The sequence below is a fragment of the Streptomyces mesophilus genome (genome assembly GCF_011044995.1).
Taxonomy (GTDB): domain Bacteria; phylum Actinomycetota; class Actinomycetes; order Streptomycetales; family Streptomycetaceae; genus Streptomyces; species Streptomyces mesophilus.
The window spans coordinates 1-51255 of sequence record NZ_JAAKZW010000025.1 but is presented as its reverse complement, the minus strand read 5'-3'; the positions used below and the strand labels follow the sequence as shown (position 1 = coordinate 51255).

42 protein-coding genes, 2 tRNA genes and 1 pseudogene are annotated in these 51255 nt (G+C 70.1%); 37 read left to right on the top strand and 8 right to left on the bottom strand.

The features are described from left to right. Positions 1-5 precede the first annotated feature (5 nt). The 8 genes from G6045_RS10125 (at position 6) to G6045_RS10090 (ending at position 13202) form a co-directional block, all read left to right on the top strand. Positions 6-1229: a hypothetical protein gene (locus G6045_RS10125; protein ID WP_165331531.1), complete on the top strand. Its 1224-nt coding sequence runs from the start codon at positions 6-8 to the stop codon at positions 1227-1229. A gap of 48 nt (positions 1230-1277) precedes the next feature. After that, positions 1278-2045 (top strand): TIGR03936 family radical SAM-associated protein, encoded by a 768-nt coding sequence (locus G6045_RS10120; RefSeq protein WP_165331523.1) that lies wholly within the window; start codon positions 1278-1280, stop codon positions 2043-2045. Positions 2046-2297: 252 nt separating this feature from the next. After that, positions 2298-6290 (top strand): ribonuclease E/G, encoded by a 3993-nt coding sequence (locus tag G6045_RS10115; RefSeq protein WP_165331522.1) that lies wholly within the window; start codon positions 2298-2300, stop codon positions 6288-6290. Between the two features lie 341 nt (positions 6291-6631). Beyond that, positions 6632-7738, top strand: coding sequence for a DegT/DnrJ/EryC1/StrS family aminotransferase (locus tag G6045_RS10110; RefSeq protein ID WP_165331521.1), 1107 nt, complete (start codon positions 6632-6634; stop codon positions 7736-7738). A 1-nt stretch (position 7739) separates the two neighbouring features. Further along, positions 7740-8765: a Gfo/Idh/MocA family protein gene (locus G6045_RS10105; RefSeq protein ID WP_328707721.1), complete on the top strand. Its 1026-nt coding sequence runs from the start codon at positions 7740-7742 to the stop codon at positions 8763-8765. Beyond that, on the top strand, positions 8755-10296 hold the full coding sequence (locus tag G6045_RS10100) for a glycosyltransferase family 4 protein (RefSeq protein WP_235967757.1): 1542 nt from the start codon (positions 8755-8757) through the stop codon (positions 10294-10296). Before G6045_RS10105 ends, G6045_RS10100 begins: the two co-directional genes overlap by 11 nt. Then, positions 10293-11909, top strand: a complete 1617-nt coding sequence (locus G6045_RS10095) for a glycosyltransferase family 2 protein (RefSeq protein WP_165331520.1) — start codon at positions 10293-10295, stop codon at positions 11907-11909. The genes G6045_RS10100 and G6045_RS10095 overlap by 4 nt, the downstream gene beginning before the upstream one ends. A 9-nt stretch (positions 11910-11918) precedes the next feature. Then, positions 11919-13202 (top strand): nucleotide sugar dehydrogenase, encoded by a 1284-nt coding sequence (locus tag G6045_RS10090; RefSeq protein WP_165331519.1) that lies wholly within the window; start codon positions 11919-11921, stop codon positions 13200-13202. A 98-nt stretch (positions 13203-13300) separates the two neighbouring features. Here G6045_RS10090 and G6045_RS10085 read toward each other — a convergent pair whose 3' ends face one another. Both G6045_RS10085 and G6045_RS10080 read right to left on the bottom strand, forming a co-directional pair. Further along, entirely contained in the window at positions 13301-14860 is a 1560-nt protein-coding gene (locus G6045_RS10085) for a glycosyltransferase family 4 protein (RefSeq protein WP_165331518.1), read from the bottom strand. A gap of 154 nt (positions 14861-15014) precedes the next feature. Next, the gene (locus G6045_RS10080; RefSeq protein ID WP_165331517.1) at positions 15015-15611 is read right to left on the bottom strand and encodes an acyltransferase; all 597 of its coding nucleotides are present in this window, start codon (positions 15609-15611) and stop codon (positions 15015-15017) included. A gap of 207 nt (positions 15612-15818) precedes the next feature. On the opposite strand from G6045_RS10080, the gene G6045_RS10075 reads away from it, so the two are divergent. The 13 genes from G6045_RS10075 to G6045_RS10015 all read left to right on the top strand — a co-directional run bounded on the left by G6045_RS10075 (position 15819) and on the right by G6045_RS10015 (position 31307). Further along, a complete protein-coding gene (locus G6045_RS10075) occupies positions 15819-16886 on the top strand; it encodes a glucose-1-phosphate thymidylyltransferase (RefSeq protein WP_165331516.1) in 1068 nt (355 codons plus the stop codon). Then, on the top strand, positions 16883-17884 hold the full coding sequence (rfbB, locus tag G6045_RS10070) for a dTDP-glucose 4,6-dehydratase (RefSeq protein ID WP_165331515.1): 1002 nt from the start codon (positions 16883-16885) through the stop codon (positions 17882-17884). The genes G6045_RS10075 and rfbB overlap by 4 nt, the downstream gene beginning before the upstream one ends. Then, a complete protein-coding gene (gene rfbD, locus G6045_RS10065; RefSeq protein WP_328707720.1) occupies positions 17881-18780 on the top strand; it encodes a dTDP-4-dehydrorhamnose reductase in 900 nt (299 codons plus the stop codon). Before rfbB ends, rfbD begins: the two co-directional genes overlap by 4 nt. After that, the gene (locus tag G6045_RS10060; protein WP_165331514.1) at positions 18777-20369 is read left to right on the top strand and encodes a glycosyltransferase family 2 protein; all 1593 of its coding nucleotides are present in this window, start codon (positions 18777-18779) and stop codon (positions 20367-20369) included. Before rfbD ends, G6045_RS10060 begins: the two co-directional genes overlap by 4 nt. A gap of 19 nt (positions 20370-20388) precedes the next feature. Further along, positions 20389-20985: a dTDP-4-dehydrorhamnose 3,5-epimerase gene (gene rfbC / locus G6045_RS10055; protein WP_165331513.1), complete on the top strand. Its 597-nt coding sequence runs from the start codon at positions 20389-20391 to the stop codon at positions 20983-20985. Positions 20986-21080: 95 nt separating this feature from the next. Then, positions 21081-21875, top strand: coding sequence for a class I SAM-dependent methyltransferase (locus G6045_RS10050; RefSeq protein ID WP_165331527.1), 795 nt, complete (start codon positions 21081-21083; stop codon positions 21873-21875). Between the two features lie 246 nt (positions 21876-22121). After that, positions 22122-23453 (top strand): hypothetical protein, encoded by a 1332-nt coding sequence (locus G6045_RS10045; RefSeq protein WP_165331512.1) that lies wholly within the window; start codon positions 22122-22124, stop codon positions 23451-23453. Positions 23454-23660: 207 nt separating this feature from the next. Continuing rightward, positions 23661-23981 carry a 50S ribosomal protein L21 gene (gene rplU / locus G6045_RS10040; protein ID WP_165331511.1) on the top strand — a complete coding sequence of 107 codons (321 nt, stop codon included), beginning with the start codon at positions 23661-23663 and terminating at the stop codon, positions 23979-23981. Positions 23982-23995: 14 nt separating this feature from the next. Further along, positions 23996-24250 carry a 50S ribosomal protein L27 gene (gene rpmA / locus G6045_RS10035; RefSeq protein ID WP_165331510.1) on the top strand — a complete coding sequence of 85 codons (255 nt, stop codon included), beginning with the start codon at positions 23996-23998 and terminating at the stop codon, positions 24248-24250. 136 nt (positions 24251-24386) lie between these two features. Then, entirely contained in the window at positions 24387-25832 is a 1446-nt protein-coding gene (gene obgE, locus G6045_RS10030; RefSeq protein ID WP_165331509.1) for a GTPase ObgE, read from the top strand. Between the two features lie 287 nt (positions 25833-26119). Continuing rightward, a complete protein-coding gene (locus G6045_RS10025) occupies positions 26120-27616 on the top strand; it encodes an SDR family NAD(P)-dependent oxidoreductase (RefSeq protein ID WP_165331508.1) in 1497 nt (498 codons plus the stop codon). 134 nt (positions 27617-27750) lie between these two features. Continuing rightward, positions 27751-29841 carry a hypothetical protein gene (locus tag G6045_RS10020; protein WP_328707719.1) on the top strand — a complete coding sequence of 697 codons (2091 nt, stop codon included), beginning with the start codon at positions 27751-27753 and terminating at the stop codon, positions 29839-29841. A gap of 191 nt (positions 29842-30032) precedes the next feature. Then, positions 30033-31307, top strand: a complete 1275-nt coding sequence (locus G6045_RS10015) for a glycosyltransferase family 2 protein (protein ID WP_328707718.1) — start codon at positions 30033-30035, stop codon at positions 31305-31307. 81 nt (positions 31308-31388) lie between these two features. On the opposite strand, the gene G6045_RS10010 is transcribed toward G6045_RS10015, so the two are convergent. Beyond that, complete coding sequence (locus G6045_RS10010; protein WP_408056323.1) at positions 31389-33596, bottom strand: hypothetical protein; 2208 nt, start codon at positions 33594-33596, stop codon at positions 31389-31391. Positions 33597-33916: 320 nt separating this feature from the next. On the opposite strand from G6045_RS10010, the gene proB reads away from it, so the two are divergent. From proB to G6045_RS09985, 5 genes are all read left to right on the top strand, one after another. Next, positions 33917-35023, top strand: coding sequence for a glutamate 5-kinase (gene proB / locus G6045_RS10005; RefSeq protein WP_165331507.1), 1107 nt, complete (start codon positions 33917-33919; stop codon positions 35021-35023). Positions 35024-35219: 196 nt separating this feature from the next. Further along, positions 35220-35633, top strand: a complete 414-nt coding sequence (locus G6045_RS10000; RefSeq protein ID WP_307814003.1) for a hypothetical protein — start codon at positions 35220-35222, stop codon at positions 35631-35633. A 61-nt stretch (positions 35634-35694) separates the two neighbouring features. Beyond that, the gene (locus tag G6045_RS09995) at positions 35695-36987 is read left to right on the top strand and encodes a glutamate-5-semialdehyde dehydrogenase (RefSeq protein WP_165331505.1); all 1293 of its coding nucleotides are present in this window, start codon (positions 35695-35697) and stop codon (positions 36985-36987) included. A 76-nt stretch (positions 36988-37063) separates the two neighbouring features. Next, a complete protein-coding gene (locus G6045_RS09990) occupies positions 37064-37645 on the top strand; it encodes an SCO2584 family spore wall biosynthesis protein (protein ID WP_456243470.1) in 582 nt (193 codons plus the stop codon). Positions 37646-37737: 92 nt separating this feature from the next. Next, positions 37738-38823, top strand: a complete 1086-nt coding sequence (locus G6045_RS09985) for an SCO2583 family membrane protein (RefSeq protein WP_165331503.1) — start codon at positions 37738-37740, stop codon at positions 38821-38823. Positions 38824-38827: 4 nt separating this feature from the next. On the opposite strand, the gene G6045_RS09980 is transcribed toward G6045_RS09985, so the two are convergent. Next, positions 38828-40000 carry a M48 family metallopeptidase gene (locus G6045_RS09980; protein ID WP_165331502.1) on the bottom strand — a complete coding sequence of 391 codons (1173 nt, stop codon included), beginning with the start codon at positions 39998-40000 and terminating at the stop codon, positions 38828-38830. A gap of 171 nt (positions 40001-40171) precedes the next feature. Between G6045_RS09980 and G6045_RS09975 the strand changes: the two genes are divergently transcribed. The 7 genes from G6045_RS09975 to G6045_RS09945 all read left to right on the top strand — a co-directional run bounded on the left by G6045_RS09975 (position 40172) and on the right by G6045_RS09945 (position 44609). Further along, positions 40172-40324, top strand: a complete 153-nt coding sequence (locus G6045_RS09975; protein ID WP_165331501.1) for a hypothetical protein — start codon at positions 40172-40174, stop codon at positions 40322-40324. Between the two features lie 144 nt (positions 40325-40468). Continuing rightward, positions 40469-40633 carry a hypothetical protein gene (locus G6045_RS09970; protein WP_165331500.1) on the top strand — a complete coding sequence of 55 codons (165 nt, stop codon included), beginning with the start codon at positions 40469-40471 and terminating at the stop codon, positions 40631-40633. An 80-nt stretch (positions 40634-40713) separates the two neighbouring features. Then, a complete protein-coding gene (gene nadD / locus G6045_RS09965) occupies positions 40714-41355 on the top strand; it encodes a nicotinate-nucleotide adenylyltransferase (protein ID WP_165331499.1) in 642 nt (213 codons plus the stop codon). A gap of 17 nt (positions 41356-41372) precedes the next feature. Beyond that, entirely contained in the window at positions 41373-43181 is a 1809-nt protein-coding gene (locus G6045_RS09960; protein ID WP_165331498.1) for an LCP family protein, read from the top strand. 164 nt (positions 43182-43345) lie between these two features. After that, a complete protein-coding gene (gene rsfS / locus G6045_RS09955) occupies positions 43346-43774 on the top strand; it encodes a ribosome silencing factor (RefSeq protein ID WP_165331497.1) in 429 nt (142 codons plus the stop codon). Next, complete coding sequence (locus G6045_RS09950) at positions 43771-44439, top strand: histidine phosphatase family protein (RefSeq protein WP_165331496.1); 669 nt, start codon at positions 43771-43773, stop codon at positions 44437-44439. Before rsfS ends, G6045_RS09950 begins: the two co-directional genes overlap by 4 nt. Positions 44440-44536: 97 nt before the next feature. After that, positions 44537-44609, top strand: a tRNA-Ala gene (locus tag G6045_RS09945). A 93-nt stretch (positions 44610-44702) separates the two neighbouring features. Here the strand turns inward: G6045_RS09945 and G6045_RS09940 are convergent. Then, a complete protein-coding gene (locus G6045_RS09940) occupies positions 44703-45584 on the bottom strand; it encodes a helix-turn-helix transcriptional regulator (protein WP_165331495.1) in 882 nt (293 codons plus the stop codon). 94 nt (positions 45585-45678) lie between these two features. On the opposite strand from G6045_RS09940, the gene G6045_RS09935 reads away from it, so the two are divergent. The 3 genes from G6045_RS09935 to G6045_RS09925 all read left to right on the top strand — a co-directional run bounded on the left by G6045_RS09935 (position 45679) and on the right by G6045_RS09925 (position 47622). Then, a complete protein-coding gene (locus G6045_RS09935) occupies positions 45679-47109 on the top strand; it encodes an MFS transporter (protein ID WP_206343537.1) in 1431 nt (476 codons plus the stop codon). Between the two features lie 78 nt (positions 47110-47187). Further along, positions 47188-47385 (top strand): hypothetical protein, encoded by a 198-nt coding sequence (locus G6045_RS09930; protein ID WP_165331494.1) that lies wholly within the window; start codon positions 47188-47190, stop codon positions 47383-47385. 3 nt (positions 47386-47388) lie between these two features. Continuing rightward, the gene (locus G6045_RS09925) at positions 47389-47622 is read left to right on the top strand and encodes a hypothetical protein (protein ID WP_016643127.1); all 234 of its coding nucleotides are present in this window, start codon (positions 47389-47391) and stop codon (positions 47620-47622) included. Here G6045_RS09925 and G6045_RS09920 read toward each other — a convergent pair. Beyond that, a complete protein-coding gene (locus G6045_RS09920; RefSeq protein ID WP_408056324.1) occupies positions 47601-48920 on the bottom strand; it encodes a glycosyltransferase 87 family protein in 1320 nt (439 codons plus the stop codon). The genes G6045_RS09925 and G6045_RS09920 overlap by 22 nt on opposite strands. Before the next feature lie 190 nt (positions 48921-49110). On the opposite strand from G6045_RS09920, the gene G6045_RS09915 reads away from it, so the two are divergent. Beyond that, positions 49111-49183, top strand: a tRNA-Ala gene (locus G6045_RS09915). A 77-nt stretch (positions 49184-49260) separates the two neighbouring features. Here the strand turns inward: G6045_RS09915 and G6045_RS09910 are convergent. Together G6045_RS09910 and G6045_RS09905 are read right to left on the bottom strand one after the other, a co-directional pair. Beyond that, positions 49261-50850, bottom strand: coding sequence for an NADH-quinone oxidoreductase subunit NuoF family protein (locus G6045_RS09910; protein ID WP_165331492.1), 1590 nt, complete (start codon positions 50848-50850; stop codon positions 49261-49263). Further along, positions 50847-51255, bottom strand: a pseudogene (locus G6045_RS09905) (hypothetical protein); the annotation flags it as partial. The pseudogene G6045_RS09905 and the gene G6045_RS09910, both read right to left, overlap by 4 nt.

Sequence of the window (51255 nt, the reverse complement as noted above, 5' to 3'; positions counted from 1 at the left end):
GCCCTGTGCCCCCGCCGGCCGACGGACCCGAGGGCTGTATTGCGGCGGCGATCAGGATTCCCGTACGGATCGTCGTGCTCGTGCTCGTCGTGCCCGTGCGGATGGTGTGGGACGCGCTGGTCGTGGGTGGGAAGTTTGTGCAGCGGACGCTGCTGCTGCCTGTCGGGCGGGCGTTGGCCTGGCTGGGGCGGGTGCTGTTCGTCGTGCCCGTGGTGTTCCTCTGGGAGCAGGTGCTCGTTCCGCTCGGGCATGGGCTCGGCTGGCTGGGGCGGATGCTCGGGGTCGGGCTCGCCTGGGTCGGCAAGGCGGTGTTCGTGTGGCCGTGGGTGGCGCTGTGGCGCTATGTGGTCGTGCCGGTGGGTGCCGGTGTCGGCTGGCTGGGGCGGGTGCTGTTCGTCGTGCCCGCCGTCTGGCTGTATGCGTACGTTCTGACGCCGGTCGGGCATGGGCTCGCCTGGCTGGGGCGGATGCTCGGGGCCGGGCTCGGGTGGCTGGGCAAGGCGTTGTTCGTGTGGCCGTGGGTCGCTCTGTGGCGGTACGTGCTCGCCCCCGTCGGGCGGGGGCTGCTCTGGCTCGGGGCCGTGGTGCTTGCCGGGCTCGCGTGGATGGGGCGGGTGCTCGTCGTCGCGCCGGCCGTGTGGCTGTACGCGTACGTCCTGACGCCTGTCGGACACGGCATTCTCTGGGTGGGCCGGGGGATCGGGACGCTGTTGCGGTGGATTTTCGTCGTGCCCGTCGTCGCTCTGTGGCGCTGGGTGCTCGTGCCCGTCGGGAAGGGGCTCGGCGTCGTGGCGCGGGAGGTCGGCGACGCGCTCGGGCACGCCTGGCGTGTCGCCGGGCGGATCTCGCGGTCTGTGGGCCGGGCGATCGGGACGCTGCTGCGCTGGATCTTCGTGGAGCCCGTGCGGTGGGCGTACCGGACGGTTCTCACGCCCGTCGGTCATTTCGTACGGGATGCCGTCCTCAGGCCGGTCGGCCAGGCGGTGCGTGAGGCCGGACGCAGTGCGCGCAAGGCCCTTGCCGCGGCCCGCGAAAGCGCCCGGCAGACCCGGGCCGACGTACGGCGGATGCTGTTCGGCGCACCCGCTCGTGAGGCCGCCCCCATCCCCGTACAAAAGCACCGGCGGGAACCGGCCGTCGCTCAGGCACGTACTCTAGGTAGCAGTACGACCGCACCTACACACCAGCCGCTGCCGAACGCGGCGGCGGTGAAGTTCACGAAGGACTGACTGACACTGGGCAAGCGACAGCCCGAAGGCCCGCCGCCCGCACCCGCGGTGCAGCGCATCCGACTGCGTTACACCAAGCGCGGCCGCCTCCGGTTCACCAGCCACCGCGACTTCCAGCGCGCTTTCGAGCGCGCCCTGCGTCGCGCCGAGGTCCCCATGGCGTACTCGGCGGGCTTCACGCCGCATCCCAAGGTGTCCTACGCCAATGCCGCACCCACCGGCACGGGCAGTGAGGCCGAGTATCTGGAGATCGCTCTGACGGAGAAGCGCGACCCCGCGCAGCTCCGTGTCCTCCTCGACGAGTCGCTGCCTGACGGGCTCGACATCACCGAGGCGGTCGAGGCCCGGATCTCGGGTCTCGCGGACCGGCTGCAGGCTTCGGTCTGGGAGTTGAGGCTCGACGGTGTCGAGCTCGCGCAGGCCCAGGCCGCCGTGAAGGCGTTCCTCGATGCCGAGTCCGTCGAAGTCGGACGGCTCACGAAGAACGGCATGCGCACCTTCGACGCCCGCGGCGCCGTCGCTGATCTGCAGGCACTCGAATCCCGGGCTGATAGGCCGGGGGCTGAGCCCTGTGCGATACTGCGGCTGGTTGTAAGGCATGCATCGCCTGCCGTACGACCCGACGACGTCCTGTCCGGTCTCCGAGCCGTAGCCGACTTGGTGCCGCCGGTCCCCGCTGCGGTGACCAGGCTGGCCCAGGGGCCGTTCGACGAGGATTCCGGCACGGTGACCGACCCGCTCGCGCCCGACCGCGAGGCGGCCGCGCCCTCCACCCAAGAGGACGCAGAGCCGACCGCCGCGGCAGCGCAGGGCTAAGGAAGGTTCCGTAGGGACGGTCGCCGAACCGCGCAGCCCTTGTACTCGGGAGCCACCTGGGTCGGGCCGCGCACCGACCACCAGACTTTCGCCAGGCCGTGCGTACCGCGTATCGGAACCGGCGAGACAGACACATACAGCTCCCGTGCGGCGCCCGCGCCTGCCGGACGAGCGGCCTGGTTCAGTACTGCCGGCCGCGGACGTCATCGGCACCGGCGCGGCGCCCGGGAGCGTGACGGGAGAACCGCCCGCATGCTCGAGCCGACCGAACCCGGTACGTCCGGGGACGCCGAGAACAACACCGCACCTGGCGACAAGCTGCCGCCGCGCCGCCGGCGCCGCGCCGCGTCCCGCCCGGCGGGACCGCCCGTCGCGGCCACCGCGTCGGACGCGCCGGCCATACCGGCCGCCGAAGTAGCCGCCGAGCCCGCCACCGTCGAGCCCGTCGCCGCGGAGGACCCCGTCGCGGACGAGGCCGCCGTCGAGGCGCACGAGGCCTCCGTCGAGGCACAGGCCGAGGAGACCCCCGCGCCGCGCACCCGCCGTCGCGCCACGCGCCGCGCTTCGGCGCCCGCAGGGGCACCGAAGGCTCCGGAGCCGGCGCCTGTCGCCGAAGAGGCCGCCGACGAGGAGTCGGAGGCCGTCGAGGAGACCGCCGCCGTGGCCGAGCCGGTCGTCGAGGAGCCCGCGCCCCGCGCCCGCAGCCGCCGTCGCGCCACCCGCAAGGTGACCGCGCCCGAGGCCGCCGCCGAGGAGAGCGCCGAGGCCGCCCCGGTTCAGGCCGAGCAGGCCGCCGACGTACAGGAAGAGAAGACCGGGGCCGAGCAGGCGCCGGTCGCCGAAGAGGCCCCCGCGAAGGGCCGTACGCGCCGTCGCGCCACCCGCAAGGCGACCGCGCCGTCCGGTGCGCCCGCCGCGAGCGAGGAGCCGGAGGCCGCACCGGCCGTCGCCGCTGCTCCCGCGAAGGACGAGCCGGCCGCGGAAGCGTCTGCCCCCGTGGCCGAGGAGCCCAAGGCCGCCAAGGCCACCCAGTCCGCCAAGGCCACCCAGTCCGCCAAGGACGAGGCCGAGGAGACGCCCCGCCGGGGCCGTCGTCGCGCCGGCCGTAAGTCCGGCGCGCTCTTCTCGGAGCCGGCCGCCGCCGACAAGTCCGGCCAGGACGAGAGCGCCGACGAGGCGCCCGCGCGGTCCGCGCGCCGGCCCGCCGTCGCCGTGTTCCAGGCGCCGGTGTTCACCGAGCCGATGTTCCAGACGCCCGAGCGCGCCGCGGCCGCCGCTGCCGCGGAGGCTGCGGAAGCAGACGAGGAAGAGGTCGCCGAGCCCGCCGAGGTCGCCGAGCGCGCCCCGCAGGCCGAGGAGCAGACCGAGGCACCCGCCGGCTCGCGCCGTCGCCGGCGCCGCCGCGGTGAGCCGGCCGAGCCGGTCGCCGAGCCGGTGCAGGAGACCACGCAGGCGTCCGACGAGGACGTCGCCGCCGACGAGCAGGACGATGTCGAGAGCGCCGAGGGCGAGTCCGCCGAGGGCGACGACTCCGAGGACCAGGGCGGCCGTTCGGGCCGTCGCCGCCGTCGTGGCGGCCGTCGCCGCCGTCGCGGTGAGGCCTCCGACCAGGACGGTGGCGAGGACGAGGACGCCTCGGACTCCGCCGATGAGCAGGACGGCGCCGAGGCCTCCGACGAATCCGACGAGTCCGATGAGGACGACGCGGAGCACGGGGACCGCGACGCGGGCGGTTCGAGCAGCAGCCGTCGCCGTCGCCGGCGCCGGCGTCGCACCGGTGACAGCCCGGCGGACAGCGAGCCGGGCGACGGTGACCCGGAGCGCACGGTCGTCAAGGTGCGCGAGCCGCGCGCCAAGAAGTCCGAGAGCGAGCAGGCCAGCGACGAGGTCCAGTCCATCAAGGGCTCGACCCGCCTGGAGGCCAAGAAGCAGCGCCGCCGCGAAGGCCGTGAGCAGGGCCGCCGTCGCGTCCCGATCATCACCGAGGCCGAGTTCCTGGCGCGCCGCGAGGCCGTCGAGCGCGTGATGGTCGTGCGTCAGCACGGCGAGCGCACGCAGATCGGCGTCCTCGAGGACAACGTGCTCGTGGAGCACTACGTCAACAAGGAGCAGGCCACCTCGTACGTCGGCAACGTCTACCTGGGCAAGGTCCAGAACGTGCTGCCGTCGATGGAGGCCGCGTTCATCGACATCGGCAAGGGCCGCAACGCGGTCCTGTACGCCGGTGAGGTCAACTTCGAGGCGCTCGGCATGGCCAACGGGCCGCGCCGTATCGAACAGGCCCTGAAGTCGGGCCAGTCGGTCCTCGTGCAGGTCACCAAGGACCCGATCGGTCACAAGGGTGCCCGTCTGACCAGCCAGGTCTCGCTGCCCGGCCGCTACCTCGTGTACGTGCCCGAGGGTTCGATGACCGGTATCAGCCGCAAGCTCCCGGACACCGAGCGCGCGCGTCTGAAGACCATCCTCAAGAAGATCGTCCCCGAGGACGCGGGCGTCATCGTGCGCACCGCCGCCGAGGGCGCGAGCGAGGACGAGCTGCGCCGCGATGTCGAGCGGCTCCAGGCGCAGTGGGAGGACATCCAGAAGAAGGCGAAGCAGATCTCGACCTCGTCGCCGAGTCTGCTGTACGGCGAGCCGGACATGACCGTCCGCGTCGTGCGCGACATCTTCAACGAGGACTTCTCGAAGGTCATCGTCAGCGGTGACGAGGCCTGGGAGACCATCCACGGATACGTGTCCCATGTCGCCCCCGACCTGGCGGACCGGCTGTCGAAGTGGACCTCCGAGGTCGACGTCTTCGCCACGTACCGGATCGACGAGCAGCTCGCGAAGGCGCTCGACCGCAAGGTCTGGCTGCCGTCCGGTGGTTCGCTGGTGATCGACAAGACCGAGGCGATGATCGTCGTCGACGTCAACACCGGCAAGTTCACCGGTCAGGGCGGCAACCTCGAAGAGACCGTGACGAGGAACAACCTCGAAGCGGCCGAGGAGATCGTGCGCCAGCTGCGGCTGCGCGACCTCGGCGGCATCGTCGTCATCGACTTCATCGACATGGTCCTCGAGTCCAACCGGGACCTGGTCCTGCGCCGGCTGCTCGAATGCCTGGGCCGTGACCGTACGAAGCACCAGGTCGCCGAGGTCACCTCGCTGGGTCTGGTCCAGATGACGCGTAAGCGCGTCGGACAGGGCCTGTTGGAGTCCTTCTCCGAGACCTGCGTGCACTGCAACGGCCGTGGCGTCATCGTGCACATGGAGCAGGCCACCTCCGCCGGTGGCGGCGGCAAGCGCAGCAAGAAGCGCGGCAAGGGCGGCACGGACCAGCACGAGCACACGCACGAGGCCGTCGAGCCGGTCGAGCCCATCGAGTCCGCTGCCGAGGTCGCCGCCGAGGTGGCGGCGCCGGTGAAGCTCGACGAGCCTGAGTTCCGTCCGGACGAGGAGCTGTACTCCAGCGCCGCCGAGGCCGAGGCCGCGGCGTCCAGGGGCCGTTCGCGGCGCCGGGCCACGCGCAAGGCGACGGCTCCGGCGGGTTCGCCGAAGGCGTCCGAGGCGAAGGCCGAGCAGGCCAAGGTCTCCGAACCTGAGGTCTCTCAGCCCAAGGCGGATGAGCCCAAGGTCGAGCAGCCGAAGGCCGAGCAGCCCAAGGCCGAGGAGCCGAAGGCGGTCGAGGCGGAGCAGGCGCAGGCCGAAGAGGCCAAGCCGGTCACCGAGGACGCCGCGCCCAAGGGCCGTACCCGTCGTCGGGCCACCCGGAAGGCGACGGCTCCCGCGGGGGCGCCCAAGTCCGCCGAGGAGGCGCCCGCGGCTGTCGTGGTCGCCGAGCCGGAGCCTGCTCCCGTGGCGGCCGAGCCCGAGCCCGTACAGGAGAAGCCCGCCGAGGAGCCCGTGCAGGAGAAGGCCGCGAGCGCTGCCCCGGCCCGTCCGCGGCGTCGCGCCGTGCGCAAGGCGTCCGCGCCGACGACGTCCGAGGACGCCGCCGTGGTGGTCGTGCCCGCGACCGGCGGCGAGCCCGAGGCCGCGTCCGCGGCGGAGGCCGAGGAGGCGGCGCCGGCCAAGAAGGCCGCGCGCAAGACGGCCAAGAAGGCCACCGCCAAGAAGGCCGCGACGAAGAAGACCGCGGCGGCCAAGAAGACGGTGGCCAAGAAGACCGCGGCGAAGAAGTCGACCACGAAGAAGGCGACGGCGAAGAAGACCTCGGCGGCCGAGCAGCAGACGCTGCCGTCGGTGTCGGCTCCGACCGACTGACTTCAGGCTCCTCCGTGCAACTAGGCGGCCTGCCCCGGTTCATCCGGGGCAGGCCGCTTTGCTGTGTGGCCGGAGTGACATTTCTTGCTGGTTACGAACTTAAAGACCGTGTGAAAACTCCTGGTACCCTGGCGCCCGTTGAGACTGAGTTACTCCGCCAGATGTTCACATCTGCGCGATCAGTCGCCTTCCATGAACGGCCGGCGGGGGCTTGGGCGTTTGTGTGCGAAAGAAAAGCCTTGAGGTCGGCCACGTGCCGGGGGACTGGTCTGTCCGAACCGACATCCACTTCCCCTCACCTCGAACAGTGCGCCCACGAGGTGCTGAAGGGGAGGGTGGCCATGTCTGGCGCCAACAATCAACCGATACCCGCCGCGAAGCCTGTCATCGGTGAGGACGAGATCGAGGCGGCGGTACGCGTGCTCCGCAGCGGGCGCGTCGTTCAGGGCCCCGAAGTCGCCGGTTTCGAGGAGGAGTTCTCGGAGCTGGTCGAGGGGCGGCACTGCGTCGCCGTCAACTCGGGCACCTCGGCGCTTCACCTGACCCTGCTCGCCCTCGGTATCGGACCGGGCGACGAGGTCATCGTCCCGTCGTTCTCCTTCGCCGCCTCCGCGAACGCCGTCCGTCTGGTCGGCGCCGACGTGGTCTTCGCCGACATCGAGCCGGGCAGCTTCGGGCTCGACCCGGCAGCGGTCGAGGCCGCCATCACGCCGCGCACCGCGGCCGTCATGCCGGTGCACCTGTACGGCCACCCGGCCGCCATGGACCGCTTGATGCCCCTCGCGCAGCGGCACGGTCTCGCGGTCGTCGAGGACGCCTGCCAGGCGCACGCCGCTGCTCTGAACGGCACCCCCGTCGGCGCCTTCGGCACGGCGGGCACCTTCAGCTTCTACCCGACGAAGAACATGCACGCCCTGGAGGGCGGCATGATCACCACGGCTGACGCCGAAGTCGCGCGCACGCTGCGCCTGCTGCGCAACCAGGGCATGGAGCAGCGGTACGCCAACGAGATCGTCGGCGCGAACATGCGGATGACCGACGTCGCGGCCGCCATCGGCAGGGTCCAGCTCGGCAAGCTGGGCGGCTGGACCGAGCGCCGCCGCGCCAACGCCGCCTACCTGGACGAGCACCTCACGGGGCTCGTCACGCCGCCGGTCGCCGAGGGCGCCCGGCACGTGTACCACCAGTACACCGTGCGCGTGGAAGGCGACCGGGACGCCGTACAGGAGAAGCTCACCGCCGCCGGTGTCGGCAACGCGGTCTACTACCCCACCCCCATCCACCGGCTCAAGCCGTACTGGGAGCCGGACCAGAAGGCCGGCCGTGCGTGGGACCTGCCGGAGACCGAGCGCGCGGCGGCCGAGGTCGTCTCGCTGCCGGTCCACCCCTCGCTGACCGAGGGTGAACTCGAGCGCATCGTCGCCGCTGTGAACGGTCTGGGGAACTGACGTGAACGCTGAGAAGTCGCTGCGGGCCGGACTCGTCGGCCTGGGATCGATGGGACGCCACCACGCGCGCGTCCTCGCCGGCCTCGACGGGGTGGAACTGGTCGGCGTCGTCGACCCGATGGGGGACAAGAACGGCTGGGCCCAGGGTGCTCCCGTCCTGTCCACCGTCGAGGAACTGCTGGAACTCGGCGTCGACTACGCCGTCGTGGCCTGCCCGACGGCCCTGCACGAGGAAGTCGGTCTCCAGCTCGCCGGGGCCGGTGTCGCCGCGCTGATCGAGAAACCGGTCGCCGACTCGGTCGAGGGCGCCCGCAAGCTGGTCGAGGCCTTCGAGTCGCGCGGCCTCGTGGCCGGCGTCGGTCATATCGAGCGCTGCAACCCGGCGCTGCGCAGCCTCCGTTCCCGTCTCGAGGCCGGTGAGCTGGGCGAGATCTTCCAGGTGGTCACGCGCCGCCAGGGCCCGTTCCCGCACCGCATCGCCGATGTCGGCGTGGTGAAGGACCTCGCCACCCACGACATCGACCTGACGGGCTGGGTGACCGGTCAGACGTACACCTCGATCGCCGCGCACACGATCCACAAGAGCGGCCGCCCGCACGAGGACATGGTCTCCGCCGTGGGCCGGCTGTCCGGCGGCGCGATGGTCAGCCACCTGGTCAACTGGCTGAGCCCGCTCAAGGAGCGCTTCACCTCGGTCACGGGCGAGCGCGGCACGTTCATCGCCGACACCCTCACCGCGGACCTGACGTTCTACTCGAACGCCGCCGTGACCACCGAGTGGGAAGCGCTGCAGGCCTTCCGCGGTGTTTCCGAGGGCGACATGATCCGGTACGCGATCCCGAAGCGGGAGCCGCTCCTTGTGGAGCACGAGCTGTTCAGGGACGCCGTTCTGGGCGAGCCCGCGGACATCTGCACGCTGCGGCAGGGGATGCGGACGGTCGAGGTGGCCGCGGCCGTGCTCGAATCCGCTGCAACCGGACGGTCGATGGAGCTCAAGGCGGAGGAGTTCGCGGGTCATGGCGTCTGAGGTCACGCCGGTGCCGTCGCGGGGCCGGATCGTCATGCTGGTCGACAACGGCGTCAACGGCGATTCCCGAGTGCAGAAGGAAGCCCGTTCGGCCGCCGAGGCCGGCTGGGATGTCGTTCTGCTCGGCCGGTCGCCCGACAAGAAGGAACACACCTGGCAGATAGGCGACGCGCAGGTGCGCCTCGTGCGGGTGCCGGCACCGCTGAGGCGCCGTCGGCACGAGTACCGGCGTGCGATCCTGCGCGCTCCGCTCGCCTACAAGCCCGGCCCGCTCGCCGCGTATCGCAAGCAGAAGGTGAAGGCCTGGCGCGCCGATCTGAGTATCCGGCTCGTGCTCGCCCGGCGCAGCGGCGGACTTGGCGCGCTGCGTCTGCTGCCCGCGCGCCTCGCCGCCAGGCTGCTCAGCCGCTGGGTGGGGCTGCGTCATCGGCAGACGCGGCGGCTCGACGAGCGGCGCAAGGCGATGACCTCGCCTCTCGACCGCTTCACCACGGCCTTCTGGCAGCGCACCATGGGCGACCGCGCCTGGCGCCGGCTCGACCCCGGTCTGTGGGACTACGAGTTGGCGTTCGGCAAGGAGATCGACGCGCTCAAGCCGGACGTGATCCACGCCAACGACTTCCGGATGCTCGGAGTCGGCGCACGGGCGAAGCTGCGGGCGTCGGCCAAGGGCCGCACCATCCCGCTGGTCTGGGACGCGCACGAGTTCCTGCCCGGCCTCAAGCCGTGGGACCCGCATCCCCGTTGGCATGTCGCGCAGTGCGCCCATGAGAAGGAGTACGCGCGCCACGCGGACGCCGTGACCACCGTCTCGGAGACGCTTGCCACGATGCTGGCCGAGCGGCACGGGCTCTCCGAGCAGCCCGCCGTGGTCCTGAACGCTCCCGACGGCGAGATCTCGCCCGAGCAGGCGGCCGAACCGGTCCCCGACCTGCGGGAGCAGTGCGGGATCGGCCCTGACGTCCCGCTCTCCGTGTACAGCGGTGCGGCCGCGCCCCAGCGAGGGCTCGACATCATGGTCGAATCGCTGCCCCGGCTCGAGGGTCTGCACGTGGCGTTCGTCGTGCTGCGGCCGAACTCCGACTACATGCGGAGCCTGCGGACGCGCGCCGAGGAACTCGGGGTGTCGGACCGGGTGCACATCCTGCCGTACGTCCCGCACTATCAGGTCGTGCCGTTCCTCTCGTCCGCGGATATCGGCGTCATCCCCATCCACCACTGGCCGAACCACGAGATCGCCCTGATCACCAAGTACTTCGAGTACTCGCACGCGCGTCTGCCGCTGGTGGTCAGCGACGTGAAGACGATGGGCGACATGACCGTCAAGACGGGTCAGGGCGAGGTCTTCGAGGCGGAGAACGTGGACGCCTACGTCCGGGCGGTCGAGGCCGTGCTCAAGGACCCCAAGAAGTACCGGGACGTATACGAGACTTCGGGCCTGCTCGAGCAGTGGACCTGGGAGCACCAGGCGGCGGAGCTGGACGCGGTGTATACGAAGCTGGTGACGGGATCTTCCAGGGGAGAGAGATGAGCCGAACCCCCGATGTCACCGTGGTGGTGGCGGTCTACAACACCATGCCGTACCTCACGGAGTGCCTGAACTCCCTGGTGGAACAGAGCATCGGTCTCGACCGCCTGGAGGTCGTCGCCGTCGATGACGGCTCCACAGATGACAGCGGTAAGGAGCTCGACCGCTTCGCCGAGCGGTACCCGGAGACCTTCAAGGTCATCCACCAGGCCAACTCCGGTGGCCCGGCTGCCCCCAGCAACCGTGCCCTCGACGTGGCGACCGGACGGTACGTCTATTTCATCGGTGCGGACGACTACCTCGGGAACGAGGCGCTCGAGCGCCTGGTCGCCAGTGCCGACGAGAACGGCTCCGACGTCGTCGCCGGCAAGATGGTCGGCACGAACGGCCGTTACGTACGCCAGAAGCTCTACGAGGCCAACGCGTCGTCGCTCTCGCTGTTCGACTCGGATCTGCCGTTCGCGCTGGCCAACACCAAGTTGTTCCGCCGTGAACTGGTCGAGAAGCACGAGCTGCGCTTCCCCGAGGACCTGCCGGTCGGAAGCGACCAGCCGTTCACCATCGAGGCATGCTTCCGGGCCCGCAACATCTCGGTCGTCGCCGACTACACGTGCTACTACGCCGTGAAGCGCGGCGACGCCAGCAACATCACGTACCGGGCGAACCACCTGGCACGGCTGAAGTGCACCGCGGAGATCATGCACTTCACGGCCCGGCTCATCGAAGCCGGACCGCGCCGTGACGCCGTGTTCGAGCGGCACTTCGTCTGGGAGCTCGCCAAGCTGATCCAGGACGACTTCCTGGAGCTCGACCGCGAGACCCAGCAGGAGGTGTGCGCCGGCATCGCCGAGCTCGCCGACGCGTACTTCACCGAGGAACTGCGCGACTCCATGGACGTCAAGCGCCGTGCCCGCATCTGCCTCGCGCAGGGGGGAGCGGTGGACGAGCTGACCGAGGCGATCAGGGACGAGGCGCGCCGTGGCACGCCGACCTTCCACGTCGAGGGCCCCAGGGCGTACGCCGCCTACCCGGGCTTCCGCGATACACGGCTCGCGTTGCCGGACCGCTCCTTCGAGCTGATGGAGGAGAAGGTGCCGGGGCGGCTCGCCAAGGGCACCAAGCTGCTTGCCGCCGCCTGGGAGCAGGAGGGCGACGGCCTGCACGTAGCGCTCTCCGTACGCATTCCCGTCACCGGTGACACCGAGGGCGCCGTGATCCGGCTGGCCGATGGCGCCATGCCCAAGAGTGCGGACAAGCCCGGGGCGATGGTGGTGCCCGATGACCGTGAACTGCCGGATCCGGTGGGCGAGTTCCGCACCGAGGCGGACCCCGAGGGTACGGTGCTGCACGCCCGTATACCGGTCGGCGCGATCCACGCCACCCGAGGTGTTCGCGTATACCTGCGCCTGGCCGGGCGTACGTACGAGATACCGGTCAGGGGCAAGGGCGAACCGATGCCGCTGGCCAGACGGTGGCGGCGCGCGGATCCGTACCGGGTGTCCGCCACGGTGAACAAGAAGGGCCGCATGGTGATCACCACAGGTCCGCTGTTCCCGGTCCAGAAGTCACTGGGATCGCGGCTGCGCTCCCGGCTGTTCGGCTCCAAGAGGAAGTAACCACCACTCATGAACATCTGCGTAGTCGCCCTCGGCAAGATCGGGCTGCCGCTCGCCGTGCAGTTCGCCGCCAAGGGGCACCGGGTGATCGGCGCCGACGTCAACGAGAAGGTCGTCGAGCTGGTCAACGCGGGGACCGAGCCCTTCCCCGGCGAGTTCGACCTCGACCGGCTGCTCAAGGAGACCGTCGGCGCGGGCCTGCTCACCGCCACGACGGACACGGCCGCCGCGGTCGCCGAGTCCGACGCCGTGGTCGTCGTGGTGCCGCTGTTCGTGGATTCCGAAGGCGTGCCGGACTTCGGCTGGATGGACGCCGCGACCAAGGCGATCGCGGCCGGTCTCAAGCCGGGGACCCTGGTCTCCTACGAGACCACGCTGCCCGTCGGCACCACCCGTGACCGCTGGGCGCCCATGCTCGCGGAGGGCTCCGGTCTGACCCCGGGCGAGGACTTCCACCTGGTCTTCAGCCCCGAACGCGTCCTGACCGGGCGGGTCTTCGCCGATCTGCGCCGCTACCCGAAGCTCGTCGGCGGTATCGACGAGGCCTCGGCGCGCCGTGGTGTGGAGTTCTACGAGGCCGTGCTCGACTTCGACGAGCGTGCGGACCTGCCGCGCCCCAACGGCGTCTGGGACCTGGGCACTTCGGAGGCCTCCGAGATGGCCAAGCTCGCCGAGACGACGTACCGCGACGTCAACATCGGTCTGGCGAACCAGTTCGCGCGCTTCGCCGACAAGACCGGCATCGACGTGAAGAAGGTCATCGAGGCCTGCAACTCGCAGCCCTACAGCCACATCCATCAGCCCGGTATCGCGGTCGGCGGCCACTGCATCCCGATCTACCCGCGGATGTACCTGTGGAACGACCCCGAGGCGACCGTCGTGCGCTCCGCGCGCGAGGCGAACGCGGCGATGCCCTCGTACGCCGTGGATCTGCTCGCGGCCGCGTACGGCGACCTGGCCGGCGTGAACGTCCTGGTTCTGGGCGCGGCCTACCGCGGCGGCGTCAAGGAGACGGCCTTCTCCGGCGTCTACGGCACCGTTGAGGCGCTCAAGGAGCGCGGCGCGGTCCCGTTCGTCTCCGACCCGATGTACACGGCGCAGGAGCTCACCGCCCACGGTCTGCCGCCGCACAACGGTGAGCAGGTCACCGCGGCGATCCTCCAGGCCGACCACGCCGAATACCGTGAGCTGGCCGCCGCCGACCTGCCGGACGTGCGCGTCCTGGTCGACGGCCGCCGCACCACGGACCCGGCCCGCTGGGAAGGTGTACGCCGCGTCGTCATCGGCGGCTGAAGTCCGTACCCCTGAACGCGAGGTGGGCCCGTACAGCGCTGCTGTACGGGCCCACCTCACGTTCGGCCGCGGCCAGGGCCTGTCTTGTTGATCAGGCCCTAGCTCTCGCCGCGGCCGCCGAGCAGGATCCGGTCGAAGTCCGCCAGCGGGGACCGCGGGTCCCAGGTGGCCGAGGCATGCGCGGAGGCCTCCTGGGTGAGGTCGAGCCAGGTCTCCTCGTCGGCTGTGGCGGCGAGGATCCGCTCGGCGGCCTCGGCCGGGGTCGTGACGATCCAGGACGCGGGGAAGAGCGTACGGGCGCCGTGCGGCTTGCCCGCGAAGTACGGCCAGTCGCGGACGACCGGCACCGCCCCGCTGGCCGCACCCTCGATCAGACCGGCGTGCCAGCTCTCGCGGACCGAGGTGCTCAGGATCACCCCCACCTCCTGAAGCGCGCCCGGCACATCGGCGGTCTGCCCGATCTGCCGTACCGCACCCTCGGCCTCCAGCGGACCGAGGTCCGCGAGGAAGGCCTCGTGATAGCGGGCGGTCGCGGCGGATCCCGCGGCGCCGAGCGGGCTGCCGACGGTGTGCAGCACGTAGCGGGGGTCCTTGTGGCGCAACAGTTTCAGGACCTCGAGCGCCCAGCGGGGGTCCTTGGCGACCTGGCTGGTGCCGACGAGCCCCAGAGTGAAGCGCGCGTCGGGCTTCTTGGGCCGGGCGAAACGGTCCAGGGGAACCACGTTGGAGACCACATGGAGCCGGGGCCCGTCCGGCTCGGCCAGGCGGGGTACCGCCGCCACGCACAGCTCGCGCAGATGCTCGCTGACGAAGACCAGGTCGTCGACGCGGGAGAAGTCGGCCACATGGGGCCAGTAGCCCAGGGCCTCGAAGCTGTGCAGCCGGACGACGATCCGGGTGGTGCCCGGGTCGACCCGGGTGAACAGGGTCGCGGCGGCCGTGCACCAGTCGACGAAGACGACATCGGCCCAGTCGAGATGCGGACGCAGCGCCGCCTCGGCGGCCCGCGTGTACGCGCCGTCCCCGGCCACCGCGTGCCGCACCAGACGGCCCACGCCTCCGGACAGGGGCTTGAGTTCGGGGTCGGCAGCGGTGTTGAGCAGCCGGAGCTCGACGTCCGGGTCCTGCTCGTAGCGCTGCAGGAGCGGGCCCAGGAAGTTCGCGTTGTTGCTGTGGGCGATCAGGAGCCGTACCGGCCGGCCCGCCTCGGGAGCGGCTGCCGGGCTCTTGCGGCCGCGCGCCTTGCGCAGCGCACGTGCGGTCCTGCTCCGGCGCAGCGGCCCCGTGAACGCGGCGGGGTCCTCGGCCAGCGGCGAGGCGCCGTTGTCGAGGTGGGCCACGCGGTGGAAGGCCAGCATCAGCGCCTTGGTGAGCGAGGCGGCGGCCTCCTTCTTGCGGCCGGCGGCGAACTCCGCGTCCGCCCAGGCCAGCTCGGCGGCGTAGGCCTGGCGCAGATGCCGCGGGACGTACCCCTGTGCCAGCCGGGCCTGGGCGGCCTCGGCGAGCAGATCGGCCTTGCGGCGGGCGTCCCGTTCGCGGTGGGCCACGACGCCGAGGATCCGTTCGGCGAGGAACGGGCGGGGGACCCGGCCCATGCGGGAGACGGCCCATCCGGCGATGCCTGTGAGCCCGCCATCAGAAACATCCGGTGTCGGCACGGTGAACTCCATGGTCGGCGCAGAGACTCGGACCGTACGGATTTTCGGAGCCGAGCGGAAGCCCTGGGTGGGCACGGGTTCGATCCTCGGGAGCGCTCATGGCGCGCCCCCGAGGCGGGGAGCGGCTGCTGGGACCTGTCTTGCGGATCGGGCCCTAGGCCGGCCGCTCCGTCAGCGTCCCGTCCTTCTCCTCGTACCGAGCCCCCGTCTGCGGGCACTCCCACACCCCCGCCGCACGCTCCACGAGCTTGACGCCGGAGCGGCCCACCCAGCCGGCCTGGCGTGCGGGGACGCCCATGACCAGGGCGAAGTCGGGCACGTCCTTGGTGACGACCGCGCCCGCCGCGACCATGGCCCAGCGGCCGATACGGACCGGGGCGACGCACACCGAGCGCGCGCCGATGGAGGCGCCCTCGGCGACCTTCACGCCGACGGCCTCCCAGTCGCCGCCGCGCTTCTGCTTGCCGTCGGGGTCGACGGAGCGCGGGTTGTGGTCGTTCGTGAAGACCACCGCCGGGCCGACGAAGACACCGTCGGCCAGCTCCGCGGGCTCGTAGACGAGGGCGTAGTTCTGCAACTTGACGTTGTCGCCGATCTGCACGCCGGTGCCCACATAGGCGCCGCGGCCGACCACACAGCCCTCACCGAGACGGGCTCCCTCGCGGATCTGGGCAAGCTCCCAGACGCTGCTCCCGGCGCCGATCTCTGCGGTGTCATCGACCTGGGCGGTGGGCTGGACCCGGTAGTTCACTGGCTTCTGCCTTTCCATATGCGCTCGACCGGCGAGCTTACGCGTGGGCCGACGAGCCTGGGGAAGGCGTCGAACCAAGTAATGAAGGGGCGAAGCTTGTGAATCTTCGACCATGGGTGAGGCTAAGGTAAGGGCCCGAGCCTGACTGTGAGTTCTGACACCATGGGGACAGGATCCCCGTCACTTGCGAAGTATGGGGGGCCATACGTGAAGGCGCTCGTGTTGTCCGGAGGTGCGGGCACCCGCCTGCGCCCCATCACGCACACCTCGGCCAAACAGCTTGTGCCGGTCGCCAACAAACCCGTGCTCTTCTACGGTCTCGAAGCGATCGCCGACGCGGGCGTCAGCGAGGTCGGCATCGTCGTCGGGGACACGGCGGACGAGATCAGAGAGGCCGTGGGGGACGGCTCGCGCTTCGGACTCGACGTCACGTACATCCCGCAGGACGCGCCGCTGGGCCTTGCCCACGCCGTGCTCATCGCCCAGGACTTCCTCGGCGACGACGACTTCGTCATGTACCTGGGCGACAACTTCATCGTCGGCGGCATCACCGCTCTGGTGGAGGAGTTCCGCGCCGAGCGGCCCGACGCGCAGATCCTGCTCACGAAGGTTCCCAACCCCACCTCCTTCGGCGTCGCGGAGCTCGACGAGGCCGGTGTGGTGGTGGGCCTCGAGGAGAAGCCGAAGAAGCCGAAGAGCGATCTCGCGCTCGTCGGTGTGTACCTGTTCACCCCGGCGATCCATGAGGCGGTGCGCTCCATCGAGCCGTCCTGGCGCGGCGAGTTGGAGATCACGCACGCCATCCAGTGGCTGATCGACGGCAAGCGCGACGTGCGCTCCACGACGATCTCCGGCTACTGGAAGGACACCGGAAACGTCACCGACATGCTGGAGGTGAACCGTTCCGTCCTGGAGACCCTGGAACCGCTCCAGGAGGGCACGGTCGACGAGCGCACCGAGATCATCGGCCGGGTGCGCATCGAGCAGGGCGCCAAGGTCTGCGGCAGCCGGATCGTCGGGCCCGTGGTCATCGGCGCGGGTTCCGTGATCAGTGACGCGTACATCGGCCCGTTCACCTCCGTCTCCGAGAACTGCCGCATAGAGGACAGCGAGATCGAGTACTCGATCGTCCTCTCCGGCTCCTCCGTGACCGGCGTGCGCCGGGTGGAGGCCTCGCTGATCGGCCGCGATGTCGAGGTGACACCGGCGCCCCGCAACCCTTCCGCCCACCGGCTCGTGCTCGGTGATCACAGCAAGGTGCAGATCTCTTCATGACCGAACGCTCCACACCCGCCAGGATTCTCGTGACCGGTGGCGCCGGCTTCATCGGCTCCCACTACGTCCGTACCGTCCTCGGCCCGGAAGGCCCCGGCGACGTCTCGATCACCGTCCTGGACAAGCTGACGTACGCGGGCAACCCGGCCAACCTCGACGAGGTGCGCGAGCACCCCGGCTTCGCCTTCGTGCAGGGCGACATCTGCGACCCGGAGCTCGTCGGCAAGCTGATGGCCGAGCACGACCAGGTGGTGCACTTCGCCGCCGAGTCGCACGTCGACCGTTCCATCGACGGCGGCGCCGAGTTCGTCCGTACGAACGTGGTGGGCACGCACACCCTGATCGATGCCGCCCACCGGACCGGCGTCAAGACCTTCGTGCACATCTCCACGGACGAGGTCTACGGGTCGATCGACGAGGGCTCCTGGCCCGAGACGCATCCGCTCGAGCCCAACTCCCCGTATTCGTCGGCCAAAGCGTCCAGCGACCTGATCGCGCTGTCGTACCACCGCACGCACGGCCTGGACGTGCGCGTCACGCGCTGCTCCAACAACTACGGGCACCACCACTTCCCCGAGAAGGTCATCCCGCTCTTCGTGACCAACCTGCTCGACGGCAAGAAGGTCCCGCTGTACGGCGACGGCGCCAACGTCCGCGACTGGCTGCACATCGACGACCACGTGCAGGGCATCGAGCTCGTACGGACGAAGGGCCGCCCGGGCGAGGTCTACAACATCGGCGGCGGCACCGAGCTCTCCAACAAGGAGCTCACCGGACTGCTGCTCGAAGCCTGCGGTGCCGACTGGGACGAGAGCGTCGAGTACGTCGAGGACCGCAAGGGACACGACCGGCGCTACTCGGTGGACTGCACCAAGATCCGCGAGGAGCTTGGCTACGTCCCCCGCAAGGACTTCGCCGACGGCCTGGCCGAGACCGTCCAGTGGTACCGCGACAACCGCGCCTGGTGGGAGCCGCTGAAGGAGCGTGCGGCCCTGTGAGCGGCATAGGCGGCTGGCTGGTGACCGGCGCGGGCGGCATGCTCGCCCAGGACGTCCTGGCCCGCCTCGCGACCGAGGGCATCCCCGCCGTCGCGGTCACCCGTGCCGACCTGGACATCACCGATCCCGCCGCGGTACGGGCCGTCCTGACCGAGCACCGTCCGGCCGTCGTGGTGAACTGCGCGGCCTGGACCGCCGTGGACGACGCGGAGACCCGGGAGGACGAGGCGCTGCGGATCAACGGGGACGGACCGCGCCATCTGGCCGAGTCCTGCCGGGAGTTGAACACTGTTCTCCTGCACGTCTCCACGGACTACGTCTTCCCTGGCGACGCCGACAAGCCGTACGCGGAGGACGCGCCGACGGGCCCGCGCGGCGCGTACGGCCGCACCAAGCTGGCCGGCGAACAGGCGGTCCTGACGACGCTCCCCGACACCGGATTCGTGGTCCGTACGGCGTGGCTGTACGGCGCGGGCGGCGGCAATTTCGTCCGTACGATGATCAAGCTCGAGTCCGTCAAGGAGACCCTGGACGTCGTCGACGACCAGCGCGGTCAGCCCACGTGGACCGTCGATCTGGCCGACCGCCTGGTGCGGCTGGGGCAGGGCGCACGGGCGGGCACCGCTCCGGCCGGGGTCTATCACGGCACCAGCAGCGGTGAGACGACCTGGTTCGGACTCACGCAGGAGATCTTCCGGCTCCTCGGCGCCGACCCCGGGCGGGTCCGCCCGACCACGAGCGAGGCGTTCGCCCGTCCGGCGCCGCGGCCGGCGTACAGCGTGCTGGGGCACGAGCGCTGGCGGCAGGCCGGCATCGAGCCGATACGCGACTGGTCCGAGCGGCTCGGCTCCGCGATGCCCGTGTTGGTCCCTGAGCCCCAGGAGGGGAATTCATGACCGTCAAGGTCAGCGTCGTCATCCCGGTGTACAACGCGGGCATCTACATCGAGCGCCCGGTCGACTCGATCCTGAAGCAGGCGCTGCCGCAGGACGAGATCGAGGTGATCTTCGTCAACGACGGATCGACCGACGATTCGGCGGAGCGGCTCCAGGCTCTGGTCGACAGGACCGAGAATTTCCGGGTGTTCTCGATACCGAACTCGGGCTGGCCGGGGCGCCCTCGTAATTTGGGTGTCTCGCACGCGCGCGGCGAGTACGTGCATTTTCTCGATCAGGACGACGCCTTGGGGCCGAAGGCGCTGCAGGTCATGTACGAACGTGCCGTGCAGAACGATTCCGACATCGTGGTCGGAAAGGTGAAGGGCAATATGCGCGGCCCCATTCGCCTTTTCCGGGAGTCGGTCGACCGCGCCGGTCCTGAGTTCGCCGAGCTGTACGAGACGCTCACTCCGCACAAGATGTTCCGCCGTCAGTTTCTGCTCGACAACGACATCACCTTCCAGGAAGGGCGCTGTCGTCTCGAGGACCAGATGTTCCTGGCGAAGGCGTTTCCGCTCGCCAAGAACATCACGGTGGTCGGCGATGTCGTCTGCTACGACTGGAGCAAGCGCGACGACGGCAGCAACAACAGCAAGGGCCGCACCGAGCCGTCGGACTACTATCCATGGCTTGCCACGACCGCGCAGATCGTCAAGGCCAACACGACACCGGGGCCGGTGCGCGACGCCTTCCTGAGGCGCAACTACCGGGTCGAGGTCCTGCGGAACTCGGCGACACCGGGCTTCCTGAGGGGCGACCCCTTCTACATGAAGCACTACGAAGCGGCACGGAAGGTGGCCGTCGAGGAGTACTCGGATTCCGTCCGCGAAGGTCTGCCGCCGCTGTGGCGGTTCCGCGCCGAACTGCTCGAGGCCAACAGGGTCGAGGATCTGCGCAAGGTGGCCAATCGCTACAAAGACGCCATCGGCGAGGTCGAGTTCAGCGAACCGCTGCGTTGGCACGAGGGCACGCTGGTGGCGCCGTTCCGCGCCCGGCTGCGGTACGCGGACGGCGCCACGGTGAAGGCCAGAAGGCTGGACGACGGCTACGGCCTCGACCTTGCCCTGGTCCAAGGGGTCGACGGCGGGCCCGACTGGTCCTTCAAGGACATCGAGAACCGGGCGGCGGTGGATTTCCAGCTCCGTCAGCGGGGCAGGGCGCAGGCCTGGTTCGCCGCGGTCGAATCCGATGTGGTGGTCGCCGCCGACGGGACGGTCGAGATCGAGGGAACCGTCCGTATCGACCCCGAGACCGCGGCCTGCGGCGGCCGGCTCCCCAAGGGGCTGTACGACGTGCACGTCAACGTCCAGTTGCTCGGGCTCGACCGGATGGTCCGCATCGAGGGCGGTCCGCCGAGCGCACTGCTGCCCTGCGGCGGGCGCCGGTCGCGACAGCACAAGATCCAGACCGTCCCCTACTGGACCCGCGACGGGCGGCTTGCCCTCGACGTCGGCGGGAACATGCACAGGGTGCTGGACAAGTGGGCGGGATCCAGGCCCTCTTGGCGCAGGCTCGCAAAGAGGGTCAAACGAGCTCTCACATCGTGACCCGGAGGTTTCCTACATCATGAAGTCCCTTTCCATCGAGGGTGCCTGGCTCCACGAACCCAGCGTCTTCCCGGACGAGCGCGGCAGCTTCCACGAGTGGTTCCGCGGGTCGGATTTCCGTGACAGCACCGGGCACGAGCTGTCGCTGGCACAGGCCAACTGCTCGGTGTCCGTCCGCGGCACCCTTCGCGGAGTCCACTTCGCCGACGTGCCACCGAGCCAGGCCAAGTACGTGAAGTGCGTGCGCGGCGCCGTGCTCGACGCCGTTGTCGACATACGCGTCGGCTCTCCCACGTACGGGCAGTGGGAGCTGGTCCGGCTCGACGACGAGACACACGCCTCCGTATATCTGTCCGAGGGCCTCGGACACGCCTTCCTGGCGCTGACAGACGACGCGACCGTTGTCTACCTCTGCTCCGAGGGCTATGCGCCGGCGCGGGAGCACGGCATCCATCCACTCGACCCCGAGCTGGGCATCGAATGGCCCGCGGACGTACGGCCGTTGCTGTCGGAGAAGGACGCCGCCGCTCCGACTCTGGCGGAGGCGGCGGCGCAGGGTCTGCTCCCCGAGTACGAGGACTGCATCGCGTTTCGTTCGGATCTCGGCAGGCAGTGAAGTTACCCAACGGTAAGTGTTTACTCGCCGGTCACCCGGCCGCTAGCTTCCGTGGATCGGTTTAATCGTCACCATCAGTGAAGGGCGCACTTTACGTGGATCGGCACGGTTTTCTCCGCCAGTTGCACAAGGTTTATCGCCCCCGTAATTACCTTGAGATAGGAGTCAATGACGGCCGCAGCCTCACGCTGTCGCGAGTTCCGTCCGTCGCCGTAGATCCGGCATTCAAGGTGACATCCGAGCTCAGTTGTGATGTGCACCTGGTGAAGTCCACGAGCGATGCCTTTTTCAACCGCCCGGATCCGTTGATCCACCTGCGCAACGGCCGCAACCCGTTCCGCGCGCTCGCCCGCCGCGATCCGCTGAACCTCGTCGGCGGCGACCCGCGGATCGACCTCGCGTTCATCGACGGCATGCACCTCTTCGAGTTCGCGCTGCGGGACTTCATGAACGTCGAGAAGCACTCGCGCTGGTCGAGCGTGATCGTCCTCGACGACATGCTGCCGCGCAACGTCGACGAGGCGGCTCGCGACCGGCACACGGGAATGTGGACCGGAGACGTGTTCAAGGTCGTGCAGGCGCTGCGGCGCCACCGTCCCGACCTCGTGGTGGTGGAGCTCGACACGAAGCCGACCGGTGTCGTCGCGGTCTTCGGAGCGGATCCCACGAGCACCGTACTCAAGGACAACTACGACAAGATCATCGAGGAGTTCCACTCCGAGGACCCGCAGGTGGTCCCGGAGGAGGTCCTGCTCCGCAAGAACGCCGTCCAGGGCGAGGCCCTGCTCACGGCGGACTTCTGGCCGGCCCTGACCCGGGCCCGCAACCTGCGCCGCCCCCGCTCGGCGTTCACGCCCATCCAGCGCAGCCTCAAGGCACTGACCGGCTGACGTCGGACGCCCTCGGGCCGGGAGCTCCCGGCCCGAGGGCGGGCCCCGTTGACACCCCATGCGCACTACTGTTCCCTTTCCTGTCATCCAAGCGATGCAGCGGATGACGCGGTCACCTGAAGTGGCCTGCGGAGGGGGAGTGTCATGCGAGGAAGACGGAACCATCGGCGTTGGGTGTTACCGGCGGCAGCGGCCTTGAGCATGGTGCTCGGCCTGCTGAGCCCCGGTGCTGCTCAGGCTGCGGACGTGCCCGACAACGTCAGGCCCCTGAACAGCTCCACCGAAGCCGCCGAACTCAGGCTGAAGGAACGCAGAGTCTCCGCCGCCACTCTCGCCGAACTCGACTCCCGGCTCCCCAATGTCGGCGTTGCCGAGGTGCTGGCCAGCGCCAACCACCCGATGCCGCGCACGAGTTCAGGAAACTGCCACTCCTCGGAGGTCCAAGCCCTTCCGGTGGACCCGAGCCCGGCCTCCGGCTACTGCTGGGACGACGGAGACGATTACACCCAGCGCTGGCTGCCGCAGGGCGTGACCTCTTCCGGCGATGCCGACAACGACGGCATGTGGGGCGACAGCAAGGTCATTCTGTCCGGTTGGAAGTCCAACGACTCGGTGTTCGTGCACCACCGGAACATGCTGGAGAGCGATCCCAACGGTCAGCATCTGGCCCGCGTCGCGTTCATCGACGCGGCCGATCCCGCGAACTTCAAGTACCGCTGGGTGCTCCTGGTGATCCCGACGGAAGGCGGCGCCAACTTCGACAAGGCCGGTGTGCAGGTCGGCGGCATGGTCTGGTTCGGGGACAAGCTGATTGTCACGGCCAAGAGCGGAGACCCCAGCACCAATGCGCTGTACGTCTTCTCCATGCGGCACATCCTCCAGGCCACCGTGAACAGCAACGCAATCGGCCGGGTGTCCGGCGGCTACTCGGCCCACGGATACCAGTACGTCATGCCCGCCATCGGCTCGTACGGCCTGAGCGCGAAATGCGGGACCGACTCGGGCATCACCTGTGCCGCCCATGTGTCCCTCGACCGCAGTGCCACGCCGGACAGCATCGTCCTGAACGAGTACCAGCCCTCCGGCACCCCTGCGCTCGGCAAGATGTGGAGCTACCACCTGGCCGCGCCCTCGGCCGACGGGATGCCACTGGTGACGGACGCCTCCGGGTACGCCAAGGTGACGGAGATGTTCGAGGCCGACATGGCGGGTGCACAGGGGAGCCTCTCGTACCTGGACCCGGCGTCGGGGAAGAGGTCCTGGTATCTGCCGAGGCATCGCGGCGGAATCGGGCAGTGGGGGGTCTATCAGCGTCGGGATGCGAACGGCGTGACGACCACGAGCTGTGTCAACCGCGAGACGCCGACGAATCCCGCTGCGTGCTGGGCCGCGAAATCCCAGGGGCTCACCCTTTGGTGGAGCACCAAGACCGTGTGGAGCCAGACCGAGTGGGCGGCCAACCGTGTGAAGGACAGCGATCCCACGAACGACTGGGTGGACGAGACCGTGAGCGGCTGGCGGGACAAGGTCCTTCCCGAACGCGTGCTGTTCTCGGTTCCGCTGTCACGGATGCCGTGAGGCCGGTTTGACCCCCTGAGCGGGGCCCCGTAACCTAGACCGTCGGCGTGTTCCTTCGCGCCATCACCTCGTAAACCCTTTTCCTTCCGGCCTTTCTGCAATGAATCGCCGGAAGCCTCCCGGTGGCATCGATCGCCAGGAGAGGCCGTCCGTCCTGCGGGCGGCTGGACTGCGAGGACCCGCTTCGAGTCAGAGAGTGAGATCCGCGTGTACGCCATCGTGCGCAGCGGTGGTCGCCAGCACAAGGTTGCTGTGGGCGACATCGTTGAGGTTGACAAGATTTCCACCGCCAAGGTTGGCGACACCGTAGAGCTCTCTACGCTGCTCGTTGTCGACGGCGAGTCCGTGACCAGCGACCCGTGGGTGCTGGCCGGCATCAAGGTCCAGGCTGAGATCGTGGACCACCACAAGGGTGTGAAGATCGACATCCTTCGCTACAAGAACAAGACCGGCTACCGCCGTCGTCAGGGCCACCGCCAGCAGTACACGGCGATCAAGGTCACTGAGATCCCCACGGCTGCGAAGTAAGGGACTGAGGAGAGATGGCACACAAGAAGGGCGCATCGTCCACTCGGAACGGTCGCGATTCCAATGCTCAGCGGCTCGGCGTGAAGCGCTTCGGCGGTCAGGTCGTCAACGCCGGTGAGATCCTGGTCCGCCAGCGCGGCACCCACTTCCACCCGGGCAACGGCGTCGGCCGCGGCAAGGACGACACCCTGTTCGCGCTGAACGCCGGTGCGGTGGAGTTCGGTACCCACCGTGGCCGCAAGGTCGTCAACATCGTTCCGGCTGCCTGAGTAATCAGGACTCCGTAGAGCGAAACTGTCGAAGGCGGACCTACTTCCCCTGGCGGGAAGAAGGTCCGCCTTTGCCGTGTTTCTAATTGAACACAGCAAGCTGAGACATTCCGTACGTATCTGGAGGCACCGAACCATGACCACCTTCGTGGACCGCGTCGAGCTGCATATCGCCGCGGGTAGCGGGGGCCACGGCTGTGCCTCCGTACACCGGGAGAAGTTCAAGCCGCTCGGCGGCCCGGACGGCGGCAACGGCGGCCGTGGCGGCGATGTGATCCTCACGGTCGACCAGTCCGTGACCACGCTGCTCGAGTACCACCACAGCCCGCACCGCAAGGCCACCAACGGCCAGCCGGGCGCCGGCGACCACCGGACCGGCAAGGAGGGCGAGGACCTGGTCCTGTCCGTGCCGGACGGAACCGTCGTCCTCGACAAGCAGGGCAATGTGCTCGCCGACCTGATCGGCCACGGCACCACCTACGTCGCCGCCCAGGGCGGCCGCGGCGGCCTCGGCAACGCGGCGCTCGCGTCGGCCCGGCGCAAGGCGCCCGGCTTCGCGCTGCTCGGTGAGCCCGGCGACTTCGGCGACATCGTGCTCGAGCTCAAGACGGTCGCGGACGTCGCGCTCGTCGGCTACCCGAGCGCCGGCAAGTCCTCGCTGATCTCGGTGCTCTCCGCCGCCAAGCCGAAGATCGCCGACTACCCCTTCACCACCCTGGTGCCCAACCTCGGTGTGGTGACGGCCGGTTCGACCGTCTACACCATCGCCGACGTGCCCGGTCTGATCCCGGGCGCCAGCCAGGGCAAGGGCCTGGGCCTGGAGTTCCTGCGGCACGTCGAGCGCTGCTCGGTGCTCGTGCACGTCCTGGACACGGCCACCCTCGAGTCCGAGCGCGACCCGGTCTCCGACCTCGACATCATCGAGGAGGAGCTGAAGCAGTACGGCGGTCTCGGCGACCGTCCCCGCATCGTCGTGCTCAACAAGATCGACGTTCCCGACGGCAAGGACCTCGCCGAGATGGTCCGCCCGGACCTGGAGGCCCGCGGCTACCGCGTCTTCGAGGTGTCCGCCGTCGCGCGTACGGGGCTCAAGGAGCTGTCGTTCGCGCTGGCCGGTGTGGTCGCCGAGGCACGGGCCGCCAAGCCCGTCGAGGAGGCCACGCGGATCGTGATCCGGCCGAAGGCCGTGGACGAGACGGGCTTCACCGTCAAGCTCGAGGACGTCGACGGCGAGCAGGTCTACCGCGTGCGCGGCGAGAAGCCGGAGCGCTGGGTGCGCCAGACCGACTTCAACAACGACGAGGCCGTCGGCTACCTGGCCGACCGGCTCAACCGCCTCGGTGTCGAGGACCAGCTGATGAAGGCGGGCGCCCGGACGGGCGACGCCGTGGCGATCGGTCCCGAGGACAACGCGGTCGTCTTCGACTTCGAGCCGTCCATGATGAGCGGTGCGGAGATGCTGGGGCGCCGCGGTGAGGACCACCGCTTCGACGCGCCGCGTCCCGCGGCGCAGCGGCGCTCGGACAAGCAGGCGGCCCGTGACGAGGCGCAGGCGGAGTTCGACGACTTCGAGGCGTTCTAGCGGTGAGAAGTGCGCTCCCTGAACCGAAACCGGTTCAGGGAGCGTCTTGCTTTCCGAAAGGGCTCCACCGCATGAGTCCGGCTCCCGCCTGTGGAGCGGGTCACAATCGCGAATGTCCGAAATGTGGAGTCAGTCACCCCGAGAGGGGGCCGAAAGTGCCAGAAACCTTGCAAACAAGGTGAACCAGGGGTTGCGGGCGACCGTGGGCCCAGTGGCCATCGCCTTGCACCGCGTAAACGCCGGGTGAGAGCATCTCTTGGTCTCCTGTCACCCCGAGGTAGGTAACCGTGTCCGAGCACATAGTTAAAACCCGTACCACCGCCGTGATCCTGGCCGGTGGCACGGGGCAGAGGGTGGGTCTCTCCATCCCGAAGCAGCTGCTGAAGGTTGCCGGCAAGGCGGTCATCGAGCACACCCTGTACATCTTTGAGCAGGCCGAATCCATCGACGACATCATTGTTCTGATGGCTCCCGGCTTCGTCCCGGACGTCGAGAAGATCGTCTCGAAGGCCGGGCTGACCAAGGTCTCGAAGATCATCGAGGGTGGGGAGACCCGTAACGAGACCACCGAGCGCGCCATCGCCGCGCTCGGCGAGGGCCTCGCGGAGGGCGAGGACCGCAATGTCCTCTTCCACGACGCCGTGCGCCCGCTGCTCTCGCAGCGCGTGATCGCCGACTGTGTGACCGCCCTCGAGCGGTACCAGGCCGTCGACGTGGCGATTCCTTCCGCGGACACCATCATCGTCACGCGCACCCACGGCGAGGACGGCGAGTTCATCACCGAGGTCCCGGACCGTTCGCGGCTGCGCCGCGGCCAGACGCCGCAGGCCTTCAAGCTCTCCACCATCCGCAGGGCCTACGAGATCGCGGCGGGTGACCCGAACTTCCAGGCCACCGACGACTGCTCGGTCGTACTGCGCTACCTGCCGGACGTGCCGATCCACGTTGTGGCGGGCGACGAGTACAACATGAAGGTGACCCAGCCGGTAGACGTCTTCATCGCGGACAAGCTGTTCCAGCTCGCCTCCACGGCAGCTCCGCAGCAGGCCGACGAGGAGGCCTACCGGGGTTTGCTGACCGGAAAGACCCTGGTGGTCTTCGGCGGCTCGTACGGCATCGGCGCGGACATCGCCAAGGTCGCCGAGGGCTACGGGGCGACGGTCTTCCCCTTCGGCCGCTCCAGCACGGGCACCCACGTGGAGAACCCGGAGCACGTCGACGACGCGCTCTCGCAGGCGTACGCGCAGACCGGCCGGATCGACTACGTGATCAACACGGCCGGCGTGCTGCGCATCGGCCGCCTCGACGAGGCCGACAACGCGACCATCGAGGAAGCGCTGAAGGTCAACTACCTCGCGCCGGTCCAGATCGCGCGCTCCTCGTACAAGTACCTGGCCGAGACCAACGGCCAGCTGCTGCTCTTCACCTCCAGCAGCTACACGCGCGGCCGCGCCGAGTACAGCCTCTACTCGTCCACCAAGGCGGCCATGGTCAACCTGACCCAGGCGCTCTCCGACGAGTGGGCCGGCGACGGCATCCGCGTGAACTGCATCAACCCCGAGCGCACGGCGACCCCGATGCGCACCCAGGCCTTCGGGCAGGAGCCGGCCGGCTCCCTGCTCACCTCGGACGCGGTGGCCCGCGCCTCTCTCGACGTCCTCGTCTCCGCCATGACGGGGCACGTCATCGATGTACGCCAGCAGGACCCGACGCGCGAGGCCGCGGCCGCCTCGGGCTTCGAGCAGGCACTCGCGGCCGTCCTCGACCGCCAGGAAGACATGTAGCGCACGGCCGGAACTGCGGCACGGCCCTTGAAGCGCATTGGCGGCCTTCAAGGGCCGTGCCCGTGCCCCACCGCGACAAGCAGCAGCAGGCCCTGTTCACGAGTCACATGAGTAGCCCCACAGGAGTACGTTCCGTGATTTCCACTGCCATCCGCCTAGCCCGGGTGGGCAGCCTCGCCGAGCTGATCGCCGCCGCCCTGATGGGACTCGGCCATGCCCTGCTGGTCGTGTTCGCGCTGGTGCCCAGCCTCGAGGGGTTCGCGGTCGTCGCCGCGGTCACCTATGTGGCGGACCACTACCTCCACGAGCGGGACAGCTACCTCATCAACCGTCTCGCCAAGGTGCGCGCGGGGCTCTCGATCCGGTTCCTGCTGCGCGAGCTCACGCTCGTGCTGCTGCTGACCAGGATGGATCTGGGTGACGGACCGGTCTACCTGGCCATCGCCTGCTTCCTGTTCTTCTACTCCTTCCAGGCCGCGCACGGAGCACTGGTCACCCTCATCCGCGCGCGCCGCAGGCTGCCCGTCGTCACCCGGAACGTGGACCTCGCGCGGATCCCGATCCCCGACGCCCCGCCCGAGTGGCTGCTCAGCTCCTCCGCGCGCAAGGTGCTCCACCTCGACCTCGCCGCCTTCATCGGTCTGCTCGTCTCGGCGAAGACCGGATCTCTCGTGTACGGGGTGATCGGTACGGCCGTCACCTTCGTCCTCGCCTTCGCGTACACGGCCGTCCTGGTGCCGTTCCTGCGCGGGTCGAAGACGCCGCCGCGCGCGGACGTCGTGCTCGCCGGAATCGACGAATGGCTGCGGGAGTACCGGCCGGAGACCGTGCTGTACTTCTCGGGCTCCAAGGAGTCCGCGTACCAGGTCAACATGTGGCTCGAGACCATGGAGAACCTTCGGACGCGGCCGATGATCATCCTCCGGGAGCAGGTCATCCTGCGGAATCTCGCGCCGACCTCCGTGCCGGTGGTGTGCGTGCCGGGCGGCGTGCACCTGATGAACCTCGACCTGTCCACCGTGCGGGTCGCTCTGTACGCGGCGAACGTCGGCAAGAACATCCACCTGCTGCGCGTACCGACGATGAAGCACGTGTTCATCGGCCACGGCGACAGCGACAAGATCGCCAGCGTCAACCCGTACAGCAAGGTGTACGACGAGGTGTGGACGGCCGGCCGGGCCGGCCGCGACCGCTACGCGATCGCCGACGTCGGTGTGCTCGACCAGGACATCGTCGAGGTGGGCCGCCCGCAGCTGGCGCCGATCCGGACCGCCGAGGGCGCCTGGCAGCCGGACTTCGACGGGGACTGCCCGACCGTGCTCTACGCCCCGACCTGGGAGGGCTGGGACGACAACCCGGGCAACACCTCGCTGATCCTCGCCGGCGAGAACATCGTGCGCGGACTGCTCACGGCCGAGCCGCCGGTACGCGTGGTCTACAAGCCGCACCCGTTCACCGGTACCCGCAGCCGCAAGGCGGCGGCGGCGCACGCGCGCATCTCCGCCATGATCGAGAAGGCTGCCGCCGCCCGCGCCGCGGACCCCAAGTGGGTCACCGACACGGCCGCCGTGCAGAGCGCCCGCGCCGAGCTCGCCCGTATCGAGGCGCGCCTGGCCTCGCTGGGCACCGCGTCCGACGGCGAGGGCGACGAGGCCGTCTCCTCCCGTGACGCCGTCGCCGACCCGCAGGGTGAGGCCGACGTCCGCCGCCTCAAGGAGGAGTGGAACGCCGCGTACTGGCGCTCCTTCCCGGTCTGGGAGCACAAGATCGTCACCGGCGCCGAGCCGCGTCTGTACGACTGCTTCAACGAGGCCGACGCCATGGTCTCGGACATCTCCAGCGTGGTCTCCGACTTCATCGCCAGCGGCAAGCCGTACGCGGTGACCGACTCCGCGGAGCTCGGCACCGAGGAGTTCAAGCGCCGCAACACCGCTGTCCGCGCCGCCGTGATCCTCGACAACAAGGCGGACCGGCTCGGCGAGCTCCTCGAGGCCGTACGGGACGCGGACGCCGATCCGCAGACCGAAGCGCGCCGTGATCTGCGGCAGTACCTGCTCGGCCCCGACGACGTGCCGTCCATCGACCGCTTCAACGCCGCGGTCGACGCCCTCGCGGCCGGCTCGCGGGCCCGTAACGAGGGGCAGGAGGCCGCCGCGCTCGAGCTGGCGGCCATCCCTCGGCAGCAGACCGGAGTGCAGGAGAAGGACGGACAGGTTCCGGCCTGACGAAGGCTCAAGCCGGTAGGAAGCAAAGGCATGTCAGGCAGCCGAAAGGCCCCCTGACATGCCTTTGTGCTGTGGCGCCGGATGTCCGCTGTGGTGTGGATCACTGGAAAAGTGCGGACGTCAGTACAACGCGCGGGCCGCAAAGGAGGTCTAGCTAGGCGACCGTAAGTTCAGTGAATAGGGGGACCTCTGTGTCGACTCCGGACGTCACCATCGTCATCGGCGCATATCAGGCAATGCCCTACTTGGTGGAGTGCCTGAAGTCCGTGGAGGCACAGACGCTGAGCGCGGACCGCATCGAGATCGTCGCCGTGAACGACGGGTCGACCGATGGAACCGGCGAGTACCTCGACACGTTCGCGGCGCGTTCCCCGATTCCGACCCGGGTCATCCACCAGGAGAACTCCGGCGGCCCGAGCGGCCCGCGCAACGTGGGCCTCGCCCAGGCGCGCGGCCGCTACGTCTTCTTCCTGGACGCCGACGACTATTTCGGCCCCGAAGCGCTGGAGCGCATGGTCGCCATGGGCGACCGGAACCGGACCGATGTGGTGCTCGGCAAGGTCGTGGGCGTCAATCGCGGTGCTCCCCAGTCGATGTGGGGCAAGTCCCTCGACCGCACGGACGTCTTCTCCTCGAACATCAAGTTCACGCTGAGCGCGCAGAAGCTCTTCCGGCGCGAGCTGCTCGTCCGCCACGGCATGCGCTTCGACGAGTCCCTGAAGACCGGTGAGGACGCGCTGTTCACGCTGGAGGCCTACCTCCGCGCCGACGGCGTCTCGGTCGTCGCCGACTACGTCTGCTACCACCTCGTGGGACGCGACGACGGTGTGCACGTGACCAAGAGCGGCAGCTACACCCTGCGCTTTGATTCGGCGCGCGCCCTGATGAAGCTGATCGAGGAGCACGTGCCCTCGGGTGCGAAGCGCGACTCGCTCATGATCCGCCCCTTCCTGATCACGCTGCTTCCGCAGTTCGGGCCGGGATTCCTGAAGCAGAGCGAGAAGGTGCGCCGGCACAAGTTGGAGCTGGCCAAGCCCCTGATGGACGCGTACTGGTCCACCGGTGTCGCGCGCCGGATGAAGGTCCACGAGCGGCTCCGGCTGCACTTCGTCGCCAAGGGGCGCGAGGACCTCCTGGACGGTCTGCTCGCATTCCTGCGGGACAAGAAGACCCCGCAGGTGTACGGCGGCAGCGACGGACGGACGTATCTGGGCTACCCGTACTTCCGCGACCGCGATGCCGGCATTCCCGACAGCGTCTACGCCGTGACGACGAGGGAAATGGTGTCCGCCGACCGGATCCAGTGGCCCATGAGCGGCCGCGCCCGTCTCGTACGGGGGCTGCGCCGCCGGGCCGGGGCCGTGCTGCGCCGGACCATACGCCGGCCCGCGCGCGCGGTGGTCGTCCCGGCGGTGCCGCCGGCCGCCCCGACCATGGACGAGGCGCCCAAGCAACTGGCGGCCTGAACCGCGCACGGCCCCGGCTCGAAACGCGAGCCGGGGCCGTGCGGCCTCACGGGTGGCAAGCCGAAGCCGAAGAGGGCGGCATCAGTCGGCCAGACTCTCCATCTGCTGCTCCTTAGCCGCGGGGCCGGCTTCCGCTGCCGCAAGCCTGACCTCCGGTGCCGCAGGCAGGGCCTGCGCCGCCACGAGCCCCGCTTGCGCGGGCCGTTGCTCCTCCGGGCCGGTGCGCTGTCCGGGGATCGCGTCCATCGTGCGCCGGGCCATCCGGGCGCGGTGTGCGTCGGCCTTGGTGCACAGAGCCTGGGCCGCCGCGTTGAAGCGGACCGCTGACGGCGGGTCCGAGGGGCCGAGCAGATGGGCCTTCAACTCGCCGCGCTCGGCCGCGAGTCCGTCCGTCTCCGGGTGGCGCACCGACTCAAGGAGCTCGGCGACCCCCGTACCGTCCGGGGCCAGGATCGCGGCTGCCCGTACCGTCGGGAACGCCGTGCGGAACGCAGCCTCGTCCAGTCCGGACGTATTGGCCACGGCGTAGGGCTTGCCGCTCGACAGGTAGTCGGAGACCACGCTGGACACATCGCTGACCAGGACGTCCGTGATGTCGAAGCAGGCGTACAGCGTGGGGCGCGCGTCGGTGATGATCTGGTGCTCGCCCGCGGGCAGCGAAGCCCAGTACGCGGCGTGCCAGGCCTCCTCGGCCACGGCGACGGCTGCCGCGCGTCCCGGCTCGGGAGCCCCCTGCAGCATCATGCGTTCCATCGCGTCGGAGCTGCTCCGCGGGATGTCGGTGCTCGCTGCCGTCAACTCCTGTGTCCGCAGCGCCAGTTCCTCCGAGGAGGTGGCGGCGAGGGCGCGCGAGCCCCGCCGCGACTGGTTGGCTTCGCGGATCAGCGCCTGGATGCGCTCGTTGGCCGTACGTGCCCGGGGGTCGACCGAGCCGGTCAGCGGGTGGGGCTTGTAGAGCAGGCGCACCCCCGGGTCGGCGAGCAGCTCGCGGACGATGTTCTCGCCGGCGAGCACCACCGAGGTGTTGCCCGGGTTGCCGTCCCAGCCCTCCCAGGTGGGCGCGTACAGGACCGTGGTGTGCGTCCCCGTGGGCGGCCCGGCGTAGGGCTTGATGGCGTCCAGCTGCGGGCGGCCGATCTCGACCACGTCGCGGTCGTCGACGCCCACGTCCGCTAGGGCGTAGCGCTCCCGCGCCGCGGGACCGGCGACCCACACCTCGTCGTACGCCTTCGCGTAAGGGTTGCAAGAGGACAGCTTGTCGCTCTCGCCGTGGTTGACGAACGCGTGCTTGATGGTCGGGATGCGCAGGATCTGCGAGGTCTTGCCGGAATTCGCCGGGTGGATCAGGACCTTGAGGGTCGAGTGCTCGAGCCGCATCAGGTCGGCGACCTTGGGCAGGCACACGATCGGGATGTCCGTGGCCCCGATCTTCTGCATCATGAAGCGCTCGCGCAGCACGATCAGCGGCCGGCCCTCGAGGCCGGCCAGCGGCTCCAGCCACATGTTCGCCTGATACGCGGACGAGCTGCCGCCCGAGAAGTACATGCCGACCGTGGGCCGGTACTCCGCCAGCCAGTTCTCGAACCATTCGAGGACCTCGTCGCCGCCCGCGGGCCGCCTGCGCCGGGGCAGGCGTACGAGGAGCTCGCCGAGGCCGACGGCCGCGATACCGACGGAAAGGGAAACTCCCCAGGCGGCGAACTCGGGGGAGCCGTCGGCCGCCGCGGTCATCAGACCGGCCGTCGCCGGGAGACCGAAGAGCAGCAGCCGCGTTCCGGGCCGGCGCAGCAGGAGCGAGGGCGGAGCCGCGGTCAGGCGCAGCCCCGAGGTGTCGATGTTGCGGGTGAGCACCGGGAGCGTGCGGCTGCGGCGGACCAGGATCGAGGCGGCCTGGGCGGCGAAGTGCAGACCGTAGAAGGCGAGCAGGCCGAACAGGAGCGGCAGATAGATCGCTTCGGGGCGCTGCAGATCCATGCTGAGCAGACCGGCGACGAGCAGGAAGTCACGCAGTACCTGGCGGACCGTGACGTTCGCATGCGTCCTGGCCACGGCATAGAGCACGTCCTTCTGCCACGTGTGCAGCACGGCCTCGGCCGCGAGGCCGGTGGCGGCTGCCGCGATGAGCAGCGGGACGTTGGGGAGCAGGGCGCCTATGACCTGAGCCGCGAGCGATGCCGCCACAACGGCGAGCGCGGCCAGTCTGGCGACCTTCTTGAGGGGGGTGAGTGAACGCAAGTGAACTCCAGTGCAGCTCGAAGATCCGCACCGACAGGAGTGGGGGGTCGGCATGGGGTCGGGCAGCTGGTCAACGCCGGTTGAGGGTCCGGGTTATGGCAGGACTGTCACCTTCACGCTATGGAATGGACATCCTTTGGTCATGACACAGCTGTGAAGGAGGTGTGAGAAGCCTGCAACCGGAATCCAGGTCGTCAGTTACACCGTTCTGTGAGGACCACCGCCGCAACCTGCGGAGACCGGGAGGAGTCTCACCCCCCGGAATTCGCAGGCGGTCCTGCGGCCGGCTCGCGTAGATTGCGGAAGGCAAGCAGGTCAACACGATGGGGTCGTACGCAGTGGGCGCAGCAGGATCGGCAGGCGCGAGGCAGCGAGTGGCTCAGGCGCACCGGATCGTGGTCAAGGTCGGCTCCTCGTCGCTCACCACGGCCTCCGGGGGCCTTGACGCGGACCGCGTCGACGCGCTCGTGGACGTCCTCGCCAAGGTCCGCAGCGGCGGGGAGAGGGAGATCGTCCTGGTCTCCTCGGGCGCCATCGCCGCGGGGCTCGCCCCGCTGGGCCTGCGCCGCCGCCCGCGCGATCTGGCCCGCCAGCAGGCCGCGGCCAGCGTCGGCCAGGGACTCCTGATGGCCCGCTACACGGCGTCCTTCGCGCGCTATGGCGTACGGGCCGGACAGGTCCTGCTCACCAGCGACGACATGGCCCGCCGCGCCCACCACCGCAACGCCTCGCGCACCCTCGACCAGCTGCTCACGATGGGCGCGCTGCCGATCGTCAACGAGAACGACACCATCGCCACCGACGAGATCCGCTTCGGCGACAACGACCGGCTCGCGGCCCTGGTCGCCCATCTCGTACGCGCGGATCTCCTCGTCCTCCTGTCGGACGTGGACGGTCTCTACGACGGCGACCCCAGCAAGCCCGGCACCGCGCGGGTCGAAGAGGTGCGCGGTCCCGAGGACATCGCGCATGTGCAGATCGGCAGCACGGGCAAGGCCGGGGTCGGCACCGGCGGCATGGTCACCAAGGTCGAGGCCGCCCGGATCGCCGCCGCCGCGGGCATCCCCGTCGTCCTCACCTCCGCCGTGCACGCGGCGGACGCCCTGGCCGGACGCGACACCGGGACCCTCTTCCACCGCACCGGCCGGCGCAGCGCCGACCGGCTGCTCTGGCTGCAGCACGCCTCGACCCCGCAGGGCTCGCTGATCCTGGACGACGGTGCGGTCCGCGCGGTCACCGAGCGGCGCACCTCGCTGCTGCCCGCCGGGATCAAGGACGTCGAGGGCGAGTTCTCCGCGGGCGACCCGGTCGAGCTCAAGGACACCGAGGGGCGCGCGGTCGCCCGGGGGCTGGTGAACTTCGACGCAAAGGAGATCCCCCAACTGCTCGGCCGCTCCACCCGCGAGCTGGCCAAGGAGCTCGGTCCCGCGTACGAGCGCGAGGTCGTGCACCGCGACGATCTGGTGCTGCTGCACAGCTGACCGCACAGCGGCTGCACAACTGCCGCACAGCTGACCCCACGCCGGCGGCGCCGGTGTACGAACGGTGACTCGAACCGGCCGAAATCGGATGCCCTGAGTGAGGGACCTTCCGTAAAACCGTCACGCGGCATGCGATTGCCTGGTCAACTTTGTTGCGAGCGGTTCGCACCACAGACACTTGACAGGAGGCCGTCCGGTGAGACGAGTGGCACTGACCAGTGTCGTGGCCGGAGAGAGCTTGGGGGAGCAGCACCAGCAGCCCGAGGACCAGCCTCGTCTCTGGCATGTCACGCTGAGCGTCTCCGGGCCCGACGCCCCGCTCGCGGACATCCGGCGTGCCCTTGAACAGCTCGCCCACGACCATCCTTTTCTGCTGACCAGCCGCTATGCCGCGGACCACGCCGAGATCCGCTACTGGGAAGAGGCCCGCGACCTGCACGATGCCGCGGCCGTCGCCCTGCGCCTGTGGGGCGAGCACCGCCAGAGCGCGCAGCTGCCGCCCTGGGAGATCGTGGGCCTCGAGGTCATCGACCGGGACACGTACCACCAGCGCGTCGCGGAGGGCTACGGTCCGCCGCCGGCCACCCCGGTCGGTGTGCACCCGTTTTGAGCCGTCTCGGGGACTGGAATACGGCACGGACAGGCCGCCGGCTCGCATTACCCTGCGAGACATGACCTCGCCGCTTTCCGCCCCGTATGACAACCTCTCGCCGGTCGTCCAGGCCGCCTACCGCGCCCGTGCCGCGGCCGCCGAGATCGCGCCGCTGCCGCGGGCCGTCAAGGACGATGCGCTGCTCGCCGTCGCGGACGCCCTCGAAGTCCGGACGAAGGACGTCGTCGAGGCCAATGCCGAGGACATCGCCAAGGCCCGCGCGGCCGGCACCAGCGAGTCGATCATCGACCGGCTCACGCTGACCCCCGAGCGGGTCCGCGCCATCGCCTCCGACGTCCGCGACGTCGTGGCCCTGCCCGACCCGGTCGGCGAGGTCGTGCGCGGCTCCACGCTGCCCAACGGGATCGACCTGCGCCAGGTCCGCGTCCCGCTCGGCGTCGTCGGCATCATCTACGAGGCCCGGCCGAATGTGACCGTCGACGCCGCCGCCCTGTGCCTCAAGTCCGGCAACGCGGTGCTGCTGCGCGGCTCGTCCTCCGCGTACGCCTCCAACACCGCGCTCGTCCGGGTGCTGCGCGACGCCGTCGGCGGAGCGGGCCTGCCGGCCGACGCCATCCAGCTCGTGCCCGGTGAATCCCGCGATTCCGTAAGGGAGTTGATGCGCGCCCGCGGTCTGGTCGACGTGCTCATCCCGCGCGGCGGCGCCTCGCTGATCAGGACCGTCGTCGAGGAGTCCACCGTCCCGGTGATCGAGACCGGCACCGGCAACTGCCATGTGTACGTGGACGCCCAGGCCGACCTCGACATGGCCGTCGAGATCCTGATCAACTCCAAGGCCCAGCGCCCCAGTGTCTGCAACGCCGCCGAGACCCTCCTCGTCCACCAGGACATCGCGGAGGCCTTCGTCCCGCGCGCCCTGGACGCGCTCGCCGAGGCCGGCGTGACCGTGCACGCCGATGAGCGGATCCTCGCCCACGCCGACGGGTCCAAGGCGACTGTGGTGCCCGCGACGGCCGAGGACTGGGAGACCGAGTACCTCTCGTACGACATCGCGGCCGCGGTCGTCGACTCGCTCGACAAGGCCGTCGAGCACATCCGGCTGTGGACCTCCGGGCACACCGAGGCCATCGTCACCACCTCGCAGCAGGCCGCCCGCCGCTTCACGCAGCTCGTGGACTCCACGACGGTCGCGGTGAACGCCTCGACGCGGTTCACCGACGGCGGCCAGTTCGGCTTCGGCGCCGAAATCGGCATCTCCACGCAGAAGTTGCACGCCCGGGGCCCGATGGGGCTGCCGGAGCTGACGTCGACGAAGTACATCGTGACGGGCGACGGGCACATCCGGGGCTGACCCGGCTCACGGTGGGGAACTGGTTGAATTTCCTTACCGTCTGCCCAAATTGACCCCCCAGGTCTACTCTGGATCCGTGCCGGAGGACGTGGGGGGCATGCCGTTTCCGGACGGCTGGGAGCCCGACGACGACCACGACCACGGGGGTGCGGACGAAGAGTTCGCCTCCGTGGTCTTCGACGAGGATTTCGTACGGGGCGCGCAGTTCCATGAGCCGACGGCGGTGGAGCGGCTGCTCGCCGCCGCCCAGGCGCGCGCCGAGGCCGAGGCGCACCGGGCGCGGGCCAGAGGTGCGGGGGCAGAGGACGACGGGGACGAGTTCTACGACGGGTACGAGACGCGTGCCCGCCGCGGCCGCTACGGCGACGAGACCTCGTACCGCCATGACGAGCCCCAACTGGCCGGATACGAGCCGGACTTGGTGGAGGACGGCCTCGCCCGCAAGGGGCAGTCGCGCTGGCACCGTCCGGTGGCCTGGCTGCTCGCGCTCCTGATGGGGATCGGCATGGTGGCGCTGGCGTTCAGCGCGGTCTACCGGGGCGCTTCCTCGCCCGGCCGCCAGGACCGCACCCCGCCGCCGGCGACGACCGGCGTGGAGCCCTCGGCGTCCGCGGACTACGAGGCTCCGGCGGTGTCGGCCAATCCGGTTACGCCGTGAGGCGGCGTCCGGGCGCCAACACCGGGGCCCTTGCGAAAAGTTGACGCGTACCAGGGCGTTTACCTGAGCCCCGGGAAACCTACTCTGAAAGTATGGCCGGGCCTGGAGACCCACCTGAGGGCACACCCGAGGGCGTTCCCGGTGGGAGCGAGGAAGAGTTCCGTTCCGTAGTCTTCGACGAGTCGTTCATTCGCGCTGCGCGCCTTGAGGAGTACTCCGCGCAGGAGCGGATCACCGACCACGCACCCGCGGTGCGCAAGCGGGTGGCCGCGCATGCCGCGGCGCACCGGCGTCTTTCCGTCCAGGCGCTGGTGATGGTCGTCCTGATCGCGATGGCGTTCGCCGTGGCGATCTACATGGGCGTACGCCAGCCCTACTCCGAGCCCGCGTCGCGGCCCGCCGATCCGCTGCGGATGACCGTGATCCCGCTGGTGCCGCAGGGGCCCGTGCCCGGGGCGAAGACGGCCGAGGAGCTCTTCGAGCACAGCCCGGCCGCCGAGTTCGGGGCGGGCGCCGCGGGCATGCCGTTCCCCGCCGTGTACCGCACCGCGCACTTCTCCGCCGACCAGGTCAGGTCGGCGCTCGACGTGGCGCGGAACTATCTCGTGGCCTCCTCGCTCGACCCGGCGGTCCTCACGGGCGAGGAGATACGGCCCGTGCGCCGGCTCATCGATCCGGACCAGCTCCACCAGTTCGACACCGGTTTCGACCGCCCCGCGGCCGACGGCCGGCACGCGCCCAGCGGCTGGCTGGTGCGCTTCGATCCGGCCAAGGCCACGCTGGCGGCCGACGAGGTGCGGGTGCACGGGACGCTCAAGGCCACCGAGACCGGCTCGGACACCCTCGAGGTGACCTCGAACCACACCTTCGTCTACGCCCTGCGTCCGGTCGCCGGGGACGATCCCCGCGCCTCCCTGTTCACCGTCCGGCGCGAGCTGCACTTCCGCTTCGACAAGGACAACCTGCGCGTCGGACAAGCGGAGTTGACCGTCTCGTACCTCCAGGCCGGTCCGCTCTCCTGCGGAGCCGACTCGGCGGACCGGCTGCGGCCGCTGCTCGCCGGACAGAGCGCCAAGTCCGGCGGCCCGGCGGGCACCGACCCGTATGCGACCAGCGGGCCGACGGCGCTGTGCGGAGCGCTCGCCGCGTCCGCACAGCCCTCACCGCCGCGTACCTGAGGGGCTACTTGCCGGCGCCGGTACCGCCGTCGCCGTCCTGCGCGGGGCGCTCAGGGCCGTCCGCGGGACCTGAGTTCGCGCCGTCCGCGGGACCCGAGTCCGGGCCGTCCGCGGGACGCGAGTTCCCGAAACCGCCGAAGCCCCTGCGCACCCTGCCGCCCAGATCGCCCGCGCCACCCGCGATGTCCGCGACCAGCTTCATCAGCGGGTCCTTGGAGTTGCGCACATCGCTCGCATACGTGGAGGCCGACTGACGGAAGGAGTCGGAGACCGAGGTGTCCTTGTCCTCGTCGCGCCGCGGGTAGTGGCCGTCCATGATCCGCTGGTAGTCGCGGGACTCGGCCCACTTCTTCAGCTCGGCGGCGCGCACGGTGGTGAAGGGGTGGGTGCGCGGCAGCACGTTCATGATCTTCAGTACGGAGTCGCGCAGATCGCCGCCCGCCTCGTACTCCTCGGCCTGCTCCAGGAACGCGTCCACGTTCATCTCGTGCAGATGGTTGCCGCCCGCGATCTTCATCAGACCGCGCATCGAGGCCTTGAGGTCCTGGCCGACGAGCAGGCCCGCGCGGTCCGCGGACAGCTCCGACTTGCGGAACCACTCGCGCAGCGCGGTCACGATCGCCATGATCGCGACATTGCCCAGCGGGATCCAGGCGACCTTGAGCGCGAGATTGGTCAGGAACAGCAGGATCGTGCGGTAGACCGCGTGGCCGGAGAGCGCATGGCCCACCTCGTGCCCGACGACCGCCCGCATCTCCTCCTCGTCGAGGAGCTCCACCAGACCGGTCGTGACCACGATGATCGGCTCGTCGAGACCGATGCACATCGCGTTCGGCACCGGGTTCTGCGTCACGTACATCGGCGGGACCTTCTCCAGGTCCAGGATGTAACAGGCGTCGCGCAGCATGACGTTGAGATGGGCGAACTGGGCGTCGCTCACCCGCACCGAGTCCGACAGGAACAGCAGCCTGAGGCTGCGCTCGGGCAGCAGCGCGCTGAGCGCCTTGAAGACGGTGTCGAACCCGCTCAGTTTGCGCAGGGCCACCAGGGCCGAGCGGTCCGCCGGGTGTTCGTAGGTCCGGGAGGAGATCCCGGGGAAGCGCCGGCGGTTGCGCCCCGGCAGATTCTCGTGGTTCTCGTTGCCGTCGTGGTTTCCGTTGTCCGTGCTCTCAGGCATCCGGCCCCCATAAGTTCCGCGCGCGACGCGCACGTTGCGAGTTCTCTCGCCCCCCTTAGGAACGTCAAGCCTACGGTCAGGGTTCCATCGCGCACCCGACCCGGACGAGGCGCCGTCAGGACCGGGGGATAGCTTGGGTGGCGTATCACCCGTTAAGGAGCAATGCACGCAATGGACCCCGTGAACTCGCTGCTCGCCGCCGCACACGCCGCCGAACAGGGCCCCGGCAACACCATGCGGATCGTGCTCGCGGTCTCGCTCGTCGGTGCGGTCCTCGTCGCCTGGTTCCTGCTGCGCGGCTACGGACGCGACGACCGCGACTGAGCCCGTGCCCGGGCGGCGCCCCGCACCCGTATGACCCCGTACCGACCCCGTACGCCTGAGTCGGCGTGAGCGCGGCCGAGGCACCCCCGTACGATGTGCGCGAAGTCTCAACCCCCGTTCCCACCCGGATTGGTCCTGTCGAGAATGAGCCTTACCGCCACCGCAGCCCAGCTGGCCACCCTCGCCGCCGAGGGCGGCGAGCACGGCGGCGGGCACACGAGCCTCAGCCCCTACATCACGGGCGGTGGCGCGCTGCTCGCGCTGCTGCTGCTGCTCTGGATCACCACGCGCTTCAACCGCGACCGCTGAGCTTCACCGGGGCCTGACCGCGGCGTCGGGCCCTGGAGTGGGGACAGGTCCGCTCGCACGGGCCGGTAGGGTCTGCTCGCATGGGAGAGCAGGACAGTCCTACCGGCCCCGCCCGTCGTGGTGCACACGGCGGCGGCAAGCGCCGTCTCGGCGTCATGGGCGGCACCTTCGACCCGATCCACCACGGGCACTTGGTGGCCGCCAGCGAGGTGGCCGCACGGTTCCAGCTGGACGAGGTCGTGTTCGTACCGACCGGGGAGCCGTGGCAGAAGAGCCACAAGCACGTCTCGCCGGCCGAGGACCGCTATCTGATGACGGTCATCGCCACGGCCGAGAACCCGCAGTTCTCCGTGAGCCGCATCGACATCGACCGCGGTGGTCCCACGTACACCAAGGACACACTGCGTGATCTGCGGGAGCTCAATCCCGGGACGGATCTCTTCTTCATCACCGGCGCCGACGCGCTGAGCCAGATCCTCACCTGGCAGGACGCCGAGGAGACCTTCTCCCTGGCCCACTTCATCGGGGTCACCCGTCCAGGGCATACCCTGGCGGACCCCGGCCTTCCGGATGGCTCCGTCTCCTTCGTGGAAGTCCCCGCACTGGCCATCTCCTCGACGGATTGCCGTGATCGGGTCGCCAAGGGGGATCCCGTCTGGTACCTGGTGCCGGACGGCGTGGTGCGATACATCGACAAGCGCGAGCTCTACCGCGGCGAATGAGCTAAGAGGGGCACCCGGTGAACGACCGACAGTACGACCCTTATGCGGGCCAGCAGCACGCCGGTCAGCAGCACGCGGGTCAGCAGTACGAGATCGTCGGCTACGACGAGTACGGCCAGCCGGTCTATCAGCCCGTCGCGCCCCCGAACCCTCCGCAGAGCGGCTACGACCAGTACGGCGGTTCGGTCCCGCAGCAGCAGGGATACGGCTACGACACGTACGGCGGTCAGTACGGCTCGGACGGTTCGTACCCGGACGGCTCCTCGCAGGGTTCGTATCAGGACACCCCCTCGAACGGCTCGTATCCGGACAACTCCTCGTACGGTACGGAGACTTACGGATCCGGCGCCTCGTACGGAAACGGCCAGGGTGCCCCGTACGACCCCTATGGGCAGAGCGCCGGGACCGGTCAGCAGCAGCGGATCTCCTCGGACACCGGCCAGTTCGCGGCCGTCGGCGACACCGGACAGTTCGCCCCGGTCGGCGACACCGGGCAGTACACGCGTGTCGAGGAGCCGACCGCCTGGGTGCCGCAGCAGCACACGCCCGAAGAGCCGCAGCGGGCGCCTCAGCGCGAGTTCCACACGGAGCAGTTCTCCTTCATCGAGGAACCCGATGAGGAGTCCGAGGACGTCATCGACTGGCTGAAGTTCACCGAGTCGCGCACCGAGCGCCGTGAGGAGGCCAAGCGCCGCGGCCGCAACCGGATCACCGCGCTCGTGGTCGCACTCGCGTTGGTCCTCGTCGGCGGTGTCGGCTACCTCTGGTACGAGGGCAAGCTGCCGTTCCTGTCGAACGCGGCCGAGGACGATCAGGCCGCGACCGGACCGCAGAAGCGCGATGTCATCGTCGTGCATCTGCACGACGTCAACGGCAAGAGCACCTCGACCGCGCTGCTCGTCGACAACACCACCACCGAGCGGGGCGCCACGGTGCTGCTGCCCAACTCGCTCGCGGTGACGAACGAGGACGGCCAGGCCACCACGCTCGGCAAGTCCGTGGACGACGACGGCTCCAGCGGTACGCGGGAGGCCGTGGACGGACTGCTCGGCACCCGGATCGAGGGCAGCTGGCGCCTGGACACCCCGTTCCTGAGCAACCTGGTGGACAGCGTCGGCAACATCGACATCGACACCAACGCGACGGTGCCGGACCCCAAGGCCAAGAAGAAGGGCCAGGCCCCGCTGGTCACCAAGGGCGAGGACCAGACCCTCAGCGGTCAGATGGCCGTCGCGTACGCCACCTACCGGGCCCCCGGCGAGAGCGAGACGGCGCAGCTGACCCGCTTCGGCGCGGTGCTCCAGGGGGCCCTGCGCAAGCTGTCGACGGATCCGAAGGCGGCCACCACCACCGTCGAGATGCTGGGCCAGATCATCGAGCCGCCGCTCACGGAGAAGGACCTGGGTGCTTTCCTCGCCCGGCTCTCCGAGCGCGCCAAGGGCGGCGACTACGACAGCGCCGTGCTGCCCGTGCAGCAGGACGGCACGCTCGGCAAGCAGGCCACGGACAGCGTGGTGGAGAAGCTGCTCGGCGGCACGGTCAAGAGCCCCGACCCGGACGCCGCGGTCCGTATCAACCTCTCCGGTGACAAGAAGGCCCTCGAGAGCGCCCGGGTCGACCTGGTCAACGGCGGCTGGACGGTCCTCTCCGGCAACACCAGCCCGGGCTCGGCCTCGCAGATCACCTACGCCGACGACACCCGCAAGGCCGAGGCGGCCGAGGTGGCCAAGACGCTGGGGCTGCCGGCGGGGGCGGTCAAGAAGGGGAAGGTCGCGGGGAACGCGGATATCGGGGTCGTGCTGGGGGCGGACTACAAGGGCCAGTAGGGCCCGCCAGGGGCGCCGCCCACGGGCGGCGCCCGGCTCCGGCCTTGGGGCGCGGGTAATCACTTGGGGCCAGGTCCGCGGTCCGTGAGACCCTTGGGGAAGTAACACGCCCGGGTTCCGGGTTTCACAAGACACAGCCCTGACCTCCGACGGAAAGCCACGCAGTGACCGCGACAGACCGTTCCATCGAGCTCATCCAGGTGGCCGCCCAGGCGGCCGCCGACAAGCTCGCGCACGACATCATCGCCTACGACGTCAGCGACGTGCTGTCGATCACGGACGCCTTCCTGCTGGCCTCGGCTCCCAACGACCGCCAGGTCAAGTCGATCTGTGACGAGATCGAGGAGAAGCTCAGCAAGGAGCTCGGCGCGAAGCCGGTACGCCGCGAGGGCGACCGCGACGCGCGCTGGATCCTGCTCGACTACGTCGACATCGTCGTGCACGTCCAGCACAGCGAGGAGCGGGTCTACTACGCGCTCGAGCGCCTGTGGAAGGACTGCCCCGAGCTCGACCTGCCCGAGGACGCCAAGGCCACCCGCGGCAAGGGCGCCCAGCACGCGGACGCCGAAGAGGCGGCCGGGGAGCTGCGATGACCGTCCCCTCGGTCCTCAACAACCCGGGCGGTCGCAACCGGCGGATCATCCTGTGGCGGCACGGCCAGACGTCCTGGAACCTGGAGCGCCGCTTCCAGGGCACCACGGACATCGGGCTCACCGCCGAGGGTGTCGCCCAGGCCGCCCGGGCCGCCCGGCTGCTCGCCTCCCTCAAGCCGGACGCGATCGTCGCCTCCGACCTGAGCCGCGCCGCCACCACGGCGGGTGAGCTGGCGAAGCTGACCGGGCTCGAGGTGACGTACGAGGAGGCCCTGCGGGAGACCTTCGCGGGCGCCTGGCAGGGGCTGACCCACGACGAGATCCTGGCCACGTACGGCGAGGAGTACGCCGCGTGGAAGCGCGGCGAGTCCGTGCGCCGCGGCGGCGGCGAGCTGGAGACCGAGGTCGCCGACCGTGCCGCGCCCGTGGTGCTGCGCCATGCCGACAAGCTGCCCGACGGCGGGACGCTCGTGGTGGTCAGTCACGGTGGCACGATCCGCACCACGATCGGCCGGCTGCTCGGCCTCGACTCGTATCTCTGGGAAGGCCTCGGCGGCCTCTCCAACTGCTGCTGGTCCGTCCTCGGCGAGGGCGCCCGCGGCTGGCGTCTGCTCGAGCACAATGCGGGCACGCTGCCGGAGCCGGTGCTCGGCGACGACACCTGAGCCTTGCTGGTCAGAGGGCCTGGGAAGCGGATTTCACTTTCCGGCTGGTCACCAGCTAAAGTTCTTCTTGTTCGCCCGCCGAGCGGGAAGAACGCAAGGGGCTATAGCTCAGTTGGTAGAGCGCCTGCATGGCATGCAGGAGGTCAGGAGTTCAATTCTCCTTAGCTCCACATCACGCGAATCCCGTCCTCGTCAGAGGGCGGGATTTCTGCGTTACGGGACTTGTCGTTCCGGGACTTCTCGTTCCGGGATACGAAGGCGACCTACGCAGGCGGGCAGCACTGGGCGCGGACCGCGGCGAGCCGCTGCGTACTCACCTCGTCCGCCGGTGAGTACGCCACGATGCGGCAGTCCGGCATGCCGTTGATGGAGAGCGAGACGGACGTCATACGTATCTCGCCCACCGCCCGGTGCCGGAAGGTCTTCACCCGCGGGCCCGGCGGGACCACGTCGCCGCTCGCCCACAGCCGCGTGAAGAACGGGCTGGCCGCCGACAGGTCGCCGATGAACGCCTCCCATACCGGCTCGCCCACATGCCGCCCGTACGCACTGCGCAACTGGGCCACCATCAGCGGCAGTTCGGTCTCGCGGAACACCACGGGACAGTCCTCGTCGCCGACCGTGAACAGCGCCCACAGCACATTGGGGCGCCCGGTCGCGTTCATCGCCGGGACGAAGAAGAGATCGCGGTACGCGGAGTTCGTCGCGAGCATGTCGTAGCGCGCGTTGTAGACCACCGCCGGCCGGGGGTCGAGGGCGTCGATGATGTCCTGGATCTCGGCGTCCACCTCGGGAAGGCCGGCCGCCAGGTCCTCGGCGTCGGGCGCGAGCGGCACCTCGGCCAGGTGGTACAGGTGCTCGCGCTCCGAGCGGTCCAGGCGCAGGGTGCGGGCGACCGCGTCGAGGACCTGGCCCGACGCGTTGATCGGGCGGCCCTGCTCCAGCCACGTGTACCAGGTCACACCGACTCCGGAGAGCTGCGCGACCTCCTCGCGGCGCAGCCCGGGCGTGCGGCGGCGCAGGCCTCCGGGCATGCCGACGTCGGCCGGTGTCACCCGCGCACGGCGGCTGCGCAGAAAGGCCGCCAGCTCCGGGCGTCTGCGGCCCGTCCTGTGTTCCGTCGCCAAAGTCGTCACGTCCCCCATGGTCGAGCCACTCCGCCGGGCCTGCCAGGTGCTGTCAGTACCCGTATCGGCGGGCTCTCGTTACCCGTACCGCCGCGCCGTCACGCTCGGTGGCATGACGACGACAACCGCACATCCCAGTAAACCGCCAGGGACCGACAACCACCCTGCCGTCCGTCCCGGACGGCTGCTCGCGGTGGTGCTCGCGGCCCAGTTCATGGCCCTGCTCGATGTCTTCATCGTCAATGTCGCCGCCCCCACGGTCCGTACCGAGCTCGGCGCGAGCGGCGCCGGGCTGCAGCTCGTGGTGGCCGGCTACACGATCGCGTACGCGGTACTCCTGATCACCGGGGCGCGGCTCGGTCACCGGTTCGGGCACCGGCGGATGTATCTGGCAGGGCTCGCCCTGTTCACGGTCGCCTCGCTGGCCTGCGGCCTGGCCCAGAGCACCGGCCAGCTCATCGGCTTCCGGCTCGCACAGGGCGCGGGCGCGGCCGTGATGATCCCGCAGGTGCTCAGCCTGATCCAGCGCACCTTCGCCGGTGAAGCGCGGGCGCGTGCCCTCGGTGTGTACGCGGCGGTCCTGGCGGGCGGTGCGGCGGCCGGGCAGGTGCTCGGCGGTGTGCTGGTCAGCGCGGACCTGTTCGGCGCGACGTGGCGGCCGGTGTTCCTCGTCAACGTGCCGGTGGGAATCGCCCTGTTGGTGCTCGGCCCGCGCGTCCTGCCCGCCGACGGACCCTCGTCCCGTACGCGCGGTTTCGATCTGCCCGGGCTGCTGCTGCTCGCCGGCGCCGTATCGCTGTTCACCGTCCCCCTGGTGCTCGGGCAGGAGCAGGACTGGCCGCTGTGGGCCTGGCTCTCGCTCGCCGCGAGCGCCGTGCTGCTCGCCCTCTTCGCCTCGTACGAGAAGAGGCTGGCCCGCCGCGGCGGCGCCCCGCTGATCGCGCCGCAGGTGCTGAGGGTGCCCGGGATGGGGCTCGCGGTGGTGCGGATCGCCCTGGTGATGGCGGGGAACGCCGGCCTGATGTTCGTGCTCGCGCTGCATCTGCAGGGCGGGCTCGGGCAGAGCGCGCTGCGCACGGGGCTCACCTTCGCGCCCGGTGCGGTGCTCTTCGGGGTGATCGGTCTCACCTGGCGCAAGTGGCCCGCTGCGCTCCAACGGGCGCTGGTTCCGGGCGGGTTCGCGCTGACCGCGGCCGGGACGCTCGCGCTCGGGCTCGCGCTGCGCGACGGGGGCAGCGGCGGAGTCGGGCTCTGGGCGGCGTTCGCCGCCGGCGGCGCCGGGATGTCGCTCGCGTACAGTCCGACCTTCACGCGCGCCCTGGCGACCGTACGGCCCGAGGACGCCGCGGACGCCAGCGGACTGCTCACCACGGTGCTGCAGCTCGGCCAGCTGTCCGGGGTGGCGGTGTTCGGCACCGTTTTCCTGAGCCGGCCCCTCGGCGGCGCCCAGGAATCCGCGGACGCCCTCCTCATCACCGCATACGCGCTGGCCGGGGCCGCCTTGATCGGCGCCGTGTCCGGACTGGTACGCGCGCGTCGCTGACCCATCCGGACGACCGTGGCACAATCGAGCGGGCCGGGATCGGGGGACGACGGCGGTCCCACGGGAGGGAGAAGCACGATGCCTGGGAGCAGCCTCGAGGAGGACGGCGACCTCCTCGACGTGGCCGAGACCCAGGGCTGCGAGCAGCTCCCCACCACCCCTGTACCGATCTCCCTCATCTGTCCGTCCTGCGGTTCCACCCATGTCGCCCAGGTGCTCGGCGACAACGGCGGGATCTCCTACGTGTGCACGGCCTGCGGCCACAGCTGGAGCTGATCGATGGGGGCACACAGGAGGAAGTGCGACTGGTGCGGCAGCGGTACGCCGATCGTCCGCGACATGGAACCGGTCAACCCCGACTACCAATACTGGTGCGAGGAGTGCGCGCGGGCGCTGATCATAAAGGGCGACCCCATCGAGACCTACCGTGAACTCGAGGGGGAGCCGATCTACGGACGGCTGCTCGACGAGCACTGCACCCTGAAGCGCTTCTACTCGTTCGCGACGGCCTGAGGCTCGCTGCTCCGAGGGCCGCTGCTCTGAGGTCCGGTGCTCTGAGGTCCGGTGCTCTGAGCGGGGACCTTCGGGGCGTTCTTCGCGGCGCCCCGTACCCGTAGAGCCGCCAGCGCGAGGAACCCCAGACCGGCCAGCGCATAGCCGGCCGAGAGCAGGAATTCCCCCGCGTTCTGGTCGAGTTCGGGCCGCACCGTGGCGCTGGTGCCGGCGTGCGGGACCCACCACAGCGAGTACGAGTAGAAGATCAGGGCCGTTGCCGCGGTCGCAGTCTTGAGTGCGCGTCCGCGGGCCTCGGTGGCCAGCAGCATCAGGACGGGCACGATCCACACCCAGTGATGCGACCAGGACACCGGACTGATCAGCAGAGCGGTCACGGCGCAGGCGGTGACCGCCCATGCCGTACGGCCTTCGACCAGCGAACTCACCGCCACCGCAAGGCCGAAGAGCGCCACCACGCCCGCCACGAGCACCCACCACAGGCCCGGGTCGGTGGTGCCCAGGAGACGGGCGAGCACGCCGCGCAGCGACTGGTTCGCGGTGTCCTCGGCCTGGCCCGGGCGGCTCGCGGAGAAGACCATCTCCGTCCAGAAGCGCTTCGAGTCGTACGGCAGCACGACCGCGGACGCCACGGTGACCGCTAGGAACGTGCAGGTGGCGGTGGCTGCCCGGCGCAGGTGCGGGTTCCACCACGGCTGCGCGGCCCGCACCCGGCGTACCGCCACGACGATGCCCGCGAGCGCCAGCAGCACGGCGAACAGCGCGGGCGTCAGCTTGATCGCGGCGGCGAGACCGATCCCGATGCCCGCCCAGCGGTTCTCCTTGCGGCGGGTGAGGTCCCACAGCACGAACACCGCGAGCAGCAGGTTGATCTGCCCGTAGCGCAGCGTGGTCCACACGGGTTCGCACCACACGAGGCCGGCGGCGATGAGCAGGGCCGGTGCGAGGCGCTTGGCGCGGTCCTCGATACCGATGAGCCGCAGCGCCAGATAGACGAGGGCCAGGACGAGCAGCAGGTTGAAGCCGGTCGCGAAGGTCCGCATCTCCGGTACGCCGAGCAGGGTGAGCGGCGTGAAGAGCAGGGCGGCGAAGGGCGGGTACGTGGTGGGGAGGTTGGAGACCGTGGCCTGCATCGCGTACAGGTCGCCGCCGTTGCGGACCGTCCAGCCCTCGGCGCGGTAGACCATCACGTCGAGGAGGGTCACGCCGGCCAGGCGCTGGGTGATCCAGAACGCCGTGAACGAGACCAGGCACACGAGCGCTGCGAGCAGCAGAGGGCGTCTTGCGTCCTTGTGCAGATCGTCATCGGCTCGCGCGGCGGTTCGTCCCAGGATGGTCACGCCGACCGACGTTACCGGCTGCGGAACCCTTCTCCCGGCGGACGATCATGGCCGCGACAAACGATTTGGTGGAGCACCGGGGTGACCGTGTACTGTTGTCGACGTCGCCACGGGAAACCGCAAGGAAAGCCGGGCGAACACCAAGCAAGGGGCTATAGCTCAGTTGGTAGAGCGCCTGCATGGCATGCAGGAGGTCAGGAGTTCAATTCTCCTTAGCTCCACACGAAGAAGGCGGGCCACCCGGATCGGGTGGCCCGCTTTCGTATGCCCGCGACTCCCAGCGGAGGGGCCGGCGCCCTCAACTCCAGCCGCTCCCCAGCGCCTTGCGTCCCGGTGCGCTCGGCAGGGCCGCGCGGCGGGGCGGGGCGGGGAGCTGGTCCCCTGTGCGTTCCAGGCGCAGGGCGAGGGCCGGGCAGCGGCGTACCGCGCGCTGGGCGCGGCCGCGCAGGGCCAGCGGGACGCCCGCGTCGGAGACCGTGGGGAAGCCGTCCGGGCCGAGGGTGATCAGTTCCGGTACGACATCGGCGCACAGGCCGTGGCCCTGGCACAGGGTCCAGTCGACGACCAGACGTTCACCGCTCGGTGCGCCCGGATCGGTCAGCCCCGGCACGGGCAGCGGCAGCACCCCGCGGGTCTCGCGGCCGCAGCCGCCGCTCAGGACGTGCATCGCGAGGTCGTCCTTGAACGCCGTGAGCGTCGAGGCGATGAAACGGGCCGAACCGTCGGGGTGCTTGCAGGCGCCACGTCCCTTCACGGCGCGGGTGATCTCGCGCAGCGCCTCCAGGGCCGTGGGGCCGCCGCCGTTCAGGACGTCCGCGAGACCGCCGGCCGCCGCCGGCAGGCCGAGACGGCAGGGACCGCACTGGCCCGCGCTCTCGTCGGCCAGCCACTGGGCGACGCGCAGTCCCTCGCCGAGCGCGCAGGTCTCCTGCCCGATCGGCAGGATCGCGCCCGCGCCGAGCGCTCCGCCGAGCGCCTCGAGGGACGCCCGCGACACCACCGCGTCGTGCGAGGCGATCGCGTTCAGCCAGCTGCCGTGATAGCCGCCGGTCAGCACGCCCTGGGGGAGCGGGGGAGCGCCGGCGAGCTGCAGGACGTAACGGAGCGGGACACCCGTCGGCACCTCGATCACCATCGGGCGCGCGACCGCTCCGGAGACGGTCAGGAGCACGGTGCCGGGCTCGTCGTACAGGCCCGTGCCCCGGTAGCGCGACGGGCCGATACGGGCGGCGATCGCGAGCTGCGCGAAGGTCTCGGCGTTGGACAGCAGGGTCGGCGCACCGCCGACACCCGACTCGGCGGCGCGCACCCGGCGGCCCGGCGGCAGCGCGGGTCCGCCGTCGATGGAGCGGATCAGGGCCGAGGCCTCGCCGGTGACCATGCGCTCGGGGTTGCGCTGGACGCGGGCGCGCAGAGCGGCGCTGCGGCGGTTGGACAGGCCGCGCTCGGCGAGCGCGGCGGTCATCGACGACTCGGTCGAGTCACGGGTCACGCCGACGACCAGGGTGCGGGCGCCGAGCGCCTCGGCCGCGAGCAGGGCGCCGTCGAGGATCAGATGCGGGGCGCGGTTGATCAGGACGGTGTCCTTGCGGCAGGCGGGCTCGTCCTCGCTGCCGTTGACGACCACCACCGGCCGTACACCCCGCTTGATCGCCGCGTCGGCGACGGCCCGCAGCTTTCTGGCGAAGGGGAAGCCCGCGCCGCCGCGGCCGCGCAGACAGACGTCGTCGGCGAGCTGGGCGAGGCGCTCGCCGCCGATGGGTTCCAGGGGCCCGTGCACCTTGAGGTGCATCGCCAGGTCGAGCCGTTCCACGAGGTCGAACCCCGAGGTGAGCTGGGGCAGTCCGACGACGCGGACCTCGGGGACGTCGGGCAGCGGTGCGTTCAACGACGGCCTCCCGCGGTACCGGGCGCGGACCAGGGCTCACCCGCGGCCGGGGCCTCGAAGGGGTTCGGGATCGGTTCGGTCGGTGCCTCGTACAAGGGCGTCTGGCCGGTGTCGTACGGGGAGATGGGGCCCGAGCCGTACGTGGGGGTCGAGCCCGTGTCGTAGGGGTCGCTGGTCACGTAGTACGGGGGGTCGCTGCTCTGGGCGGGCATGACCGGTGCGGCGGGGACGAAGGGCGCGGCGGGGTCCGTGCCGGGCTCGGCGAGACCCGGGTCGTACGTCGGGACCGGGCCGGTGTCGTACGTGGGGGGCGCGGCCGTGTCGTACGTGGAGCTCGCGGCCGTGTCGTACGGCGTCGAGCCACCGGGGTACGCGGGTGGTGCGGGGCGCGCGGGCTGGCTCTGA

Coding starts and splice junctions, on each gene's coding strand:
- G6045_RS10115 (WP_165331522.1), top strand. CDS start 2,298: ATGCTCGAGCCGACCGAACCCGGTACGTCCGGGGACGCCGAGAACAAC.
- G6045_RS10110 (WP_165331521.1), top strand. CDS start 6,632: ATGTCTGGCGCCAACAATCAACCGATACCCGCCGCGAAGCCTGTCATC.
- G6045_RS10100 (WP_235967757.1), top strand. CDS start 8,755: ATGGCGTCTGAGGTCACGCCGGTGCCGTCGCGGGGCCGGATCGTCATG.
- G6045_RS10095 (WP_165331520.1), top strand. CDS start 10,293: ATGAGCCGAACCCCCGATGTCACCGTGGTGGTGGCGGTCTACAACACC.
- G6045_RS10090 (WP_165331519.1), top strand. CDS start 11,919: ATGAACATCTGCGTAGTCGCCCTCGGCAAGATCGGGCTGCCGCTCGCC.
- rfbB (WP_165331515.1), top strand. CDS start 16,883: ATGACCGAACGCTCCACACCCGCCAGGATTCTCGTGACCGGTGGCGCC.
- G6045_RS10060 (WP_165331514.1), top strand. CDS start 18,777: ATGACCGTCAAGGTCAGCGTCGTCATCCCGGTGTACAACGCGGGCATC.
- rfbC (WP_165331513.1), top strand. CDS start 20,389: ATGAAGTCCCTTTCCATCGAGGGTGCCTGGCTCCACGAACCCAGCGTC.
- rpmA (WP_165331510.1), top strand. CDS start 23,996: ATGGCACACAAGAAGGGCGCATCGTCCACTCGGAACGGTCGCGATTCC.
- obgE (WP_165331509.1), top strand. CDS start 24,387: ATGACCACCTTCGTGGACCGCGTCGAGCTGCATATCGCCGCGGGTAGC.
- G6045_RS10010 (WP_408056323.1), bottom strand. CDS start 33,596: ATGCCGACCCCCCACTCCTGTCGGTGCGGATCTTCGAGCTGCACTGGA.
- G6045_RS09995 (WP_165331505.1), top strand. CDS start 35,695: ATGACCTCGCCGCTTTCCGCCCCGTATGACAACCTCTCGCCGGTCGTC.
- G6045_RS09985 (WP_165331503.1), top strand. CDS start 37,738: ATGGCCGGGCCTGGAGACCCACCTGAGGGCACACCCGAGGGCGTTCCC.
- G6045_RS09980 (WP_165331502.1), bottom strand. CDS start 40,000: ATGCCTGAGAGCACGGACAACGGAAACCACGACGGCAACGAGAACCAC.
- G6045_RS09975 (WP_165331501.1), top strand. CDS start 40,172: ATGGACCCCGTGAACTCGCTGCTCGCCGCCGCACACGCCGCCGAACAG.
- G6045_RS09970 (WP_165331500.1), top strand. CDS start 40,469: ATGAGCCTTACCGCCACCGCAGCCCAGCTGGCCACCCTCGCCGCCGAG.
- nadD (WP_165331499.1), top strand. CDS start 40,714: ATGGGAGAGCAGGACAGTCCTACCGGCCCCGCCCGTCGTGGTGCACAC.
- G6045_RS09950 (WP_165331496.1), top strand. CDS start 43,771: ATGACCGTCCCCTCGGTCCTCAACAACCCGGGCGGTCGCAACCGGCGG.
- G6045_RS09940 (WP_165331495.1), bottom strand. CDS start 45,584: ATGGGGGACGTGACGACTTTGGCGACGGAACACAGGACGGGCCGCAGA.
- G6045_RS09935 (WP_206343537.1), top strand. CDS start 45,679: ATGACGACGACAACCGCACATCCCAGTAAACCGCCAGGGACCGACAAC.
- G6045_RS09930 (WP_165331494.1), top strand. CDS start 47,188: ATGCCTGGGAGCAGCCTCGAGGAGGACGGCGACCTCCTCGACGTGGCC.
- G6045_RS09925 (WP_016643127.1), top strand. CDS start 47,389: ATGGGGGCACACAGGAGGAAGTGCGACTGGTGCGGCAGCGGTACGCCG.